At 40.6% G+C, this 57,671-nt stretch carries 46 protein-coding genes and 1 pseudogene; 5 read left to right on the plus strand and 42 right to left on the minus strand.

The annotated features are described in order from the left end of the window. The 5 genes from LV92_RS10545 to LV92_RS10565 all read right to left on the minus strand — a co-directional run. The coding region (locus LV92_RS10545; protein ID WP_211322962.1) for an Ig-like domain-containing protein at positions 1-797 on the minus strand (797 nt) is incomplete at its 3' end. Positions 798-953: 156 nt separating this feature from the next. Beyond that, a complete protein-coding gene (gene fabD / locus LV92_RS10550; protein WP_111623637.1) occupies positions 954-1,838 on the minus strand; it encodes an ACP S-malonyltransferase in 885 nt (294 codons plus the stop codon). A gap of 143 nt (positions 1,839-1,981) precedes the next feature. Beyond that, positions 1,982-2,491 carry a gamma carbonic anhydrase family protein gene (locus LV92_RS10555; RefSeq protein ID WP_111623638.1) on the minus strand — a complete coding sequence of 170 codons (510 nt, stop codon included), beginning with the start codon at positions 2,489-2,491 and terminating at the stop codon, positions 1,982-1,984. Between the two features lie 101 nt (positions 2,492-2,592). Further along, the gene (locus tag LV92_RS10560; protein WP_111623639.1) at positions 2,593-3,324 is read right to left on the minus strand and encodes a LytR/AlgR family response regulator transcription factor; all 732 of its coding nucleotides are present in this window, start codon (positions 3,322-3,324) and stop codon (positions 2,593-2,595) included. Between the two features lie 72 nt (positions 3,325-3,396). Further along, positions 3,397-5,601: a tetratricopeptide repeat protein gene (locus LV92_RS10565; protein WP_111623640.1), complete on the minus strand. Its 2,205-nt coding sequence runs from the start codon at positions 5,599-5,601 to the stop codon at positions 3,397-3,399. A gap of 320 nt (positions 5,602-5,921) precedes the next feature. Here LV92_RS10565 and LV92_RS10570 point away from each other — a divergent pair, with 320 nt between their 5' ends. Further along, the gene (locus LV92_RS10570) at positions 5,922-7,100 is read left to right on the plus strand and encodes a vWA domain-containing protein (protein WP_111623641.1); all 1,179 of its coding nucleotides are present in this window, start codon (positions 5,922-5,924) and stop codon (positions 7,098-7,100) included. A gap of 182 nt (positions 7,101-7,282) precedes the next feature. Here LV92_RS10570 and LV92_RS10575 read toward each other — a convergent pair whose 3' ends face one another. Further along, entirely contained in the window at positions 7,283-8,275 is a 993-nt protein-coding gene (locus tag LV92_RS10575; RefSeq protein WP_111623642.1) for a PorP/SprF family type IX secretion system membrane protein, read from the minus strand. A 118-nt stretch (positions 8,276-8,393) separates the two neighbouring features. Between LV92_RS10575 and LV92_RS10580 the strand changes: the two genes are divergently transcribed. From LV92_RS10580 to LV92_RS10590, 3 genes are all read left to right on the plus strand, one after another. Next, positions 8,394-9,296, plus strand: a complete 903-nt coding sequence (locus tag LV92_RS10580) for a NifU family protein (RefSeq protein ID WP_111623643.1) — start codon at positions 8,394-8,396, stop codon at positions 9,294-9,296. A gap of 69 nt (positions 9,297-9,365) precedes the next feature. Then, complete coding sequence (locus LV92_RS10585; RefSeq protein ID WP_111623644.1) at positions 9,366-9,566, plus strand: dodecin family protein; 201 nt, start codon at positions 9,366-9,368, stop codon at positions 9,564-9,566. Between the two features lie 180 nt (positions 9,567-9,746). Beyond that, complete coding sequence (locus LV92_RS10590; RefSeq protein ID WP_111623645.1) at positions 9,747-10,583, plus strand: mechanosensitive ion channel family protein; 837 nt, start codon at positions 9,747-9,749, stop codon at positions 10,581-10,583. On the opposite strand, the gene tsaB is transcribed toward LV92_RS10590, so the two are convergent. The 27 genes and pseudogenes from tsaB to ruvB all read right to left on the minus strand — a co-directional run bounded on the left by tsaB (position 10,580) and on the right by ruvB (position 42,443). Further along, positions 10,580-11,251, minus strand: a complete 672-nt coding sequence (gene tsaB, locus LV92_RS10595; RefSeq protein WP_111623646.1) for a tRNA (adenosine(37)-N6)-threonylcarbamoyltransferase complex dimerization subunit type 1 TsaB — start codon at positions 11,249-11,251, stop codon at positions 10,580-10,582. The two genes, LV92_RS10590 and tsaB, sit on opposite strands and share 4 nt — an antisense overlap. 19 nt (positions 11,252-11,270) lie before the next feature. Further along, a complete protein-coding gene (locus LV92_RS10600; protein WP_111623647.1) occupies positions 11,271-12,611 on the minus strand; it encodes a TolC family protein in 1,341 nt (446 codons plus the stop codon). A 41-nt stretch (positions 12,612-12,652) separates the two neighbouring features. Next, positions 12,653-13,801, minus strand: coding sequence for an efflux RND transporter periplasmic adaptor subunit (locus LV92_RS10605; protein ID WP_111623648.1), 1,149 nt, complete (start codon positions 13,799-13,801; stop codon positions 12,653-12,655). 31 nt (positions 13,802-13,832) lie between these two features. Beyond that, the gene (locus LV92_RS10610) at positions 13,833-15,095 is read right to left on the minus strand and encodes an ABC transporter permease (protein ID WP_111623649.1); all 1,263 of its coding nucleotides are present in this window, start codon (positions 15,093-15,095) and stop codon (positions 13,833-13,835) included. A gap of 1 nt (position 15,096) precedes the next feature. After that, a complete protein-coding gene (locus LV92_RS10615; protein WP_111623650.1) occupies positions 15,097-16,326 on the minus strand; it encodes an ABC transporter permease in 1,230 nt (409 codons plus the stop codon). Continuing rightward, positions 16,319-17,020, minus strand: a complete 702-nt coding sequence (locus tag LV92_RS10620; RefSeq protein ID WP_031442418.1) for an ABC transporter ATP-binding protein — start codon at positions 17,018-17,020, stop codon at positions 16,319-16,321. The genes LV92_RS10615 and LV92_RS10620 overlap by 8 nt, the downstream gene beginning before the upstream one ends. Positions 17,021-17,119: 99 nt before the next feature. Beyond that, positions 17,120-18,232 carry an efflux RND transporter periplasmic adaptor subunit gene (locus LV92_RS10625; protein ID WP_111623651.1) on the minus strand — a complete coding sequence of 371 codons (1,113 nt, stop codon included), beginning with the start codon at positions 18,230-18,232 and terminating at the stop codon, positions 17,120-17,122. Between the two features lie 86 nt (positions 18,233-18,318). Beyond that, positions 18,319-19,578: an ABC transporter permease gene (locus tag LV92_RS10630; protein WP_111623652.1), complete on the minus strand. Its 1,260-nt coding sequence runs from the start codon at positions 19,576-19,578 to the stop codon at positions 18,319-18,321. A gap of 28 nt (positions 19,579-19,606) precedes the next feature. Beyond that, positions 19,607-20,854, minus strand: a complete 1,248-nt coding sequence (locus LV92_RS10635; RefSeq protein WP_111623653.1) for an ABC transporter permease — start codon at positions 20,852-20,854, stop codon at positions 19,607-19,609. 88 nt (positions 20,855-20,942) lie between these two features. Beyond that, complete coding sequence (locus LV92_RS10640; RefSeq protein WP_111623654.1) at positions 20,943-21,155, minus strand: hypothetical protein; 213 nt, start codon at positions 21,153-21,155, stop codon at positions 20,943-20,945. Positions 21,156-21,189: 34 nt separating this feature from the next. Continuing rightward, entirely contained in the window at positions 21,190-21,723 is a 534-nt protein-coding gene (locus LV92_RS10645) for a DUF420 domain-containing protein (RefSeq protein WP_111623655.1), read from the minus strand. After that, positions 21,723-22,451: an SCO family protein gene (locus LV92_RS10650; RefSeq protein WP_111623656.1), complete on the minus strand. Its 729-nt coding sequence runs from the start codon at positions 22,449-22,451 to the stop codon at positions 21,723-21,725. Before LV92_RS10650 ends, LV92_RS10645 begins: the two co-directional genes overlap by 1 nt. Continuing rightward, on the minus strand, positions 22,451-23,083 hold the full coding sequence (locus tag LV92_RS10655) for a thioredoxin domain-containing protein (RefSeq protein ID WP_111623657.1): 633 nt from the start codon (positions 23,081-23,083) through the stop codon (positions 22,451-22,453). Before LV92_RS10655 ends, LV92_RS10650 begins: the two co-directional genes overlap by 1 nt. Positions 23,084-23,220: 137 nt before the next feature. Beyond that, complete coding sequence (locus tag LV92_RS10660; RefSeq protein WP_111623658.1) at positions 23,221-23,604, minus strand: cytochrome C oxidase subunit IV family protein; 384 nt, start codon at positions 23,602-23,604, stop codon at positions 23,221-23,223. Between the two features lie 55 nt (positions 23,605-23,659). Further along, a complete protein-coding gene (locus LV92_RS10665) occupies positions 23,660-24,634 on the minus strand; it encodes a cytochrome c oxidase subunit 3 (protein WP_111623659.1) in 975 nt (324 codons plus the stop codon). A gap of 147 nt (positions 24,635-24,781) precedes the next feature. Next, a complete protein-coding gene (locus LV92_RS10670; RefSeq protein WP_111623660.1) occupies positions 24,782-25,363 on the minus strand; it encodes a cytochrome c oxidase subunit 3 in 582 nt (193 codons plus the stop codon). A gap of 5 nt (positions 25,364-25,368) precedes the next feature. Continuing rightward, positions 25,369-26,268, minus strand: a complete 900-nt coding sequence (cyoE, locus tag LV92_RS10675; protein WP_111623661.1) for a heme o synthase — start codon at positions 26,266-26,268, stop codon at positions 25,369-25,371. A 219-nt stretch (positions 26,269-26,487) separates the two neighbouring features. Further along, a complete protein-coding gene (locus tag LV92_RS10680; protein WP_103443202.1) occupies positions 26,488-27,198 on the minus strand; it encodes an energy transducer TonB in 711 nt (236 codons plus the stop codon). A gap of 244 nt (positions 27,199-27,442) precedes the next feature. Then, a complete protein-coding gene (locus tag LV92_RS10685; protein ID WP_146613536.1) occupies positions 27,443-27,799 on the minus strand; it encodes a VanZ family protein in 357 nt (118 codons plus the stop codon). Positions 27,800-27,836: 37 nt separating this feature from the next. Continuing rightward, positions 27,837-28,217, minus strand: coding sequence for a glycine cleavage system protein GcvH (gene gcvH / locus LV92_RS10690; protein WP_111623663.1), 381 nt, complete (start codon positions 28,215-28,217; stop codon positions 27,837-27,839). A gap of 122 nt (positions 28,218-28,339) precedes the next feature. After that, a complete protein-coding gene (gene sov / locus LV92_RS10695) occupies positions 28,340-35,521 on the minus strand; it encodes a T9SS outer membrane translocon Sov/SprA (RefSeq protein ID WP_111623664.1) in 7,182 nt (2,393 codons plus the stop codon). Between the two features lie 5 nt (positions 35,522-35,526). Beyond that, positions 35,527-36,108 (minus strand): Holliday junction branch migration protein RuvA, encoded by a 582-nt coding sequence (gene ruvA, locus LV92_RS10700; protein WP_111623665.1) that lies wholly within the window; start codon positions 36,106-36,108, stop codon positions 35,527-35,529. 56 nt (positions 36,109-36,164) lie between these two features. Further along, complete coding sequence (locus LV92_RS10705; protein WP_111623666.1) at positions 36,165-38,459, minus strand: NADP-dependent malic enzyme; 2,295 nt, start codon at positions 38,457-38,459, stop codon at positions 36,165-36,167. Between the two features lie 462 nt (positions 38,460-38,921). Then, positions 38,922-39,038: pseudogene (locus LV92_RS21985) on the minus strand (tRNA epoxyqueuosine(34) reductase QueG); the annotation flags it as partial. A 78-nt stretch (positions 39,039-39,116) separates the two neighbouring features. Continuing rightward, a complete protein-coding gene (queG, locus tag LV92_RS10715; protein WP_111623667.1) occupies positions 39,117-40,037 on the minus strand; it encodes a tRNA epoxyqueuosine(34) reductase QueG in 921 nt (306 codons plus the stop codon). Between the two features lie 4 nt (positions 40,038-40,041). Next, positions 40,042-41,364: a cytochrome P450 gene (locus tag LV92_RS10720; protein WP_245946346.1), complete on the minus strand. Its 1,323-nt coding sequence runs from the start codon at positions 41,362-41,364 to the stop codon at positions 40,042-40,044. A 56-nt stretch (positions 41,365-41,420) separates the two neighbouring features. After that, positions 41,421-42,443, minus strand: coding sequence for a Holliday junction branch migration DNA helicase RuvB (gene ruvB, locus LV92_RS10725; protein WP_111623669.1), 1,023 nt, complete (start codon positions 42,441-42,443; stop codon positions 41,421-41,423). A 151-nt stretch (positions 42,444-42,594) separates the two neighbouring features. On the opposite strand from ruvB, the gene LV92_RS10730 reads away from it, so the two are divergent. After that, positions 42,595-44,859 carry an acyl-CoA dehydrogenase family protein gene (locus LV92_RS10730; protein WP_111623670.1) on the plus strand — a complete coding sequence of 755 codons (2,265 nt, stop codon included), beginning with the start codon at positions 42,595-42,597 and terminating at the stop codon, positions 44,857-44,859. Here the strand turns inward: LV92_RS10730 and LV92_RS10735 are convergent. The 9 genes from LV92_RS10735 to LV92_RS10775 form a co-directional block, all read right to left on the minus strand. Further along, positions 44,856-45,680 (minus strand): GIN domain-containing protein, encoded by an 825-nt coding sequence (locus LV92_RS10735; RefSeq protein ID WP_170126309.1) that lies wholly within the window; start codon positions 45,678-45,680, stop codon positions 44,856-44,858. The two genes, LV92_RS10730 and LV92_RS10735, sit on opposite strands and share 4 nt — an antisense overlap. A gap of 199 nt (positions 45,681-45,879) precedes the next feature. Next, complete coding sequence (locus tag LV92_RS10740; RefSeq protein WP_111623672.1) at positions 45,880-47,700, minus strand: cytochrome c oxidase subunit I; 1,821 nt, start codon at positions 47,698-47,700, stop codon at positions 45,880-45,882. Positions 47,701-47,743: 43 nt separating this feature from the next. Beyond that, entirely contained in the window at positions 47,744-48,802 is a 1,059-nt protein-coding gene (locus LV92_RS10745; RefSeq protein WP_111623673.1) for a cytochrome c oxidase subunit II, read from the minus strand. 34 nt (positions 48,803-48,836) lie between these two features. Beyond that, entirely contained in the window at positions 48,837-50,150 is a 1,314-nt protein-coding gene (locus LV92_RS10750) for a quinol:cytochrome C oxidoreductase (protein ID WP_111623674.1), read from the minus strand. An 18-nt stretch (positions 50,151-50,168) separates the two neighbouring features. Continuing rightward, positions 50,169-50,729: a c-type cytochrome gene (locus LV92_RS10755; RefSeq protein ID WP_111623675.1), complete on the minus strand. Its 561-nt coding sequence runs from the start codon at positions 50,727-50,729 to the stop codon at positions 50,169-50,171. 11 nt (positions 50,730-50,740) lie between these two features. Beyond that, positions 50,741-51,262, minus strand: a complete 522-nt coding sequence (locus LV92_RS10760; RefSeq protein WP_111623676.1) for a DUF3341 domain-containing protein — start codon at positions 51,260-51,262, stop codon at positions 50,741-50,743. 2 nt (positions 51,263-51,264) lie between these two features. Then, positions 51,265-53,013 carry an NrfD/PsrC family molybdoenzyme membrane anchor subunit gene (nrfD, locus tag LV92_RS10765; RefSeq protein WP_111623677.1) on the minus strand — a complete coding sequence of 583 codons (1,749 nt, stop codon included), beginning with the start codon at positions 53,011-53,013 and terminating at the stop codon, positions 51,265-51,267. Positions 53,014-53,047: 34 nt separating this feature from the next. Further along, positions 53,048-56,167 (minus strand): TAT-variant-translocated molybdopterin oxidoreductase, encoded by a 3,120-nt coding sequence (locus LV92_RS10770; RefSeq protein ID WP_111623678.1) that lies wholly within the window; start codon positions 56,165-56,167, stop codon positions 53,048-53,050. A gap of 35 nt (positions 56,168-56,202) precedes the next feature. Further along, positions 56,203-57,531: a c-type cytochrome gene (locus LV92_RS10775; RefSeq protein ID WP_111623679.1), complete on the minus strand. Its 1,329-nt coding sequence runs from the start codon at positions 57,529-57,531 to the stop codon at positions 56,203-56,205. Positions 57,532-57,671 lie beyond the last annotated feature (140 nt).

A 57,671-nucleotide genomic window follows, 5' to 3' on the forward strand; every position in this document is an offset into this window, starting at 1 on the left:
AACACAAAGCCCGTTACGGCCTCGCTGAAGGTGATCGTTATTGGGATCGGGTTCGTATTCGTAGGCGAGCCAACGGCCGAACTGATCACAACGCTAGGCTGGGTAACATCGTACACCCTGCTATAGGGCGTTGCCGCCGTGTTCCCGTTGCCAGCTCCGTCGAGGGCCACTCCGGCGGCCACATTTATCGTCACAGTTCCGTTCCCGCCCGGTGTGATATCCGCCGTATAGGTCGTCCCAGTACCTCCAAAATTGCCGGCCGTGCCATTGGTCACACCGATATCGCCCAACACAAAGCCCGTTACGGCCTCGCTGAAAGTGATCGTTATTGGGATCGGGTTCGTATTCGTAGGCGAGCCAACGGCCGAACTGATCACAACGCTAGGTTGAATATTATCAAAAAGGGTAGTCGCTTGGGCTGCAGCCGTATTGCCCGCACCACCTAAGATCGCTGTTGCAGCATCCTCAGGTATATCTATTGTTATATTTCCTTGTGCACCACTCGGGGTAATCCCAACACTATAATCGCTAAAGCTCAACGGAATAAAGGTCGTAACCGAACCATTCACCACCACCACATCACTTTGGTCAAATCCATTTACTCCCTCACTAAACACCACCGTTACAGTATATTCGGCAATAGTGTTTACGGTAGCAGGCTCACCTAGAATATCCACCGTCGACTGCCCAAACCCATTAAACCCAAGAAGCAAGAACGCACATAAAAAAGTTAAACTTCTCAGATAGCGTGAAATCAAAAGTTTGGAAAATATATTATATAGGGTATTTATTTTCATAGCCGGTTATATCATTCAAAGATTTAAGAGGGAAATGGACATGCCATTTCCCAAAATTTAGGGAATCAATATTAAGAAAAAATACCCCATAAGCCTAAGAATAAGGGTTAAATATAAATTTATCAGATAAACGGCAAAAAACTAAAGCAAAGCCATTTAAGAAAGCTCTACAGACATGGTTTCGGCTGCAGGATGAATTTTTTTCACCAAGCCCTGAAGTACCTTTCCCGGCCCAACTTCCGTAAACAAAGTTGCTCCATCGGCTACCATTTGCTGCACGCTTTGGGTCCATTTTACTGGGGCCGTTAATTGGGCTATTAAATTCGCTTTTATAGCCTCTGGATCCTTAACCGCTGTTGTGGTTACGTTTTGATAAATGGCACAGCTAGGTGTCTTGAAAACGGTATTTTTTATAGCGGCTTCCAATTCTTCCCTTGCAGGCTCCATTAAAGGCGAATGAAAGGCTCCGCCCACTGGCAGCACCAAGGCCCTACGGGCACCGGCTTCCTTCAACTTTTCACAGGCAATATTAATGGCCTCCACCTCCCCGGAGATGACCAATTGCCCCGGACAGTTGTAATTGGCAGGCACAACAATACCAGGGGTTTCCGCGCAAATTTTTTCTACAATGGCATCATCCAATCCCAAAACTGCGGCCATAGTGCTTGGCTTCAGATCGCAGGCCTTTTGCATGGCCATTGCCCTCTGAAACACCAATTTCAATCCATCTTCAAAATCCAAGGTCCCATTGGCCACCAATGCAGAAAATTCTCCCAAGGAATGCCCTGCCACCATATCCGGTTTAAAACTTGACCCCATAACCTTGCTCATGATCACCGAATGCAAAAAGATGGCCGGCTGAGTAACCTTCGTTTCCTTTAAGTCCTCCGGAGTACCCTCAAACATAAGATCGGTAATGGAAAAATCTAAAATTTCATTGGCAGTTTCAAACATTTTTTGCGCTAAAGGATACTTTTCATAAAGATCCAATCCCATTCCTACAAATTGTGCTCCTTGTCCTGGAAAAATATATGCTTTCATACGTTTGTTTTAAAACTATTTAATTTTTGTGCAAAAATAAGATTATTTAATCAGGAGTTTACCCGAAATCCTGGGAATTAGCGCTCATTTAGATGTTCAAATCCCAGCATTGGCAAGTTCCACCCTCCTATTATTTCTTGAAATTATTCCTTAAACCAACTGGAATATTTAACATAGGCATTGGCTATGCGTTCTACCTCCCCTACACTCAACTCGGTACTGATATCCTTAATTTTTTTTGCAGGCATTCCCGCAAAAACAGTACCTGAAGGCACGTGTGTTCCCTTGGTCACTACCGCTCCGGCCGCTATGATACTATTGCTTTCCACAACACAATCGTCCATGATTATACTGCCCATTCCTATTAACACGTTATCATGAACGGTACAGCCGTGAACAATGGCGTTGTGACCTATGGACACATTGTTGCCAATATTGGTGGGCGACTTTAAATAAGTACAATGTATAACGGCACCATCCTGCACGTTTACCTTATCACCCATTTTTATATAATGAACATCACCTCTTAAAACGGCATTGAACCAAATGCTGCATTGGTTCCCCATGACTACATCGCCTACTATGGTGGCATTCTCCGCAATATAACAATCCTCACCTATCTGTGGGGATTTACCATTTATGGTCTTAATCATTTCGATTTATTTTTAAATTATTTGGGCCGGTCTATTTTCCAACTTTACATTTTAAAGTGACCCAACTTCCGCGGAAACCTGCCACTTTGGGCAAATCTACGCTATTCAAAAAACGACAGCAAATCCTTCTTTTTGGAAGCTGAAACCATAATTTCCTTTCCATTGGAAATCACCACACTGCCACCTTTGCCCTTTTTATACTTTACTATCTCATTCACATTTACCAGATAAGATTTATGGACTCTGGCAAAGGTATAGTCGGACAGGGCATCCTCAAAATATTTAAGCGTTTTACTGACCAGAATTTTTTGTTTCTCCAAATACAGTTCCGTGTAATTGTCATCAGCTTTGCAATATAAAATATCCGACACATTCAACACCTGAAAACCATCTTGTCGCGGCAGGGTTATTTTTCCATCCACCTTGTTAAATTTAGGGGTAAGAACACGATTCTCGATCGCCTTTTCCTTTTCCCTTATTTCGGCTACATAGTCCACTGCTTTTATTAGTTCATCTATGCTAATGGGTTTCATTAAATAATAGGCGGCGTGGGCATTTAACGCATCTACGGCGTACTGATTATAGGCCGTAACAAAAACGGTCTCAAAATTACGGTCCGGCAGCTGATCCAACAAATCAAAAGCATTTCCAAAAGGCATTTCCACATCAAGGAATACCACATCAAGGTCGTTGTTATTGATCAGGGCAAGCCCTTCCTTAATGGTTGCGGCTTCGCCTACCAAATTAACGGTGGGACAATATTTAGCCAAATAATTACGTAGAATTTCCCTGCTATTTGCTTCATCTTCTACAATTAGGGCATTTAACTTCATTCTCAAATTTTGTTTTTATTGCTTCCCCTTATGGCCTCTTTGACCTACCAACTTTAACATCTTTATTTTTTATCAGTCCCTCTTAATAGTAAATAGCACCTTGGTGCCCGTACCATTTGTTTCCAGGTCGGAAATAAATACATCTACCTTATCCTTATACATGTCGTTTAATATTTCTATTCTCTTTTTGATGTTGCCCATACCCTTGGATTTTTGTTTTTTCTGATTTTGGGTCTTCAAGGCCGCCGAATTCTTCCTGCCTATACCGTTGTCGGTTATAGAAATCTCCAAGGCAAACTTATCTTTTTGTTTGAGCTCAATTTTTAAAAAACCCTTGTCCTCCCTATAGCGCAAACCATGCCAGATGGCATTTTCTATATAAGGTTGCAATAGCATGGGCGGTATTTGAAAAGCATCAATATCAATATCCTCATCCACTATAATTGCGTAGTCGAATTTATCCGAAAAACGGGAGTGCTCCAACTTGGTATACAGCTCCAGCAATTCCAATTCCTTTGATAATGGAATAAAATCCTCATCGGAATTCTCCAATACGGCCCGCATAAGGGTAGAGAAGTCGCTCAAGTACCGGTTTGCGCTCCTTTCGTCACTTTTGGCTATAAAATTATTTACCGAATTTAGCGCGTTGAATATAAAATGGGGATTCATTTGCGACCTCAAGGATTTAAGGGCCAATAAATTATTGGCCAACTTTTGTTGCTTATTGCTCCTGTAAAAGAAATAGGCCGCCAACCCCATCAAAAGCATTCCAAAGATCAAGGAATATATGATCCAATTTTGTCGTTTTATGCTTTCTGCCACCAATTGCTGCTCCGTTAGCGCCAAGCTGTATTTACTTTGGGTAAGCTCCCGCTCCTGTTCAAGGCCGGATATTCTACTCTGCTTGGCGGCAAGCTCCCTATTAAATCGGGCCGCTCTGGCTATTTCCTGTTCTTTTCTAACATATAGGGTGTCTACAACGGCTACATACTCTTGATAGGTCTCCAAAGCTTTGGTGTAATCTCCCTTATATTTATAAACTTCGGACAATTTGCGTGTGGCATCTTTCCTGACCAACAGATCATCATCAACATCCGCATCTTTTATACTCTCTTCCAAATAAGGAATAGCTTCATCATATTTATCCTGGGCAATATAGGCGTTGGCAATTTTATAATTTATTCTTTGGGCCGATATGGAATCGTTCTCCATGGATATTCCATCCGCGACCTCACTTTTAGGAATCTTTTTTAAATCCTCCAAACTCTTTTTACGCAATTGGATTTCTTGTCCAAATTGATTTTTTTTATTGTAAAAATCGGCCACTTTCTCTTTTTCCTGAACCGCTCGTTGGGGCGCTTGTCCTGAAGAAAGCTCCAAGGAGTTATTAAAATAGGCGTTCGCTTCTTGAAGTCGATTTCCCTTTGCGTAAGCAGTGGCTATTTTGGAATTTAGGTCGATGGTTTTTGGGGCGATCTGATTCTTATCAGCTATTTTAAGGCCCTCTCCATAAAATGCCACAGCCTTATCCACGTCTCCCAAGCCAACATAGGCATCTCCAAGGGTCTCGTACAGTTCCACCCTCTGAAATGGCACCATTTTGGTTATTTTCTCCATAGGTGACAGCAACTTCTCGGCTTCCCCATACTCCTTGTTCAAAACATAGGTCTTGCCAAGCAGCAATGATGTTTTTAGCGTCTGGTTGGCCAACAGTGCATCCTTGTAGCTGGAGATGGCCAAATCGTACTGCTTATGATATTGGTATACCTCGCCCAATGTGGAATAGGCTATAGCCAATTGCTCCTTATTACTGCCAATCCCCAATTGGGCCAGTGATTGGGTAATAAAATCGATGCTTTTCCGAATATTGCTCTTTTTGTAGTAATTGGCAGAATCGATATAACTATAATACAAAGAGGTAGATCTTTCCGCTTGACTACTACTCCTACTTACACCAATATTATTCTTGTCATTGGTCTCTGCCAAAATTTCCAAATCGTCCTTGCTTGTTACCCTATATCGCACGGTTTCCGTACGAGGACTCTCAAAGACAAGCTCCTGCCCCATGCCAACCTTTATTTTGAATTCCCCTTTGGCATTCGTCAGCGTATACTCTCCACTGTTGGTCGACACTGCCACTCCAGAAAGGCCTTGATTACTTCCCTTTTCCTTGACCACCCCCTGTAGTTCAAAATTAGATCCGGCCTGTGATATTTGGGAATACCCCGACGCCGAACCCAGAACCAGCAATAAACATATGTAAAAAAATTTGGTCATGACCTTTCAATATATATGATAAACTTAATTGATTTAAACCGTACTAAAAAATGCCTTATCCCTATAAATAGCACCCTTTATGAACCTAAAATAGGCTTAACGAATCCAAAACTCCACTTGCCTCATCCAAAATGACCATTCACTCATTGCTTGTTTTTTTAGAATAATGTTGATCCTACTTTTAACCTATGATATCACCGATTATTATCCAGATACTTAAAACTTAGGTGGTTCATAACATACTAAAAATAGTGGTAAGCTATAATTATCCAACCACTACAAGTACATAAGAATCAATGTTCAACTAAAATAAAGTACCAATGAAAAATGTAAAGCAAATATTAGTTTTAGGGGCTATTGCCCTAGGAATGGGTCAAAGTTTTGGCAACGATTTTAATAATGGGAATAACCTAAAAGATCCTCTTTTGACCGAAATGGCAATAGAAAATTCGAAGCCGGCCAATAATATGGTTAGGATAGCTCTCCTGCTCGACACTAGCAATAGTATGGACGGGCTAATTAATCAGGCAAAGGCACAATTATGGGATATTGTCAATAAATTTACCCATGCCAAATGCGGTAATGATGGTAGGCCTCAGTTACAGATTGCACTTTACCAATATGGCAACGATAATTTATCTTCTAGGGAAGGTTACATTCAACAGGTTTTAGGTTTTAGCAGTGATCTGGATGAGATTTCAGAAAAACTATTCTCCCTGTCCACCAATGGAGGGGAAGAATATTGCGGACAGGTAATACAAACTTCTTTGAGCCAATTGGACTGGGGAAAAAATCCAGACCAGCTAAAGATGATCTTTATTGCAGGCAATGAGCCCTTTACCCAAGGAAAGTTAAATTATAAGGATGCCGTTGCCAATGCCAAGGAAAAGGATGTTATTGTAAATACTATTTTCTGTGGGGCCTACGAGCAAGGCATCAATACGGGATGGAAAAATGGGGCACAATTAACGGGAGGAGAATATATGGCCATAGACCACAACCGTGAAGTGGTGCATATAGCCACCCCCTACGATGATGTGATCATTAAGTTAAATTCCAGATTGAACAAAACCTATATTTCCTACGGGGCTTTAGGCGCTGCAAAAATACAGCAGCAAAGCGCTCAGGACAGCAATGCCATGGAAATGGAGGAAGCTGTTGCGGTTAAAAGGGCAGTTAGCAAATCGTCCAGACTTTACACCAATTCCTCCTGGGACTTAGTAGATGCCTCCAAGGCTGACGGTTTTGACATAGACAAGGTTAAAAAGGAGGAATTGCCCATGGAGTTAAAGGAAAAATCCAAAACTGAAATTGCATCCTACATCGAAGGCAAGAAAAAGGAGCGTAGTGATATTCAAAATGAAATCCAAGACCTGAACAGCAAAAGGGAAGCCTATATTGCCTCACAGCAAAAGGATAATGAAAAGGGTGAATTGGAGAATGCCATGCTTACTGCTATTCAAAAACAGGCGGCCAAGAAAAATTATCGCTGGGAATAAGCCATTTACCTATAAAACCTCCTCTTTAGGCTTTACTTAAGGCTGTAAATGAATGAAAGAATTAATACAAATGTTCAATGGATCTGAAAAATCTGTTGAACATTTAATTTTTGGATACTCATGTACCAAGTATCAATAATAACAAAGGAAATATTGACAAACTGCAAAACGCAGCTTTGGAATTAGTAATTAACAGCCGGACACTTACAATCGTATCTTTTCTCAGTCTGTCCAAAATCGTACCCTAGGGTAATTTGATGAAATCCGCCATTGTCAAATCTAACATCCCCCATTTGGTATGAATAGTTGTAAGAGACCAAAAAATTCTTGTAGTTAACCCCCACTATTGGCGTAAAAAGCTGTAAACGTTGTTCCCCAAAATCGCTAGAAGTTTGGTATTGTGCTCCATCAAAACTTCTTCGATAGGAAAGACCGCCCCAAACCGTTCCAAAATCTACACTCTTATAAACTTTGGCGTTGATATCGATTGCCTTTTCTTGGGTAAACTCGGTGAACTGAAATAATACGGAAGGCTCTAATTGCCATTCGCTCTTCCCGAACACATAACCCGATGATATTAAGTATTTTCTTAAGTTATTGGACTCTATGGCCGAATATAGATCCCTACCTCTCCCCATTAGATTATGGACAGCGGCATGGGCATAGAATTCCATAAAATTATAGGACATTCCCAAATCCATATTAAAATAGCCAACACTATTCCTGGATCCCGTAATGATTGGATCCGGGATAACAGAAACAAACTCCGACTCGTCCAAATTACTTTGTTGTATGCCTGCACTAAGTCCAAAAGAGAGTTGATTTAGACTTCTAAAATCCCCTCCTAATCTCAAATGATGCGCATAGGTAAGTTTTAATCCCGTTTGTGAATGATAGCCGTTGGCATCATTAAAGACGGTTGCTCCATAACCACTACGTTCACCAACCCTAAAATGTGCGTTTAAGGTCTGCATATTAGGAGCCTCATCCACACTAAACCATTGTTTTCTAATAGTTGCCCTAATTTTCCCTCCTTCGCCTATTCCTGCCATGGATGGGTATACCAAATAGTAATTATCCGCTAAATAATCAAAATAAACAGGAACGCCTTCTTGAGCAATGGACTGATAGCCAATCGCAAAAAACGATAGTAAAATCAATAAATGTCGTTTCATTTAAGATGAGGGGTGTGTTAATAACATCGTCCAAATATAAATTATAACGGTTGAAATACTACATTATTATATATGCTATAACTTAGAAAACCTTCGTACTTTTGTCAAAAATAATTAAATGGAAGAGTTTATAATTACCGTGGTGCCCACGAAGAATCCGGCGATACTGAAATTTGAAACTAATCATTTCATTACAAAAAACAATAACTATGAATTCAAAAACATAGACGAAGCTAAAATTTCGCCTTTGGCCCAACAGTTATTTTATCTACCTTTTATAAAAACGGTATATATCTCAGGTAACTTTATAGGGTTGGAGCGTTATGATATTGTGGAATGGGACGATGTTAAGGATAGTGTGGCGCAGCAGTTGGTAGATTATCTTAATGCCGGTGAGCCTGTTGTCAAGGAAGATGAAAATCAAAAGAAGGTAGCGGTAACAGTGTATGCTGAAGTTACTCCCAATCCGTCTGTGATGAAATTCGTGACCAACAAAAGAATTGTACCAACAATTTTTGAATTTAAGAACATAGATGAGGCCAAAGATTCGGAATTGGCCAAGCAACTATTTATGCTACCCTTTGTAAAAGAAGTGTTTTTTGATGTAAATTATGTTTCCATAAACAAGTATGATGTTGCGGAATGGGACGATATTACCTTGGAGCTTCGTGAGAAAATCAGGGATTTTATTGCTGATGGCAAGGAAGTGGTATCGGCTGCGAGTCTTCAAAAACAGAAAACGATTGCCCCGGAAGCCCAATTGGAAGACACCAATTTGGACGACATATCAAAGCAGATCATTGATATTTTGGAAGAGTATGTAAAACCTGCAGTAGCTAGTGATGGGGGCAATATTCTCTTTAAGTCTTATGAAGAGGATACAAAAACCGTCAACGTTATTTTGCAAGGAGCCTGTAGTGGTTGCCCCTCGTCTACCTATACCTTAAAAAATGGAATTGAAACCATGCTCAAAAATATGATGGGCGATATGGTAAATGAAGTAGTTGCCTTAAATGGTTGATTTTCAATAACAATAGCACCCATTCTAGCTTTTATTTGTTAACTTTAAGAGAATCTAAAAATTTATACTATGTCTATCTTAAAAGTTATCGAAGTACTGGCAAATTCCAACAAAGGATGGGAAGATGCTGCAAGAAACGCTGTTGATCATGCTTCCAAAACGGTAAAAAATATACGTTCGGTTTACATTAATGAACAAAGCGCTACCGTTAAGGATGGGAAAATCGACAATTATCGCGTAAATGTTAAAATCACATTTGAAGTGAATTAATTTTATTCGTATTTCAATCAATAAGCGCCGATAAAAGGCGCTTTTTTTGTAATATATTTTCTAACCCCAATCAAAACTGTAGATTCCAACAGTAATTGTCAGCAAGATTAACAATTGTTTAGTGTTTGGGATTTGACAAGGAAATGGATTTTTTATTGTTTTGCAAAAAATTAAAATTACATGAATGTATTGAACGACTACGAGGACAACATTACTAAAGCCCAGGAATGGGCATGGGAAATTTTGCCTGGTTTGGTCACCTCCCTGGTTACAGCCGCACTTATTTTTGTAGTAGGCCTTTGGATTATAAGGTTAATCAATAGAATGGTCAAGAAATTTTTTAGGAAGGCCGAATACGACCCTTCCTTGGAATCGTTCTTGATGAGTTTTATCAGTATCGGCCTTAAAATAATGTTATTTGTACTGGTAATTACCCAGTTGGGTGTTCAATCCTCTTCCTTGGTGGCCATTATTGGTGCCGCTGGTCTGGCCATTGGCCTGGCCCTACAAGGTTCCTTGGCCAATTTTGCAGGAGGAGTACTTATCTTGGTGTTTAAACCCTTTAAGGTAGGTGATTTTATCTCGGCCCAAGGGGTAGATGGCACGGTTAAAGAAATTACCATTTTTACAACTAAACTAAGCACCTTTGGAAATCAAATAGCCATAGTGCCCAATGGCCAATTATCCAATAACAACATCATTAATTACAATGCCCAAAACACGCGAAGGGACAAAATAGCAGTGGGTATAGGGTATGGCTCCAATATAAAATTGGCCAAAGAAATTTTACTGGAGATATGTGCGGAGAATGAAAACATCCTTAAAGATCCGGCCCCGGAAGTATATGTTGCGGAATTAGGGGATAGCTCCGTGAATCTTTCCTTGCGGTTCTGGGCTGAAAATGATGTTTTTTGGTCTGCCCACTTTCATGTTATGGAAGAGCTAAAAAATAGGTTTGATGCCGCAGGCATAGAAATTCCTTTCCCACAAAGAGTTATCCACCAACCTCAGGCCTAAGGTTTCTTAGTAGGCAACATAAAATCCTTTAAATAATACGGTTCAAAGTAGGCGACATTTTCAAAATCGTTTACTTTGAACTTTTTATAGGATAATTCTCCCATTTCTTTAGCTGTAGGTAATGCCGAATGGTAACTAAAATTAGTATGACCTAACAGCTCCCTACATTTTTCCGCTCCGTCCCCAATTAGTAAAACCCTGCCTTTTTGTGCATATTCCAAAAAGCTGTCCTGGTTGATAATTTCTGCCCTGGTCTCCCTTATATTGTTCCCATCCGCGTCAAAAACTGTCGAATAAACTTCCATTCTCCTAGCATCCAACAGGGGAATTATAAAATCATAGTTTTTTTCATATCCCTGCTTTGCTAAACTCTCCAGTGTGGAAACCGATATCAGCGGAAGATCCAATGAAAAACAGAGTCCCTTGGCTGCTGATACACCTATGCGCAGTCCTGTATAGGACCCAGGGCCTTTGCTCACGGCAATGGCGGATATATCCTTAAAAGTTAAGGAAGCCCCTTTTAAAGCTTCCTCTATAAAAATGTGCAACTGTTCCGAATGAGAATAGTTGGGACTGTTGTCCTCCCTTAAAGAAATAATTTCGCCGTTGTTGGCAATACTCACTGAACAATTGGTCGTTGCAGTCTCTAAATTTAATATCATAGCCATAATAGACGGCAAATATAACTTAATCCAATGTTATAGGTAAGCCAAAATAAAATTCCAGAACCTTTAACCTAAATATATAGTCATATTTTGTCCTTATTAATTCCGCCTCCGCATTATCTACCCTGGACTGTGACTGACTAAAATCGAAAGCGTTCATTAGGCCAACATCAAATCGCTCTTTTGTATAATTATAGGCCAACCTACGGGCCTCCAAAGTTTTCTGGGCAGCTTCATAGGCTTTGGAAAAACTCTTTACATCTACATAGGCCTGATTGATATTGGTCTCTAAATCCAATTTATCCTGTTCCAACTGCAAACGTGACCTTTCTACCCCAATCTTGGCACGCTTAATATTGTTTTTAACACCAAACCCATTAAACACGGGAACATTTAACTGTAGACCATAAGCAATCCCATCTGTTAAATACAATTGGTCAGCAAAAGCGATTCTATCGAAAGTCAATGGATTCCTAAATTCACTTGAATATCGTGTGCCATAATTGAAGAAAGCCCCTAAGGTAGGGTAAACCGCACCCTTTGCTATTTGCAGGTCCTTTAGCGCCAAATCTACATTGGACAGAGAGAATTTAATATCATTCCTAAAAGTAAGGGCCTTGTCGAAAATTGTTTTAGGGGAATTGTCCAAAATATTGGAGGGAGGAATGTCAAATTCCTCGTCAGCAATATTAAAATTTTCGTAGTCCCTGATTTGAAGCAATTGTGCCAGGCCTATCCTAGAGATCAACACTTGATTCTCCCCATTTACAATTTGTTGTTCCTGATTAGCGGCAGTAGCCTCTATTTCCAATAAATCCCCTCTTGGAACAACACCGGCATCCACCAATTCCTTGGTCCTGACCAGATCCTGCTCGGTTACTGCATATTGTGCCCTAAAAACTTTAAGCGACTCCTTATTGGACAAAACCTGTAGATAGGCATTGGCCACTGCAAGCATAATATCGTCCTTTAAGTTATCCAATCTATATTGATTGGCCAAGGCATTCAATTTCGCTCTATTCAATCTATGAATATTCCTGAGTCCATCAAATAAATTTACCGAGGAGCTAAAGCCTCCTGATGCCGTTGTTACGGTTCCTGTAACCTGTTGGTTCCTGGATTGATCCAAAACTAGCCCCGAATTACCAGAAAGACTTGCATTTGCATTAAAATTGGGCAACATATCACCGATGGCATCGGACTTATCTATTTTGGCATTTTCAAGATCGAGTTCAAACTGCTCTATGGTCAAATTATTTTCCACGGCATAGTAAACACATTCTTCCAAGGTCCATTTTTTTTCTTGGGCGGATAGTACGCCACAACAGAAAATAAACAACCCTATAATTATCTTAATTTTCATGATTTGATTATTTTTTGATTGCTTTTTGATTGATGTTCCGCTTATTTGCCTTCCTCCGTTTCACTATCTTCTTCGGTACCTTTCTTAATGGGCTCGGTTTTGTTCCAAATCTTCACCCTATCATCCTTGGTAATGCCTGAAACGATTTCCACATTTACTCCATCCGAAATCCCGATCTCAACATCCTTTCTTTCAAATTTTTGCTCCTCCACAGTACCTACGGCCACTTCAACAAAGGGTTTATCCGTTACCTTGTCAAATTGTAGATAGGCCTCGGGAATTACCAACACACTGTCTTTTTTTTCCAACACCAAAGAGGCATTGGCACTATAACCTGCACGTATCAGAAAGTCGTCTTCCACGGCTACATCGCCCTCTATCTTAAACTGTACTGCTCCAGATTCCTCCACGCCCTTAGGTGCAATAAACCTAAGTTTGGCATCGAACTTTTTATCGTTAATGGCACCCAAACTAATCTCTAGGGGCATTCCCAGTTCCAATTTTCCTACCTCACCTTCATCTACCTTCCCTTCAAAAATCATGATGCTCAAATCGGCAATTGTGGCTATAGTAGTTCCATCATTAAAGTTGTTACTCTGAATTACCTGATCTCCTTCCTTAACCGGGATCTCCAGTATTGTACCCGAAACGGTTGCCCTAATATTGGTGTTAGCGGTAGCGCTACCTCCTGCCGATCCATCACGGATAATCTGGTAATCCGACTGAGCATTCTGCAGCTCCAATTTTGCCTGGTCATATCGCAGTTGTTGGGTATTAAAATCTTGGGAGGATATTACTCCTTTATCAAATATGGCCTTATTCCGGTCATATTCAATCTTAGTATTGTTCAATGCTATTTCGGCATTTTTTACCCGACCTCTTGCCTGGTTCATGGACTGTTCATTGGGCACCACCTTTATTTTGGCAATTAAGTCGCCCGCATTTACCTTGGCTCCCTCTTTCAAAAAGATTTCATCAATGATACCGGAAATCTGTGGCTTTATTTCCACTTCATCCTCTGGAACCACTTTACCAGTTGCCACAGATTTCTTTTGGATATTGGCCGTAAAAGGATTTTTTGTTTCGTAGGTAATGGCCGATTTACTATTCGACTTCACAAAAAAGGCCGCTGCCCAAAGAGCTCCCAGCACCAAAACTCCGATTAGCACATATTTTACAATCTTGTTCATTTTACTATATATTTATTTGTATTGGTTTGTTTTATTCTTCTCTTAAAGCATCTATTGGTTTTATACTTACTGCTCGTTGGGCAGGTATTAGGCCTATTAATGTGCCAAGCACTACCATTAAGGCCAAGGCCCCCAAAACATAAGGTATGGGCACAGTTGGATTGGCGTAGGGGAAATCCATACCCTGGGTGAACTTATTGATCAGACTTAGAACTCCCGCCCCAAGAATAATTCCCATAACGCCGGCCAGCATAGTTAGAAACACCGACTCCAGTATAATAAGGGAACGCACTTCCTTGGGTGTAGCTCCAAGGGCGCGCCTAACTCCCAATTCTTTGGTCCTTTCCTTGACAGAAATCAATAAAATATTGCCAATTCCTATAACTCCCGCCAAAATCGTAGCAATCCCGACAACCAAGGACATGAAGGTCAAACCCTTTGCAAAGCCAACAATTCTGTTGAATATTTCTCCTAGATTAAACGAACCAATAGCACGCTCATCCTTTGGGTTTACGTTGTGAATACTCTTGAGAACCGCCTTCACATTTTCTTCTACCTTTATAACATCTGCATCGTCATAGGCTGCGATTGCGAACCAACCCACATTTTCACCTGTATTATATAATTTTTTGAAAGTAGTAAAGGGTATATAGATATCTGAATCGCTTTCAAACCCACCTCCTGGTGTAAACTTATGCACGCCCACAACTTGGAAAAACACATTATCGATCCTTATATATCCGCCTATGGGATTCTCATCATTTTCAAACAAGTCCTTTTGTGTGCGCTCCCCAATGACACATACTTTTCTGGCGCCATCAATATCCTCATCATTTACAAATCTGCCACCATCATAGATTTTCTTGGTAGCGATTTTTGTGGAAATGGGATAATCCCCATAGACCGCATAGCTCCCAGACTTACCGCTTCTAATAATCTGTGCCGGGCTACCTCCAAAAATACCCTTCACATTTCTTGGAGCAATATATTGAATCTCCGGAATCCTGTTTTTTAACATGACCCCATCATTTAATTTAAGTTGCAACTGTCTTCCTGTCTTAAAACCCTTATAAGGCATACTTGTACTTTGAGCCCAAGTGAACATACTGTTCATGGCTACATTTTGAAATTGCTTCTCGAACCCATTGTCCAGGCCTTTAGCGGCTCCAGACAATACGATATAAATTAAAATTCCCCATAATACACCTATCACCGTAATAATGGTCCTGGTCCTATTTTTACCAATAGAACCAAAAATCTCCTGCCATGTATTACTATCAAATAAAAATCGCATATTATTCGTCTCTTAAGGCTTCAATTGGTTTTATTTCCGCAGCTCTTTTGGCCGGAATATATCCTGCAATAGCCCCGAACAGTATTAAAACCAAGGTGGCACTAATAGCCATTGTTATATCTATATAAGGATTGGTTATAAAATAGTCCTTCAATTTTTCGCCCATCGAGTTCAAAATAAAAATGCCTAAAAGCATTCCAAAAAATCCCGAAATGGTAGTAATAAAAACCGATTCCAATAAAATAGAACCGATGACCGACTTGGGAGTGGCCCCCAAGGCTTTTCTAATCCCAAGTTCCTTGGTACGTTCCTTGACCACAAACACCATAATATTACTGATCCCTATTATACCTGCTATTATGGTACCAAAGGCTACCAAGGCAACAATAATTTGTAAAACCCTCGCAAATTGCTGATTTTGCTTCAACTGATCCGCGACATTTCTGATAAACACTCCGTTCTGGTCATCCGGGCTTATGTATTTCTTTTCCTTAAAAAAACGATTTAGGCTCAAATCCAGTGCCATTGCCCCCGCGTAACCGATCTCTGGTTTAAAAGCCACTATTATCTGGTCTATTTTATCGTTATTTTTCTCAATGAGCTGACGTGTTGTGTAGGGCATATAGATCAATCGTTCCTCATTATCACCTCCGTCATCCTGAAAAACTCCGATAACCATAAAAGCACTCCCCGCCACATCTATATATTCACCTACGGCATTGTTATTTCCAAAAAGATCTTGCTCTACCAACCTTCCAATGACCACATATTTTGTTTTGTTTTTGATATCTTGCTCGTTTATAAAACGACCCTTCATCATAATGGTCTTTTCAGCATATTGATGTGCCGGACCAACCGCTCTGGTAGTATAGTTATTGGATTCATTCTTGTATTTTACCAAACCACCCCTAGAAATCCTTGGGGTAGAATACTCTACGAACATGGCGAAATTTTTATTGATATCCACCAGATCACTGTTATCGAACTCAATGGTCCTATTGGATTTATAGCCTTTATACGGTACCGTGGTCCTTCCCGGAAAAACATAGAGCACATTGGTGGCATCTTCCCCAAAAAACTCATTGAAGGTGTTGACCAGTCCGTTTCCCATTCCAAACAGAACAACGAAAATCAGAATACCCAAAGCCACGGTAAAACCGGATAGAAAAGTCCTTAGCTTATTCTTTTGAATAGTTTCAAATATTTCCTTCCAATTATCCCTACTAAACATATTGGGAGGCTCTAACCTGGGTTATTTTTTTATCCTCAACAATAACCCCGTCCTTTAAATGAACTATTCTTTTGCACATATCAGCAATGTCAGGCTCATGAGTAACTATTAGTATGGTATTGCCGGCATCGTTTATTTTTTGGATAAGATCCATGACCTCGTAGGAAGTGGTACTGTCAAGGGCACCGGTAGGCTCATCCGCCAACAATACTTTGGGCTCAGCTGCCATGGCCCTGGCTATGGCCACCCTTTGTTTTTGTCCCCCGGACAATTCACTCGGCAAATGGTCTGCCCATTCACGTAAACCTACTTGTTCCAAGTATTTTAAAGCCTTTTCCTGCCTTTCCTTTCTCCCCACTTTCTGATAATATAGCGGAAGTGCCACATTTTCCATGGCGCTTTTATAATTGATCAAATTAAAAGATTGAAAAACAAAACCTAAAAATTTGTTCCTATATTGTGCCGCCTTCGTCTCATTCAAATCTTTAATGGGCACCCCGTCCAAGGTATAGGATCCTTCATCCAAAACGTCCAACATACCAAGTATATTAAGCAAGGTGGACTTGCCAGAACCCGAAGACCCCATAATGGCCACAAGCTCCCCTTCTTCAACAGAAAAATTAATACCTTTTAATACATGAAGGGAATTGCTTCCCATTTTATAGGATTTATGAAGATCTTTAATTTCTATCATGATTTATTGAATTAGGTAAGCATGTCTGAAAATACGAAGATAAGACAGACTATCGATAAAGTCGTTACAACAGATTATGTTAAAGCTGTGTTAAATATATTATGCGCCAAGGGCTGCAGGTTTTATTTCGTTCCAAACTTTTATGTTATCATCTGGTTTTATTCCATTTAAAATTTGGATATAGATTCCGTCACTCACCCCTAATTGAATTTCCCTACGTTCAAATTTCTGGCTCCCCGTAGCAATTTCGACGAAAGGTTTTTTGGTATCGGGATCAAATTGGATCAAGGCTTCCTTCACCGCCAGAACACTATCTGCCTTGGCCAAAATAATTGAAGCATTGGCACTAAGACCCGCCCTGATAAATATGGAATCGCGTTTCTTTAAAGTACCTTTGATCTCAAACTGAATGGCTCCATTTTCCACTTTTCCCTTGGGCGCAATATAGTCCAGGACGGCGTCGAACACAGCATTCTCTATTGCCCCCACTGTAATTTCCAGGGGTAGATTTTCTTTAATTTTACCCACTTCCGACTCGTCTACCTTGCCTTCAAAAATCATCTTGTCTACATCAGCAATGGCTGCAATGGTAGTGCCCTCATTAAAATTATTGGATTCTATGACCTGATTCCCAACTTCTACCGGCACTTCCAACACCATTCCGCTCACCGTTGCCCGTATCAAGGTATTTGCCTCATTGCCATACCCTTTGGTAGTTCCGGTTTTAACGATATCGTAGCGTTTGTTGGCAGCAGCATAAGATTGCTTGGCCTGGTCATAGGCAACCTCTGCCTTTTCCAGATCTACTTTGGAAATTACCCCCTTATCGAACAAGGTTTTTTGTCGTTCCCAATTGCGCTTTTGGTCATCCAAAGAAATCTTGGCCTCTTCTATGGTATTCTTGGCCTCGTTCAAGGAAGACAGGTTGGGAACCACCTTTATCTTGGCAATCAAATCGCCAGATTTAACATAGTCGCCCCCTTCCACAAAAACTTCCTCTATAACCCCTGAAATATTAGGTTTTATCAATACCTCTTCCAAAGGCAGTATACTGCCCGTAGCCACAGTTTTCTTTATGATAGTTTGTGTAGAAGGCTTTTCAGTGGCATAGACCACCGGATCTTCGGCATTCTTTTTATACAGGTAAAACAAGGCCCCACCACAGCTAAAAACGATAAATAATAAAATTATAACAGTAATCGACTTTTTCATGTTTTTGATTTGTTTTTGATTGATTGATTTCTACTAATATTTTTATTCTTAGTTCAAAATTTTAAAGCTTCACAATGATGGAATGGCTACTCCATTCTCAATGCCTCTATTGGCTTAACTTTTATAGCACTTTGGGCAGGTATAAATCCGGCCAGCAACCCCGATACCACCAAAATAATCAAGGCCACCAGTACCACCCCTAAACTTACACTGGGATTTGCGAACATTTCAATTGGCCCATTGCTTGCCAGAAAATAATTAACGAGGTAGATGACCAAGGCCCCAAAACTTATTCCGGCCATCCCGGACATGATGGTCAAAAAAATAGATTCCATAATAATTTGAAGCTTAATGGACCATGGGTTTTCACCCAAAGCCCGTCGTATCCCTATTTCCTTGGTCCGCTCCTTGACCACTATCAACATAATATTGCTAACCCCAATTACACCGGACAACAATACCAACACACCAACAAAATAAGCTATCCACCGCATGGCCTTAAATAGGCCCAGCACTCTGTTAAACTCTTCAAACAGATCAAAATGCCCAACAGCACGTAAATCTTGGGGATGAATTTTTTGATTTTCCCGTACTACCGTAAATATCTGCTCCTTTAGTTGGGTGATGGAAGAATTATCATTGGCCGTAATGGCCATCCAACCAACGTTGTTAGCTTGGTTAAAAGCTTGGGAAAAGGAAGTAAAGGGTATAAAAATTTCCTTTTGGATCTCCTCGGCATTGCCATCATTGGAATTCTTCCTATAGGTACCAACAACCATGAAATTTACTCCCTGGATCTTAATATAGGTGCCTATTGCCTCTTCCCCCACATCATATAGGCTAGTACGAACCCCTTCTCCGATTACCGCCACCTTTCTTTTTCCTTCTATATCCAATTGGTTAATAAATCTGCCGGAGGTGATGCTCATTGGATCCTGATTTATAATATCCGGATAATCCCCGTAGACATTAAATGCCCCGGTTTTTATTCCCCTCACCACATTATTGGTTCCATTAAAACCTCCCAATTGATTTCTAGGGGACACAAACCTTAGATCTGGCACTTTTTGTTTTATAGCGGCTACATCCTCCAATTTAAAAGTAAAACGCCTTCCCTTTGGCAGGCCTTTGTAGGCTATGGAGGTTCCTTGGGTCCACATAAACATTGTATTGGTTGCGATATCACCAAAATTGGAGCGTATACCGTTCTCCAATCCCTTCCCTGCCGCTAAGAGAACGATCAATATCAATATACCCCAAAAAACTCCAAATGCGGTTAAAATGGTCCTGAACCAGTTGCTGGTCAGCACTTCAAGTATTTCTTTCCATCGGTCCTTATTGAACATATCATTTGGTTATTTAAAATCAACGGTCCTATTCATCCCTCAAGGCTTCAATAGGTCTAATGGTAGCGGCGCGCCAAGCTGGGAAAAAACCTGCCAAGGCCCCGGCTATTATCAATAAAAAAACCGTACTGAGTGCAACCCTGAAATTAATGGAAGGATTAAGGACATAATCTACCTGAAGGTTTGGCCCCACCAATTCCAATAATCCCATACTAAATATTAGTCCGGCCAACCCTGCAACACTGGTAACAAAGATTGCCTCGTGCAATATCATGCCCACAATAGCCCTTGGCCGTGCACCCAAAGCCTTCCTTACCCCTATCTCCCGGGTTCTTTCTTTCACAATAATCATCATAATATTGCTGACGCCTACCACTCCGGCCACAATAGTGCATATACCAACGAACCAAAAGAAGAACTTAATCCCTCCCGTTAAATTTTGGAATCGCTTTACAGCTTCCAGTGTATTAAACGTATTTACGGCACTGGGGTCATTGGGTGCTACCATATGAGCCTCCTTGAGGTAGGTTTTGATGTCTTCCGTCAATTTTACGGACTTTGCAACAGTCTCATTCAGACTGACGGAAGGCTTTAATGTATAGAACAGCATATTTAGGTTATCGCTTCCATTAAAAACCCGTTGGGCTGTACTTATTGGGATAAATAGTCTATCCTCTTCCCTATCGCCGCCCTTATCCCCATACACCCCAATGATCTGAAAATTAATCCCGGAAAGCTTCAAAAATGTACCAATGGGATTTTCTTCCCCTTTAAGCAATTCCCGCCTAATTTTATTGCTGATCACCACTACCTTGGCTACGCTTTCCTCATCTCCATAATTTAAATAGCGGCCTTGGGAAATATATTGATTTTCGATATTCTGAAATAAGGGAGACACGCCCTGTACGGAATAGGAACCTGATTCGGCATTATAATCTACAGTTACATTTCTTACCCTAAAAAACGGGGATTTATTCTCAAGGTCTTCGGCAAATTTGGAATTTATAGCTTGATAATTACTATTTCTTAGCTGTATGGGCCTACCTGGATTTAAGCCCATGTATTCATGGGTTGTAACCTGTGTCCATACCCCGATCCTGTTACTGGCATCGGCTTCAAATTCTTTGGCAATACCATTCTGCATGCCCTGTCCAAAAGCCAATAAAACCACTAAAATAAAAATACCCGAGGCTACGGAAACACCTGTAAGAATAGTACGGAGTTTATTTTTTCGTATGGCATCAAAAATTTCCTGCCATCTTTCAATATCAAACATAGGCCCAATAGTGTTTATTGAATAAGACCCTTGCGAAATGTAATTGTTACAGATGTAACTCTAAATAAATGTTAAAATTGATCTATAATTAGGCTTTCATCTTTTTATAGATAAAGAAAAATAAACCAGCCACCAAAAGATAGGGAACGGCCATAAGATATACAATACCATTATTGATACCTTTAGCAGTAGCCTCACTGCCTTCACTTTCCAATACTGCCCTACACATGGCGCATTGAGCTTCGGCCAATTCCGGAACCAACACAAAAACCAAAGTTAAAATCAATATGGTATACCGCATTTTTAAAGTAGTAGGTCTTGGATATGTTGATTTTTTAGTGCACATAATAAGGAGATATCATTAAATAGACCACTACCCCGGTAACGGCCACATACAGCCATAACGGAAAGGTAATCTTTGCCAGTTTCCTATGGGCCGCATAATTTTTAAGGTAAGCCTTTGCATAGGTACGCAGTACCAAAGGTATAATTACTATAGAAAGTATGATATGGGTTACCAAAATAAAGAAATAGATATATCTCACAATCCCTTCTCCACCAAACGATGTAGAATCCGAGGTCATATGATAGGCCACATACATTACTAGAAATGCCAAGGAAAGAACAATACAAGCGGTCATCAATTTTTGATGCAGCTCCAACTTCCCGTTTTTAACGGCAAGAACGGCAACCACCAACAAAACGGCAGTTAACCCATTTATAGAAGCATATATGGGAGGTAAAAAACCTAGAGGCTCCACATTGGGCAATTTAACCCCAAAGAGCAACGCCACTACAAGGGGTATAACAATGGAAACCAAGTTTATGATTTTATTGAATTTTTTTTCTTTTAAAGCGATTGCATCCATTATTCTTCCAATAATTTTTTGATATCCTCTTTTAGGATCGATATCTGTTCCTCTTCCCCGTGGTCATTTTCCCCTTCCTGCTCGGTAATGGTCCCCCTGTAATACACAATTGGATTTCCAAACTTATCTACCCTGGAACGTATAAAACCATTTTTATCCACCAAAGCAAAAAGACCCGAATGTTCAAACCCGCCTTCCGCCTCCGGAACTTCAGCTGCAAAAATACTAAATCCGGTATTGGCCAAGGTATAAATATCGATTAGATTCCCCGTCAGTAAATGCCAATCCATGTTGGTTATGCCGTAATCTTCGGCATATTCCTTTAATACCCCGGGCGTATCATATTCTGGATTTATGGTGAATGAAGCTACCCCAAAATTTTCAAAATCCTTAAATTCATTTTGAATCTGAACCAAATTTTTGTTCATTATGGGGCAAATTGTAGGACAGGTAGTAAAAAAGAACTCCACCAGATAAACCTTTCCCTTATAATCGTCATTGGTAATCAATAAACTGTCCTGATCCATAAAGGCAAATGGCGGCACTCTGCGTCTTTCACCGTTCATTTCAACATAGGCCAGCTTATCATTGGCATCTTTTAGGTTTAACCTGTCATTTTGTATAACGGAACCACCTTGGACCCGATCAACAATTTTTGGAACAAAAATGATTCCAAAAACAAGGATTACCAATGAAACCCAAACATATGTATAATTATTCTTTTGCATTATTTTGGCCTATCAGCACTGTTCTTTTTAAGGGCCATCCGATATTCGGCCAATATAATTTTTACATCATCCTCCATCTTATTGTTTAAATCCGCCACCGAGGACGTATCAAAACCGTATTTAACACCCTCATCCTCATCATCGTCCCTTCCCCTAAGCACTCTATTCTTATCAATAATAAATACATAGGGAGTACCCAGATTCCCGTCCAAGCTCAGGTTTGTCTTTAAACTCTTAAAAAGCCTATTAATTTCATCCTCATCGCCATAAACAAAATTCCATTTACCCACATCTGCCAATTGCTCCAGTTCCTTTTTCAATTCTTCCACGCTCTGCTCTGTACCTTTGGGCATGACCATAACAAATTGAAAATCGTTAAACTCGTTAAAGCGCTTGTATATCTTCTGGTTCAAATTAAAGGCATTGCCCTTTTTACTTTCCACGTCCTTTCCAAGAAACCCCAATACGGTAATTTTACCTTCCAAGGATACATCCTTGGCATCGAAATTAATTTCAGGAACATTCTCTGTTAAGGTTGCCAATTTGCCAAAGTTGGTAATGCCTGTAGCAAAAAATAGATATATCACTATAGGCAGGACAAATAAGGTAAGCAATACTAATGTTTTCTTCATCCAATGTATATTAGTTTCCAAGATTACAGTTTGGACGAAAAAGAACAATCCTCCGCTGTAAAATCAGCACAAACCAAATAAGTACAAAAATAAAAAAGACGGTTGTTATACCGTCTTTTTAAGCTGTTAATTATTCGTTAGAAATTCCACTTAACAAAGCCATCGCTATAAACGTGGTATATATAGTCTGCTTCAAAGAGAAGAATAAAAATAAGGTAGGCCACAAGGAATATAGGGGTCCATACAATAGCTCTTCTCAAAGAACTCTTTTCATCCCTAAGGTGCATAAAGTCCCACGCAATATAATAAGCCTTTACCAAGGTTAATATGATAAAAATCCAATTTAAGACTTTCATTCCCAGAAAATGGGAATGAGTCAAAGCAGCAGGTTTTAAAATCCCCAATGCCACTTCAACTATAGTCACCAAAGTAAGGAATATAAGTACGCCCCATATTTTTTGGGTGTTGGACTTAAACTTTAACAGACCTCTAAATATTTCGAGTTTATGTTCGTGTGCCATTTCTAATTCTATTTTTTATATATTCTTTAAAGTATAAAAACTAATTCTAAGCAAATTATACCAAGTAGAAGAAGGTAAATACAAATACCCAAACCAAATCTACAAAGTGCCAGTATAATCCAACTTTTTCCACCATTTCATAATGCCCCCTTCTCTCATAAGTACCAAGAATAACATTAAAAAAGATAATACAATTGATTATTACACCGGAAAATACGTGAAAGCCGTGAAAACCAGTGATAAAGAAAAAGAAATCGGCAAACAACCTACTACCATACTCATTGCGCACCAGATTAGCTCCTTCTACAACAAGCGTAGCATCGTTCAATTTTTTCAAAGTTTCATCCCTTGTCAAAACAGTTTTATGGCCATCCTCGTTCAATAATTCTGTACGAATCAATACATTCGGATTGGACTTTACCCCTTCAACCACCTCATTCAAGGAGTAACTGGGCAAAGCATCGCCTTTGTAGTACCAAATTCCGTTTTTCTTTTCATGATCAACCCTGTCTTCTTGCAAAGTCTCGGCAAAATCCCTTAAAGCAAGTCGATCGCCTGAATCGGCACTAACAAATTGCAGTACTCTACCGCCTTTGGTTTCCAAAGCTCCAAAATCACCTTTTATAAAAGTAGCCCATTCCCAAGCCTGTGAGCCTACGAAAATTGCCCCTCCAATAATAGTAAGGAACATATACCAGACTACCTTTGTCTTTTGTAATTTATGTCCGGCATCAACAGCCAATACCATGGTTACAGAGGACATAATCAAAATAAAGGTCATGAACGCCACATAGTACATAGGATAGTTACCATGAAAAAACGGAACGTGGGTAAACACCTCATCGGCGATTGGCCAAGTTTCTATAAACTTAAATCTTGAAAAACCATATGCAGCAAGAAAGCCAGAAAACGTCAAAGCATCGGACACAAGAAAAAACCACATCATCAACTTTCCGTAGCTAGCACCTAGAGGTTGATTTCCTCCACCCCAGACATTTTCTTCTGTACCCGTAGTAACCGTAGTATCCATATAAAAATTATAGCGTTAATAAAATTTTCACAAATTTACATTTTTTTCGGCTAAACAAAATTTTTGCCTTTTAAAAATGGCAAAAAAAACCCATTCTAAATAAGCGCACCTAGAATACCTTCTAATTACCAAAGAATTAGCCCCTCTTTAGTTCACGAAATACATGAAAAGAATTAAATAAATCCAAAGAATATCCAAAAAATGCCAAAATGTAGCTCCCAATTCCAAACCGAGCATTTCCTCGGAGGAATACTTATTTCGCAAATGATTGGCAATAACCACCAAAAGGGAAATAATACCAGCAACAACGTGAACAATATGTACTGCCGCTATTAAAAAGACATAGGACATTTTAATATTGCTCGTAGGTCCGGTAAAATAGTAGCCATTGGCTACCATCTGTGAAAATCCGTTGAATTGCAATATTATAAATGTAATCCCCAGGGCCAGTGTTAATAATAGCCAACTAGTACACTGCTTGACCCTATCCTGCCTTATGGCCTTCTTAGCCATAATATAGGTTATACTGCTTATAATTATAACTATGGTACTCGCCAAAAACGATGATGGCAAAGTTAGGTCCTTGATCCAATCTTCCCGAGAACTACTTACTATATAGGCGCTGGTCCAACCAGCAAATCCCATTAGCAAGCTCACAATCCCGAACCAGAGCATCATTTTCTTTGCCCTTGCGTTTTTTTCCTTTCCCGTACCCTGTGTTAAGTCCATCCTTATTAAATAAATTTATCCATTACATATACCACTTGCATCAGTGTTATATAACTTACACTGGCCAACATTAATTTCCTTGCCGAAGCATTATCTCTTTTTTCATATAATCGAAAGGCAAAGAACAACATTACCGTACCCATTAAAAAAACAATTATAGCGGCCACAATTGATAATTGAAGCCTTCCCGTGAAGCCAAATACGGGAATTACCGAAATAATCATCATCCAAATGGTATACATAATTATTTGCAAAGCGGTACCCTTATCCTTTTTACCAGTAGGAAGCATTTTAAAACCACCTTTCTTATAATCCTCGTCCAACATCCAACCTAAAGCCCAGAAATGTGGAAACTGCCAAAAGAACTGTATCATAAACAAGGTCCCAGGCTCAATTCCAAAATTATCCGTAGCGGCCACCCATCCCAACATAAAGGGAATAGCACCCGGAAAAGCACCTACAAAGACAGCTAAGGGCGTTTTAGTCTTCAAAGGCGTATAGACGCTTGTGTACAAAAAAATGGAGATAGCGCCGAACATGGCCGTCTTGGGGTTAAGAAAATACAAGGCCACGATTCCCAAAATTGTCATCAGAACAGCAATGGTCATAGCCGTGGTTACGGACATTCTACCTGCTGGTATAGGTCTATTCTTGGTGCGGCTCATTAACGCATCAAGGTCCTTTTCTATAATCTGATTATAGGCATTGGAAGCCCCTACCATACAATACCCGCCAAAAGCCAAAAGTAAAACCGAAGAAAAATTGATTTCAACGGCACCAAGAAAATACCCTGCTATAGAAGAAAAGACTACACTGACAGCGAGCCTTGCTTTAGTAATTTCTTTAAAGTCAGCAAAATATACCGCTATTGAGGTGTTTTTCACTGAACCGACCGCCGTTTTCATTTACATTTTTTAAATGGTGTGCAAAGATACACCTCATAAGAATTTTTTGCAACCAAATAAACATGTTTATATCAATTAACGACTAAAGGAGCCTTCCAACCCAAAACAAATCCAGGGAAGGCACTCTTCCATTAATTGACGAAGGCCTTCCTAAATCTTTTTAGAGCAAAAAAAATCCCGAGACTACGCTCGGGATTTTAAATATACTTTTAATTCTAACTATTGCAGTTTAAATGTAATTGGAATACTAAATGGTACACGAACAGCTCTACCTCTTTGTTTTCCTGGGGTCATCTTAGGCAATTTTCCAATAATCCTTGCAGCCTCTTCCTCCAAGTTTTTATCCGGACCTCTCATTCTTACGTTCCCAATACTTCCATCCTTTTGGATAACGAACATTACGTTAACCCTACCTTGCACTCCCATTTCTTGGGCAATTTCTGGATAGCGGAAGTTTTTACCAATGTGCTTCTGCATCATGGAGTTAAAACAATCCCTTAATTTGCTTTTTGGCTCGTTCTCACAACCTGGAAAAATTGGAACATCCTCAATAACCGCGAAAGGCACATCTACATCTTCCTCAATCTCTTCAACCTCAACATCGGCCACTTCTATTACCTCTTCCTCTTGACTGGTTTCTGTAGACTCTATTACAGTCTCTTCCACTTCCTCTTCATCTTCAACGACCTCAATAATTTCAGGTGCTGCTGGTGGTGGCGGTGGTGGTGGTGTCTTAATTTGTTCGGTCATCGGAACCTCTTCGTCCAAAGTATCCTCCACATTCATGGTGTAATCAAAATTGTTGTCATCGTCATAGGTCTTCCATTCAAAAGCTATATACGTCAATAGCATAACCAGAACAAGGCCAATAACGAAATAAAGCCCGCTATTTCTTGTTAAATCTGCTTTCGGATTCTTTTTAAGTTCCATAATTCTTAATTTTTAATGTTCGCTAATTTATATATTTATTTTATCTGTTTAAAACTTTTTGTTAAAAAAAATACAAATATATTCAAACAGCTCATTGGGCTCCAAAGTATCCCTTAAATATGTAACTAAAGGCCCTGAACGCAACTAATTGGCAGAATCTCAATTCCCTAATATCCATTCCGCTAAAAACCAGCAAGTTGCATTCTATTATTTAGAATACACCCCAAATTACTCAAAAAAAACACTATTTCATCCAATTCAAGGGAGTTTTTCCAGAGAAAATGTATTTTACCGTAAAACTTCCGAACAATGCCCCTAAACTATTCGCCAAAACATCCAGCAAATCGGGATCTCTATCAATTGTGGCCACACCCTGAAGCACTTCAATAATTATACCATAAATAACGGCGTACAAAATTATTTTCACAATCACTTTCTTCAACGGCGTATTTCTACGATCAATTTCCCTAAAGGACAAACAACCCAAAGCGGTAAATACAAAATAAAAAGTAAAATGTACCAACTTGTCCAAATGTGGAATATCCATAGAAGGTAAACTCTCCACGTCAAAAGAAAATAAGCTGAGCGTTGTTATGAACACCACCCAGCTTATAAACAAGTTTGTAAAAAAATATTTTTTAAGCACCCACAAGTTCTTTGTACTCCGCGTCTCCAAGCAAGCCCTCCACTTCGGAAGAATCGCTAATTTTTACTTTAATGATCCAACCCTCACCATAAGGATCGGTATTTACCTTTTCCGGTTCGTCTTCAAGCGATTCATTAAAAGCTATGATTTCCCCACTTAAGGGAAGAAAAAGATCGGAAACTGTCTTTACGGCCTCGACTGTCCCAAAAACCTCATCCTTGTCCAAGGTTTCATCCAAGGTCTCCACTTCCACATAAACAATATCCCCTAATTCCCCTTGGGCAAAATCTGTAATCCCGACTATAGCGATATCGCCCTCTATTCTGACCCATTCATGGTCTTTTGTGTACTTTAAATCTGAAGGTATATTCATTATCTAAATTTGTTAAGGCAACAAATGTAAAAGAATATCTCCTGTTAATCAAAAATCTCATTTAAACTTTTTGGCCCACTTGGAAATTAAATTCTTTTACGGCCAATATCTCCTTGTTTAAGCTAGTTCCCAAAATTATACCTCAAGGTAAATCCGGTATTTATAGAAGTTTGCGGGAAAGCCGTTGACACTGCAAATTTTGAAAACGAATGATCATAAAAAAACAGGGCGTTTAAACTTTTGCTCAAGGCATAATCGGCAACAAATTTCACGGACATTAAATTTTGTCCGGAAGTAATTTGATTGTTATCTATATCCAAGTTTCTAATAATGGTAATATTATCCCTGAGGGTTACGTCCGCTTTAAGATTTAAATCCCCTTTTAAACGCTGCTGTTCACCTCCAATGTTGGTTACAAATTTCACATCCTTAAAACGATACCCGAGTCCTACCGTATATTCCTTGCCATTGATCTCTGTCATTAAGCTATTGTCAAAACTCAAGGACAATGCCCTATCCGTTCTAATCTCCGCTAGTACGCTAAGGGAGTTTTGCATTTCAAAATCTACCCTCATCAATGGGTTGAACTGATCCGTAAGCACCACATTGTTCATAATATTGACCGGTAAAAAGTCCTGGGTTTCCGAGTTTATCGGTTCCATACCCTCATTGATCAACTGTGTACGCGTTAAATTGGTCTGAAACGAATTTATACTGTAGGCCGATCTATATCCATGGCTTAGGGAAAAACGCTTAAATTTCTTCTTAAACCAAGGATTGCGCATTAATCCGGTATATTTAATGTTCCAATTGGGAATTGGAATGCTCCTAAAAGCGTCCAAACTTACCTTATTGGGATCCTTCCCTGTATAAGCGGCAAAAAAAGCGGGCAGCAAAACATCTTGACTCGTCTTACCGTATCTTTCCGGAAAACCATCGTCATCTACCTCACCGGTATCATGGTTTCTTTCGGCGACAATCCTATTGGCTATGGTAATCCTGTTTTCTTTGAAGGTTTGAAAACTGTCCGAACTAAATTCATCACTCTTATCAAAAACGGTACCGATCATTAAAGTGGAAATACTAAAATTTCCATAGTTGTTCCCTAGAAGATTCACATATTCAAATGCGTCATTCCCCAAATCCTCCACGTTAAAAGTCTCTTGGTAACTTTCGGACATTTGCCTATCGGCCACAAGGTCTATGGTCAAATCTCTAGTGGGTTGTGCCGTTGCCGTTATATTTAACTGCTTATTGGTATTCTGGATATACTGTTGGTTAAATTCCGGGAAAGTGGTCAACCATCCGTTTCTGGCCGCCTCATATCTAACATCGGCCTGACTACCAAAAACAAATCCTATGGTTGGTTTTGCCGTACCAATAAAACCTACTGACCTAGTATAACCTGGCAATACCTTACCATTGTTCTGACTATAGGTAACATTTACACGTTTTACCATGGTAAGCACATCTATAAAAGCATTATACCCTGTGCCGCTCCCTTTTTTAACGTCATTGCTATCATCATTGGATGCCGGGTTGCCCGCTTTATCCAGACGAGCCGGTTTAGCCGCAGTTCCTTTAGTATCTTTCCTACCCAAACCGAGGAAATCATAGAACTTTTGCATGGTGAGGGATGCCGTTAAATTATGTGTACTGGCATTCTGCACTGTATTTATATCCTCTCCGGCCACTTCGTTCAAAGCATCCCCTCCCCTTTGCCAGTCAAAATTACTGGTATACGTGTATTGGGCATTTATAAAATCGAAAGCAGGAATTTTGTTCAAGGGCAATTCATAATTCAATTGCATTTCCTGTGAATGCCTATTGGGCTCCCCAAGATCGAAAAATCCGTCCCACAATCCCAAGGCCTGATCGATTTCCGAATTCGGATTGCCATCTTCCGAAAAATAATTTCTTACTATATTATTGTTCGAGGCGGTAAGATTTAAGCGCAAGGATTTTGTTAGGCTATAGTTGATGGCATACTGCCAATTGAAAAGATAATTCCTTTGCTGTAGAAAAGGCAGATCCAACTTTTCTACCCCCGGTTCAAAAACATCTCTAAACTTTTGTTGATTAAAAGATCGGTTGATATTGGATTGAAGTGAAACACTTGCCGGCAAAACATTTAAATTTAAATCTTTCAGCCATTTCCAATATTGCCCGGTAAACAAGGAGTCCTTCTTGGCAAACGGTTCTAGGGGAAGGGGTTTAAAATTGTGGTTATAAACAAATCCTGTTACCACATTCTGATCCCTTAGCTCATCTATCTCAAAATCCCTATGGTTCACCTCGTTATAGGAATAATTAAAGGTAAAGTTCTCAATATCGTAAAAATTGGCTTCGGCTTCCTCGCCCCTATCCTTTCTTACCCCAATAAAATTTATACTGGTCCTCTTGGTATAATCCTCCCCTTGCTGTCTAATTGCCTCAGCGTCTTCCGGCGTTTCGGCAGCTGCGATACGATCTTCCAATTTTAGGTCATCATAGACAGGATCAAATTCTGGCGTAATCAATTGCTCCGAAATACCATAATTAAAAGGGAGTTGCAAGCCCCAATTTTTTGGAAACAATTGACCAATATTCACATTGGTAACCACATCATAGGAAATAGCGTCCTCACGCGCCCGTTCATTGGGCATTTGGTCTATGGCCCCGAACCCGGAAGTACTTTTGCTACCGGTGGCGGACACATTGGCAAAATCTGCCATATTCATATCCAAGGCAGCTATAGCGGCCCATCCCCCGTTATTATCTAATCCCGATAGGCGTAGTTCGTTAAACCAGACCTCTCCCCTAGCTGGAAGATTATCATCGTTCTTAACCCCTACCATCATACTACGGATACCTCCCAAAGAAGGATTTCCACGGATACCAATTCGTATTTTACCCAGTGTTCTTGGGTCAAATTCATTTACCTGGACCACCTCACCATTGTCAATTTCATAATAATTAATGGTGCTAAGGGTTTGGGCTGCGATTCCGGTAGATTTCACCTTGGACAAATCTTCCAACGAAAGATCCAGTTGATTTACATCAGGCCAAATTTCGCTGTCCGAGCTTGCTCCGTGCGGCGTTAGCTGTAAGGGCAATTCTATTTGATAGAAATTCTGCGTAAAATCCGAACCGATCCTTATAAACCCTATCAAGGGTGTCTCGTCATTGGCATAGTCGGATTCTACAATTTCTTCGGCGTGGATAAACATTTTTAAGCGTTTATATTGCCTTACATCAATATCCAAATTTTTAAAGACCCCTCTGGAATCCTGAGGCTCCAAATTCTCAACCACAAATGACAAGGATTGTTCATTCTGCCTAATAATGGTATTGTTATTGTTAAGCCTTTCACGTGCTACACCTGGGGGCAAAACATAAGGTATTGGGGTTCGTGCAGCATTTTCCTCTATGTTCACGGCATTAACATCTACCAAAGTACCATCATCCGATGCATCTGAGTCCACATCGGGCTGTAAGGAATTGGTATAGGTCCGCCAATCTCCACGCACTAGGTCCAAGGTAGCAAAACGCAATACCACATCGTTTGAAAAACCTGTTAGATACATCCGCATAAAGCTAATAGACCTAAAATCGCTTATGCCGCCAACCGCGTCGGTAAAATCTGACAAAGGTATCTTGTACTGTATCCAACGCTCGTTCAAGGTATTGCCGTTGGGCAAAGACCTGGTAACCCCTTCCTTAATATCCGTTACATACTTGTCATTAATGGTAGTCCCTGGTTTAATGTTAATACGATACTCGTAATAACTATTTACGGTATTCATGGTTCCGTCCCTATCTATATCCTCCACATCGGGCAAAGTAGTTGACCCCCTGTCCGAATTGCTCAATTGTACGGGAGAATTGCCATCCGGGTTATTGTAATTTAGATATCGTTCCAAAATACTACCTTCCCTGTTCAGAAAGTACTCGTAATTATCCATTGCAGGATCTTCCGCCGGGCCATTATAGGTAATTCCCCCTTCAAAAGTATAGGTAGCCTCCTCGGCATCCGTTAGACCATCAAAACCAATATCCTGCAACCCTCTGTTATTCTCATCTGCATCAAAGGCATATATTAAAGATTGGGTTGCTGGAACCTTACCCCAATTTGTTTTATAGGTAAGATCATTGGATAAGGGATCCACGGGTAACCCATTTTCATATTGCTTCCTACCATCAGGAAGAATATCCTCGGAAATATTACCAAGGTTGATCACTAAATCCCCGGCGCTAGTTGCAATGCCATCCACATAGGGATCCAACACCCAAAATTGAACGTATTCCACATTGGACTGCTCAAAATTGGTGCTGCTCAACGATCGCATTATCCCTGCCCATTTATCCTGTGGTTGTTCCGTAGTAAAACTTGGGTTTGCGTTATACGGACCTTTCATACCCGGGTAATAGGCTATATCCAAAGTGTTTTGGGCCAAAGTCTGCCCTTGGGCGACATCCTGATTAAAGACATCCTGTATATAGATTCTTCTAGTTTCGTTTGTGGAAATATCATCATCACTCAATGCAGTAGGCCGCTGATTGGAATAAAAAATAGGATCTACGGTATACCAGGCCATTTTTGCCCTACCATATCCAGACTCTACACTATTGACCGTGGTTGCAAATTCCACTGGCGGACTCGCCATGGACCATCCAAGAAAGGAACGGATATCGATCAGCGATTGCGCCCCCTCAAAATCGTCCAAATAAGTTGTGGTCTCCCCTTCAAAATCCGCATTCTTGGGAGAACTTGGGCTTAAAAAGGCAACTTCTCCGCGAACTGACAAGTTGGAAGGGACATCCGTATCTATATTTGGCAATTTATTGACCAACCTGGTCAAAAATGGAACCTCAGTGGAAAAATTACTGTTTAGACCAAATATTGTATTGTTTACAGGCTCTATACCGTAATTGGATTTCTGGGTCAAAGGTTTTTCATTCAAGTTCAACAATGTACCTCCAAGCACAAAATTTTTATTGAATTGATGCTCCACATTTACGCCTGAAAAACGTCTGGTCTGCTGTCCAAAGACCGCATTGTTCTCCACTGAAATATTAATGGGGGTATTGGAAGCCTCCAAACTTGGGTCCAAAATCTGCACTGTGCCCGACTGATAATTTACGGTGTAATCTATACCCTCCTGTAACTGCCTACCTCCGGCCGTAACCCTTACAGATCCTTGGGGAACATTGAAAGCCCCAATAGGAATACCATTGGTCCCCTGGGATTTATAAGTTCCTTTTAAAATAAACCTATTTTTATCCGCATCCTGTTGGGCCGCCGCTGTGGGAAGCGAGTACATATTCCTAAAAACGTACTTCTTTTGATTGGCATTATAACCTTGATCATTGTCCACGTCATAAGTACCACCACCCAATAGGTTAAATAAGTATTCCCCAAAAGGTTCAACTTTGGTGAATATAATATTTCCGGTTTGCGAGTCTATGGTAATCCCTTCCACGTAATCAAAAAAACCATCCCCTCCACTTTGAAGGTCATTATATGCATTTAACCTATCTAGATTAAACACATCCAATAATATCCTATCTTCCAAGGGCTTGGGGGTTGTTGGCCAACCAGAGCCAACACCTGATTCCACTGGTGTTATATAATTTCTTGGAGTAGTTTCCGCATATAAAATGTTCAACTTAAAATCCTCCTGACTCAATTGATAGGCGCCAGTGGCGTAAATATTCTTCATCATCAGATCCCATATAGGATCTACAACATTGGTAATATTACTCTTTAACAATTTAAGGATCAAGGTATTGTTGTTTACAGGTATTTCCGCTCCGGGCGACACCGTTGTGGCATCTACTCCACCATTGGCAAACTCTCCCACCTGATAGACATCCCCATTAAAGGTGTATTGAAAAGCAACCCCAAGAACTTCATCATTGCTCAATCTTTGGTTTAGGGATATATACCCCAATTGGGAATCAAAGGAAAAATCCCTGCCCTGTTCCAATTTTCTCGCATTCTCCAAAATAGCATAATCAAATCCCTGATTTACCGTATATCCTGGTACATTAAAACCGGTTTGAACTGTAGCTATATCGCGAATATTACTTGTAAGGGCGCCCCCGGACCCAATTTGAAGAGGATCAAAATCATTGGCAGCGTTCCTTGGCAAATTACCGGCTGCAGAACTATTAAAGAATCCAGCGGGATCTCCGTTGTTTTGGCCTATTCTGGTTTTTTCCGGTTGTATCTCCCCCAAATCCTGGATAGCCACAACATTTCTAATATTAACCGTTTGCTGGCTCCTATTGGTAATCCATACTTCCAACCTTGTAATTTGGACCTGGCTCCTTATGTAAGGATAGTTAACAAGTGCGGCATCATAATTATCCCTAAAATAATGGGCTAAAAAAAAGTGTTTGTCAGAGTCGTAATCCTGGGCCCTAAGCTCGAAATCGTTCACCGTGCCCCCACCCTGTGCAACCACCGTATTGCTCTGTGACCTTTGTTCTGAAAATACGGCCGTTACCCTGGTCTTCCCAAATTGCAGTTCGGTCTTCACCCCAAAAAGGCTCTGTGCTCCCGTAATCAAGGAACTATTTAGTGGCATACTCACATTTCCTACCTCTATCTTTTGAAGTATATCATCCTCAGATGGCGTATAGTCCAATTTTACTAAATTCTGGAAATCAAAGGTGGCCTCGGTATCATAATTGGCCGTTACCTGAAGTCGCTCTCCTATTTTGCCCAACATACTTAAGCTTATCCGTTGATCAAAATCAAAGGAAAGATTGGTCCTGTTACGTGGGGACAGGGATGGGTTATCGTTTTTTTGCCATATCACCCCAAGATCCATCGCCACCGATCCTTGTGGAATCACTTCTATGGTATTGCCCCCAAAGACACTTTCAAAAAAACTATTATTTACATAGAAATTAGGAAGTAAATTTTTACGGGCTGCCTCACTGCCCTCCTTTTTGCCAGAAAAGGCATCAATTTTTTCTTTAAAATAGGACTTCATACCCTCGCGGCGCACAAGCTCCAAATATTGTTCAGGGGTAAGGATAACGGGGTAATTGATATCAAAATCCCCAACACTTACCGTGTAGATATATCTGTCCAGATTGGGGTCATAAGTGTACTTTGAAACTATGCTGTCCGGGTTTTCCATTTTCAATTTTCCCAGCGCAACACCCGTTTTTAGCGAATCTACTTCCTGCTCAAGTGCATCTTCCCCTTCTATTTCCTGTGCTAGGGAAGTACCCGTTGCGACCAAGAAAATAAACAGTAGGATAGTAAGCTTAAATGATGATTTAAGATAAAATTTTGCCCCTTTTTTCAAACTTGTTATAAATTTTTAAGCGCAAATTTTATAATGTCCTCTACGCTTAGTCCAGGGTCTTGGGCAACTACTTTATCCACAACCTTTTCAGCTTGTTTGCGGACAAAACCAAGAACCTCTAATGCAGATAACGCTTCATCTTTATTTGTATTGTTTGATGGGGCGGAAAGTTCATCAATATCGTAGACTTTTAAAACCTTGTCCTTTAGGTCCAGAATTACCCGTTGTGCCGTTTTGGCACCGATGCCCTTGATTCCTTGAATAGTAGGCACATCTCCAGTTGCAATGGCATCCCTGATCTGACCAGGAGACAGGGAGGACAACATAGTTCTGGCCGTGCTGGATCCAATTCCGGATACGGACAAAAGCAATCTAAATATCTCCCTTTCGGACTTTTCGGAGAAACCGAACAAAGTATGTGAATCTTCCTTTACTTGTAGATGGGTGTACAGTTGAATGCTTTCCGAATCCCCAATTTTTGAAAACGTGTGCAATGAAATATTTACAAAATACCCCACTCCAGCACATTCGATTACAACGTGGGTGGGATTTTTTTCAACAAGTTTTCCTTTTAAATGAGTAATCATTAGCTTTTACTGGTTTCATGTTTCAAGCCGTCTTGAAACTAGAATTATTTAGAATATTATTTTTGCGTTTTTGCCAATTTTCTCTTCTCCCTTTCTTGGGCGTCAATAACGGCCACGGCAGTCATATTGACCATTTCGTCCACACTGGCCCCCAACTGAAGAATGTGTACGGAACGTCTTAAACCTACCATGATAGGACCAATGGAATCTGCCTGGTTCAATTCCTTCAATAACTTATATGTTATGTTGGCCGACTCCAAATTTGGAAATATAAGTGTATTTACTTTTTTACCGGCCAATTTGGAAAAGGGAAATTTACCCTGGTGCAATTCTTTGTTCAAAGCAAAATCGATTTGCAACTCTCCATCCACTACCAATTCCGGGTTGGTAGCATGCAATATTTTTACAGCTTCCTTTACTTTGGTAGCCCGTGGATGGGTTGAAGACCCAAAATTGGCATAGGACAACAAGGCCATAACAGGACTAAAACCAAAGGTGGTAGCCACATTTGCCGTCATTTTTGCAATTTCGGCAATTTCCTCTGCATTGGGATCTATATTGATAGAGGTATCCGCCAAAAATAACGGTCCCCTTTCGGTGATCATAATGTTAACAGTAGACACCTTTTTAACGTTTGCAGCCCTTCCTATTACCTCGAATACCGGCTTTACTACAGTTGGGTATGCCCTGGAATATCCGGAAATCATACCATCCGCATCGCCCTCCAAAACCATCATTGCTGCAAAATAATTTCGTTCCTTCATCTTTGCACGGGCACCGAACAGACTTACCCCACTACGCTGCCTATTTTCAAAATATTTGGCAGCATAATGGTTTCTTTTATCATTGGCTTCATCGGCATGGGAATCTATAACTAGAATATCGGCGTCGAATTCCAGTTCCTTCATCAATTCCGAAATAACTACTTTATTCCCCAATAAAATTGGTGTTGCCAACCCTTCCTCATATGCAATTTGGGCTGCTTTTAGTACATCCAAATGATCTGCCTCTGCGTAAACAATTTTTTTAGGGTTCATTCTTGCACGATCGTGTAGCAAACGAACTATTTTATTATCGTTCCCAGAGCGCTGCAATAATTCCTCCCTATATTTATCCCAATCATCAATTGGCATTTTGGCCACACCACTTTCCATGGCCGCCTTTGCAACGGCAGGTGGAATTTCAGAAATCAATCTGGGATCAAAGGGTTTTGGAATTATATAATCCCGCCCAAAGGTCAACCTGGTTTGTCCGTAGGCAATATTCACCTGTTCCGGAACTGGCTCTTTGGTAAGCTCGGCCAAAGCCTTCACGGCAGCCATTTTCATAGCTTCATTTATCTTGGTGGCCCTGACATCCAATGCCCCTCTGAAAATAAACGGAAATCCCAAGACGTTGTTCACCTGGTTAGGATGGTCGGACCTACCTGTTGCCATGATGATATCCTTTCTGGTTTTTATGGCCAGGTTATAATCTATTTCCGGATCTGGATTGGCCATAGCAAACACTATGGGATCCTTTGCCATGGATAATAGCATTTCCGCAGAAACGATATCTTTTACGGAAAGGCCGATAAAGACATCGGCGTCTTTCATGGCCTCTTCCAAAGTGTCAATTTTTCTATCCGTGGCAAACTCCAATTTTTCTGCCGATAGGGTATCGCGATCACTACGAATCACCCCTTTGCTATCCAACATTACTATATTTTTGTCACTTGCCCCAAATGCCTTGTACAAGCGGGTGCAGGAAACAGCAGCAGCACCTGCTCCACTTATCACAATACGAACATCACTTATTTTTTTCTTGGTAATTACCAAAGCGTTCAATAGGGCAGCGGCTGAAATAATAGCCGTTCCGTGTTGATCGTCGTGCATTACCGGAATATCCAATTCCTCCTTTAGTCGTCTTTCAATTTCAAAAGCTTCAGGAGCCTTTATATCCTCTAAATTTATACCTCCGAAAGTTGGAGCTATTATCTTAACTGTTTCTATAAATTTTTCAACATCGGTGGTATCCAATTCAATATCGATTCCGTCAATGTCAGCAAAAATCTTGAACAACAAGCATTTTCCTTCCATCACTGGCTTGGAAGCCTCCGGACCAATATTCCCCAATCCTAAGACTGCGGTTCCGTTGGATATTACCGCCACTATATTTCCCTTGGCCGTATACTTATATACATTGTCCTTATCCTTTGCAATTTCCAGACAGGGCTCTGCCACTCCAGGAGAATATGCAAGACCTAAATCCCTTTGAGTAGCATAGGGTTTTGTAGGCACTATTTTTATTTTCCCCGGTTGAGGTTTGGCATGATATACTAATGCTTCCCTTCTGGTCTTTTGCTTGCTCATATATTCTATATTAAAAAAACAAAGTTAACAGTATTCTTTAAATAATAGGATTTAAAACGTAATCACGCTAGATTTAAAATACAACGATTCAATTAATTTTTTAAAAAAAACCATTGCCTATTTCCAACAATTTAAAACCGTTACCGAAATTACTCAAAGACAGTAAACTTAGCAAATCGCCCCTTCCCCTAAGCGGGACAGGCTTTCCCAAGAAGGGGGCTAGTTTCGCAAAGCGATATTAATCCAGTCACTATTACACCCCAGTATTACATCAAAAAATCAACATTCCTCTTTAAACCGGAAAATTAGGTGCGTTTTACGGCAGACTTCTGGAACACCTTCTTAAAGACATCCTCCGTAATTTCCTCCAATTCCTTTTTGGTCGACCTCCCCTGACCCCTCCCAAGGAGGGGGGTAAGTTCCGATAACGATAATGGGTCCTAAAAAAATTGAACTTCCGTCCTACTTCAAAAACTCAATGTTTCGTTTTAAAGTGGAGAATTTGGTGCGCTTTACGGCAGACTTCCGGAACACCTTCTTAAAGACATCCTCCGTAATTTCCTCCCATTCCTTTTTGGTCGACCTCCCCTGACCCCTCCCAAGGAGGGGGATAAGTTCCGATAACGATAATGGGTCCTAAAAAAATAAACTTCCGTCCTACTTCAAAAACTCAATGTTTCGTTTTAAACCGGAAAATTTAGTTCGTTTTACGGCAGACTTCTGGAACACCTTCTTAAAAACATCTTCTGTAATTTCGTCCCAATCCTTTTTGGTCATGGACAGTAATTCGGGATTAGGGTTAAATAAGGGTTCGCGATGGGGTTTGGAAAAGCGGTTCCAAGGGCATACATCCTGGCATACATCACAGCCAAACATCCAATCATCCATTTTACCCTTAAAGTCTGTAGGAATTTCATTCTTTAATTCGATAGTAAGGTAAGAAATACACTTGCTACCGTCTACCACATAGGGTTCTATAATGGCCTGCGTGGGACAAGCGTCGATACAGGCAGTGCAGGTACCGCAATGATCGGTTACCCTATGGTCATACTCCAGTTCCAAGTCCACGATAAGTTCGGCTATAAAATAAAAAGATCCTACTTGTTGCGTCAATAGATTACTGTGTTTCCCAATCCAGCCCAATCCGCTTTTTGCGGCCCATGCCTTATCCAGGACAGGGGCGGAATCCACAAAAGCCCTGCCGCTCACCTCTCCAATCTCTTCCGAAATAAAATTTTGAAGTTCCTTTAGTTTGGATTTAATGACATGGTGGTAATCCTGCCCATAGGCATATTTTGATATCTTGAAGGTGTTTTCGTTTTGACTTTCCTCAGGAAAGTAATTAAGCAGAAGGGAAATTACCGATTTAGAACCTTCTACCAATTTAGTGGGGTCCAAACGCATATCGAAATGATTTTCCATATAGCCCATTTCCCCATGCATGTTCTTATTGAGCCAATTTTCCAACCTGGGGGCCTCCTCCTCCAAAAATTCGGCCTTGGAAATACCGCACGACAAAAACCCGAGGCGTTTGGCTTGAGTTTTTATAAGTTGGGTATGTTTATGCGTGTTCTTCAAAAAATTATCTTTCGGTAAACAGTAAAGGTACACTCTTTGGCTTAAGTGAAATCAAAGGATTGATCTCTATGTTTTGCAAAGTGCTGGATATACTATATTTCTTGACAATTTCAGCTATTGCAATGATCATTTCATACATGGCAAAATTGTTGCCCACGCACATTCTGGGACCTGCCCCAAATGGATAATAATAGTCCCCAGAATCCTTTTTGTCCGCTTCCTTAAACCTACTGGGGTCAAATTCCAGTGGCATATTCCAAAAATGGCTATAGCGGTGCAATTCGTAAATGGACATCAGCACCATGGTGCCCTTTGGGAGCGAAATATCTTCAAAGGTATCATCTTCGATGGCCACCCTATCTATTACATAAGCTGGCGGATACAACCTTAGGGCCTCCTCCAGACATTGTTTAACAAATTGAAGCTGCATTACCCCTTGCATCAAATCAGCAGAGCTATCCTCCAGATTTACCTTGGATACTTCCTCATAAACATGGTTTTGAATTGCCGGGTTTTTGGCCAAAAGAAACAGGGTGAAACTAAGTGCGTTGGCCGTGGTTTCATGACCTGCTATAAAAAGAATCATCACTTCATCCAACAGTTGCCCGTCTGGCATTGGGGAGCCATCCTCATATCGTGCCCTAAGAAGCATATCCAACAAATCATCTTTTTCCAATCCAGATCTCCTCCGCTCGTCAACAATATCCAGAAGCAGCCTCTTGCCTTCCGCGGACATTTTCAAGTGCTTATCAATTTTACCACTGAGCCTATACCACCATTTTAGATATGGTTGCCTCATTTCTTTAATCAACATGCGCTGATTGGCCTCGGTAATATGTTGGAGTCGCGACATCCTTTCGCGAATATCCGAACTACTAAAAAGGGATTTGGCAACAACCTGAAATGCTAGATCGCCCATGAGCGGAAAAACGTCCTGCTCCTTACCAGGTTCTATTCGTTCCAGTTCCAGCAATATGGCCTCCCTCATGACCCCCATTAAATTTTGGAGTTTTTTCTTATGAAAAGCGGGCTGCACCATTCTTCTATGTGTGCGCCAATGCTCACCACTGGAAGTTAAAATACCATGACCTATATACTTGGCCAAATCCACTGTTTGCAGAGGGGATTTTTCGTATTTCCTATGCTGTTTCTGAAGTATGTGCTTTATTAGGCCGGGGCTTCTGGTAAAAAGAACTATTTCCTTGGAACTTAATTGTACTTTAAAACAATCACCGTATGCCTCAAAATTTTCATGATGAAAAGGCAAGGGATTTTTTAGGATTCTCCTAGCATTTTTTAAGACCTGAAATCTTGATACTAACTTCAAATTGATTATTTAAAAGAGTGGTTTCTTGTAGCATAAAACCTTGGCATATGACAACATCAAAAAAGTCCACCCTGAATATTGCCCTTAATCCTCCCCAAATGCCTGTAGGCCAATTCCGTAACCTCCCTACCCCTGGGGGTCCTCATAATAAATCCTTGCTGGATCAAGAAAGGTTCATAAACCTCCTCTATGGTTTCTGCACTTTCAGAGACGGCAGTAGCCAAAGTGCTTATCCCCACAGGGCCACCTTTAAACTTGTCTATAATAGTTGTCAATATCTTATTATCCATTTCATCCAATCCGTGGGCATCCACATTCAGAGCCTTCAATCCAAACTGTGAAATTTCTATATCGATCTTTCCATTCCCTTTTATTTGGGCAAAATCCCGGACCCGCCTTAATAAGGCATTGCATATTCTAGGAGTACCCCTGCTTCTACCAGCTATTTCAATGGCGGCCTGTTGGGTGATCGGAGTCTTTAATATTTCGGCGCTACGCTCTACTATGGTAGAAAGAAGTTCCGTGGAATAGTACTGTAATCTGCTTTGAATCCCAAAACGGGCCCTCATGGGAGCCGTTAACAAACCAGAGCGGGTTGTGGCTCCGATCAAGGTAAAGGGGTTTAAATTGATCTGCACCGAACGGGCATTGGGCCCCGATTCAATCATAATATCTATCTTATAATCCTCCATGGCAGAATATAAATATTCCTCCACTATAGGACTTAATCTGTGGATCTCATCAATAAACAGCACATCCCTTTCGTCCAGGTTGGTCAGAAGGCCCGCCAAGTCCCCTGGTTTATCCAATACAGGGCCCGAAGTCATTTTAATACCTACCCCCAATTCATTGGCCAGGATATGGGCCAAAGTAGTTTTACCAAGACCTGGAGGGCCATGGAACAAAGTGTGGTCCAGGGCTTCGCCCCTTAAATTAGCTGCCTGAACAAATATCTTAAGGTTTTCCAATACTTGTTCCTGCCCGGTAAAATCATCAAAGGAAATAGGGCGCAAGGCCCTTTCAATATCGAATTCCTCGTTAGAAAAATTACTGGCTGTGGGATCTAGGTTCTCATTCATACTCCAACAAAGATAATGGAAATTAGGATAGTTTTTTAAGGAAACCGTACATAAGGGCCACACTATTATAACCACTTAGGAACAATCCCAAAATTTTCCTAATCCTGTCTGATAGATAGAAATTAAAATAAAAATAATGTAAATTCATATTATGATAAAGACAACATATCCACCCAGTATTCTACAGTACATACCTTTCTTTTTTGTTATTTGGTCCGATGATCTTTTGACCCTTTCAGAGATTGCCGTTGTAAAAAAAATAATCGACGAGGACCAAAACCTTTCTAAAAAAGACAGGGAAACCCTGAATAGTTGGCTCAACACAGCGCAGCCACCTTTGGATACGGAAATAAAATCCTGGCAACGGGCCATTTCCAATTCCGGCATCAAATTGGTAGAAAGCGACAACCATCCTTTAACTTCTTTTAGCAAGAAATTGATATCACAAAACGGTTCGGAGCATATTTTCAATGAGAATTTATCGGCCATTGAAATAAACCTAGGGATACAACCCAACCATTACCACCATTTGTTCGAAGTGGAAGTTGTTTTGGAAAAAACGTCGCATTTCTACGACCCTAAGGAAATTGACCAAATATTCAAAGGTACTTACCACCGTGAAATAGATGAATTTAGGGATGCCCTAAGCGCTTCCATTTTTTCTTGGGAAATAATTCAGAACAAGGAGGAATTTAGAAAAAAAGTACTGTCCCAAGTGCAATATTTGGCCAAGACAGGATATGGTGCCATGGCATACCCCGAAGCTTACGGGGGAACAGGCAATATGTCTTTGTATGCCACCATTTTTGAAAATCTGATGTATGTGGACGGAAGCCTCACTGTGAAATTTGGGGTGCAATTTGGGCTTTTTGGCGGCAGCATACAGAAGCTGGGAACCAAAAAACACCATGACCGCTATTTAACCGCTATTGGGGAAGCCAAATTACTTGGATGTTTCGCCATGACCGAAACGGGTCACGGATCCAATGTAAGGGGTATAAAAACAACCGCTACCTACAACAAGGAACAGGACAACATTACCATTCATACCCCGGGAAAGAACGACAACAAGGAATATATAGGAAATGCACTGCACGGTACAATGGCCTCGGTATTTGCCCAACTGATCGTTGATGGCAAAAATCACGGTGTACATGCCATTTTAGTGCCATTAAGGGATAGTGAAAATCGTCTTATGCCGGGCGTGCGTATCGAAGATAATGGCTACAAATTAGGGCTCAACGGGGTAGACAATGGTAAAATTTGGTTTGACCAAGTTAAGGTACCACGGGAGAATCTTTTAAATAAATACGGGGATATTAAATCTGATGGCACCTATTACTCCGACATAAAAAACCCAAATAAGCGCTTTTTTACCATGCTCGGCACTTTGGTCGGAGGGCGGATTTGCGTGGCCAAAGGAGCTTTGAGCGGGGCAAAAATGTCCCTTGCCATTGCAGTGAAATATGCCCTGCAAAGAAGGCAATTCAATGACAACCTAAAAATCCAAGAGGATTTGATCATGGATTACCCATCGCATCAACTGCGGCTTACCCCCGCCATTGCCAAATGTTACGTATACCAGGTAACCTTGGATTCTTTGATGAAAATCTATAGTGACGACAGTATAACGGATAAACGAAAAATAGAAACCCAGGTAGCCGGATTAAAGGCAATTATAACCTGGTTCGCGAACGAAACCATTCAGGAATGTCGTGAAGCCTGCGGAGGTAAGGGCTACCTATTGGAAAATAGAATTGCCGACCTAAAGGGCGATGTGGATATATTTACCACCTTTGAAGGGGACAACACGGTACTATTACAATTGGCCGCCAAAGGAATTATGTCCGATTTTAATACGGAATTCAACAGCGCCGGATTTTCGGCAGTATTTAAACTGTTAGGCACCCAAATCAGCGACAAATTGGTAACTATAAATCCCTTATACGCCAACAAGGTAGATAAGGAGCATTTATACAATCCTAAGTTCCACCAACATGCCTTTGACTACAGGACTAGAAGGTTAACCTATTCTGCCGCTATGCGCATCAGGGACTATATCAAAAAAGGGGTCCCTACATATCAGGCCTTCTTAAAAGTACAAACTCATTTAATAGCCTTGGGAAAAGCCTACAGTTGTGAATTGGCCTATAATACCTATTTACAGTTTACAGAAACCATAGAAGACAAGAAGAACCAAGAACTCTTTCAAAAACTTGGATGCCTCTTTGCATTATCCGAAATTAGGGAAGATGCCTCATGGTATTTGGAACAGGGTTATTTGGGAGGTACCAAATCCAAAGCCATACGACAGCGAGTGGAGCGTTTAAGCACAGAGTTTAGACCGCATATAGAGGTTTTGGTAGATGGTTTTGGGATTCCGGACCACTGTTTAACAGCGCCGATTAGTCGTTAATTTTTTCGCCGATATAGCTCTGAAGTATCAAGGAATTCCAGCAGATTAATTTTGCTATCACCATATACATAGGTCTTGGATGACCCTTTGGAATTGAGGTCTACTGTTGCTGTTGACAAGACTTCAGCAGAAGAGCTACCTTCCAAATTTGCTTCGACCGAATTGGCTTCCAATCTTTTAGCCTTTAGGTCGGAAGCGTCCAATAACAGGAACTGAAAAACATCGGTAAAACCTTCCAAATCGGCCTTGGAATTACGTTGCATATCCAAAACGGTATTCTCCATAACCCCAAACAATCTTAAATCCGCCTTTTCTGCCAAGCGAATATTTAAGGTATCACTATCTACCTTAAAATTGCCTCTACTATTATCGTTCATTGTTATTTGCATTGCATCGGCATCCACATCTATTTCCACCCTACCGGACCCTCTGGTATTTACCTCTAGGAACTCGGTAGAAAAACGGTTCTTGGCCACAATATTCCCATCATTGGCATTGATAAGGAACAATTCATTAAAATTAACGGTAATGTTCAGTTTTTTCTTGGAGGTAACCCTATAATAAGAACTAATGATAAGTGTTTCATTCTCCACCTTAAATTTTAGAATATCGATTAAATTATCGTCAGCTTCTATTATATACTCCCCCGATGTGGCGGCCTGTATGTTGATATCCAGATCATCATCCAACTGAATGGCATTAAAAGGCGGCAGGGTCTCCCTCACCTCTATCACATTTCTATTGCCTTTAATTTTGGGTTTACGCTGGGAAAAGACCATACAGCCAACCAATAACATGAAAAATAAAAGTATGTGTCTCACTTCTAATGATTTATAATACATAATAGATCTTTATCTAAAAAAATGCGTTAGCCCCTCGATATTGGATTTCCACAAATTTGCAATTAATTCATATAGCCTGCAACACCCTATGGTTCCACGGATTTCCTATATGTAAATGGAAGGTACAAAAAAAGTCCATCTTAGGGATGGACTTTTAAAATTTGTTGATTTCCAATCGTTAATGCTGCATCTCCTCCTCGCCCTCGTAAAGTGGCATGGTTTGAGGCACAAAATCCTGTCCTGGAATTATATATTCTCCGTTGTCATCGGTTTTACTATAATCGTATGGCCATCTATGTACTTCTGGAATTGCTCCAGGCCAGTTGCCGTGAATATGCTCTACTGGGGTAGTCCATTCCAAACTAGTTGCTTTCCAAGGATTCTGAACAGCCTTACTTCCGTAGAAAATACTTCTAATAAAGTTGAAGGCAAATATTAATTGAGCTCCAGCTGCAATAAGGGCAAAAACCGTCATTAACACCTGGATATCGGTTAAGTCATCAAACATTGGAAAAGCTGTATTCTCGTAATACCTACGTGGAACCCCGGCCATTCCAACAAAATGCATCGGGAAGAAAACACCATAAGAACAGACGGCAGTAATCCAAAAATGTACGTAACCCAAGTTCTTATTCATCATTTTACCGAACATCTTAGGGAACCAGTGATAAACACCTGCAAACAGCCCGTAAAGTGCCGATATACCCATTACCAAGTGGAAGTGGGCTATAACAAAATAAGTATCGTGTACATTAATATCCAAGGTACTGTCCCCAAGAATAATTCCAGTTAATCCACCAGAAATAAAAGTTGAAACCATACCTATGGAAAATAGCATTCCAGGGTTTAACTGAAGGTTACCTTTCCACAAAGTAGTAATCCAGTTAAATGCCTTCACAGCTGATGGTATAGCGATCAATAATGTGGTGAAAGTAAATACAGATCCCAAGAAAGGATTCATACCCGAAATAAACATATGGTGACCCCAAACAATTGTAGACAGGAATGCAATTGCCAAGATGGAGGCAATCATTGCCCTATATCCAAAAATAGGTTTACGGGAATTTACCGCCATGATCTCCGAAACCATACCCATAGCAGGCAAGATTACGATATACACCTCAGGGTGTCCTAAAAACCAGAATAAATGCTCATATAATACTGGAGAACCACCTTGATAATGCAATACCTCTCCTTGGATAAAAATATCCGATAAGAAAAAGGAAGTACCAAAGCTTCTATCCATGATCAAAAGCAAAGCAGCTGATAATAATACCGGGAAAGAAATCACACCTATAATTGCAGTAACAAAGAACGCCCAAATGGTCAAAGGTAGTCTAGTCATAGACATTCCCTTGGTCCTAAGATTAATTACGGTAACAATATAGTTCAACGACCCTAATAAGGAAGATGCAATAAATATTGCCATAGCTACCAACCAGAGTGTCATACCCATCCCTGAACCAGGTTGTGCCATTGGTAACGCACTAAGCGGAGGGTACACCGTCCATCCAGCAGCAGCCGGTCCTGCCTCTAAAAACAAGGAAGAAAGCATAATTACGGAGGACAAAAAGAATAACCAATATGAAACCATGTTCAGAAATCCAGATGCCATATCCCTAGCCCCAATTTGAAGTGGAATCAATAAGTTACTAAAGGTACCACTCAAGCCTGCCGTTAGAACAAAGAATACCATGATAGTACCATGGATGGTTACCAATGCCAAGTAAACATCTGCATCCATTACTCCTCCAGGTGCCCATTTACCCAAAATAAATTCAAAAATCGCAAAAGATTCTCCTGGCCATGCCAATTGCATTCTAAACAACAGTGACATCAAAATACCAATGAATCCCATAATAAGTCCAGTAATTAAATACTGCTTGGAAATCATTTTATGATCTTGACTAAAAATATACTTCGTCACAAAAGTTTCTTTGTGATGATGTCCGTGGTCATCTGAATGGTCTTCTACGTGTGCGTGAGCTGTTACAGACATAGTTCTATTTTTAAATTTTTATAAAGTTATTTTAAAGACTAAATTATTGTGCCGAAGCCATTGACTTACCAAAAGTCTGTTGACTTGCAATCCAAGCATTATATTCCTCTTCAGTTTCAACAATAATTTTCATTTGCATATTATAATGGGACTTTCCGCATATCTTATTACACAACAGGATATAATCAAATTCCCAAGGATCGGAATTGTCCAATCCTTTGGCGGCCTTTTCAGCCCTTATTCCATTAATACGTTTTACCTTATCCACTACATCTGGATTTTGTCTCATTTCCGCTGTGGTAATGGTTGGAGTAAACGAAAATTGGGTAATCATACCAGGCACACAGTTCATCTGAGCTCTAAAATGCGGCATATAAGCAGAGTGCAGCACATCCTGCGATCTCATTTTAAAATTAACCTTGCGCCCTACGGGCAAGTGCAGTTCCTTAACAATAATATCATCGGCCGCATTCGGATCAGAGTTGTCCAATCCTAAGACATTTGCATTGTCAATGTCGATCATTCTAACGTTGGCATCACCCAAAACATTATCATTACCGGCATATCTGGCAGTCCAATTAAATTGCTGGGCATAAAGCTCAACAGTTAAAGGGTCGTCCTCGTCATTGATATCCATAATATTGGTCCATGCATATAATCCCCACAAAATTAATCCTGCCAAAACAATTACAGGAATAATGGTCCATATGAATTCCAAACGATCATTATCCGCAAAGAACAAAGCCTTCCTTTCCCTGTCTCCCCTATATTTAAAAGCGAAGTAGTGCAACAAAAACTGCGTCAAAGTTTGTACTATAAAGATAATAACAAAAGACAACACCATCAAAGAATCATACCCTCCGCCATGCTCGGAAGCAGCTTCGGGCAAAAGCACCTTGGTATATTTCCAGAAGCTAAAAATGGTAATTCCATAAAGGAAAATCAAAAAAGCGAACATCAAATACCCATTGTATTTATTATCCGTTTCACTGGCTACTTGGGAATTGCTAGCTCTGATTTGTGACAATTCGAATATCTTGGTCATTTGCCAGATTGCAATTGCCACTAATACTAAAACAACTATGGTCAATAATGGAGTCATCGTATGATTTGAAATTATACTTATATACTAAATACTAATAATGAAAATGCTTACTCTCTTCGATAAACGGATTGCGCTTTGGCTGCAACGGAGCCTTGGTCAACGCCCTGAATACAAAAAAGATAAACAATCCTGCAAAGAACAAAATAGATCCAATTTCAGGGATACCAATAAACCATTGATCCCCAACGGTAGATGGCATTATGGCTACAAAAATATCCATATAATGTCCGGCCAATATGACTATCCCGGTCATGATAACAAACCAATTAACCCTTTTAAAATCGCTATTCATAAGCAAAAGTACCGGGAACACAAAGTTCATGGCCACCATTCCAAAAAATGGCAGATTGAAATCTGCTATCCTGGTAACATAATAGGTTACCTCTTCAGGAATATTGGAATACCATATCAGCATAAACTGGGAGAACCATAAATAGGTCCAGAAAATACTGATCCCGAACATAAATTTAGCCAAATCATGAATATGGCTATCGTTAACATCTGGCAAGTAGCCCCTAGACTTGAGATAAATTGTTACCATTGCAATAACAGTAATACCCGATACAAACATACTTGCAAAGATATACCATCCGAACAAGGTACTGAACCAATGTGGGTCAACACTCATGATCCAATCCCAAGACATCATGGATTCAGATATTAAATAGAATACCAAAAATGCCGCAGAAATCCTAAAATTCAGTTTAAAATTAGAGTCATCATTGGATTCATCCTGAGCCAAGGACAACTTGCGGGAATACTCCCTATATAAGATCCAGCCTCCCAAGAAGACCGCAGCCCTGATCAGGAAAAAAGTACCATTAAGAAAACCTGCTTTCCCTTGTAAAAGGGCATCATGTGCAACCACTTCAGGGTCCATCCACACGAACAAGTGATTCATATGGGCTACCGATAAGGCCAATATTACAAATACAACGATACCACCTGGTACCAAATAAGCCGTAATCCCCTCCATTACCCTAAAAAGCAATGGCGACCAACCAGCTTGTGCTGCACGTTGAATAGCGTAAAACGCCAATACTCCCAAGGCTATCATGAAAAAGAAGAAAGCTGCTACATATAATGCTGCCCATGGTTTGTTTTGCAACTGGTGCAATAGATGTTCATCATGTGATGCATCATGTGCGTCCCCATGTCCCATTTCGTCACCATGACTCTCCGCAACAGCATGGGCATCCCCATGACCGTCACCGTGTCCGGCAACAATTGCCTTTGCCTCCTCTACAGTGCTTGGCGCAGCCATAAAACCGATACCAATTCCCAAAACGCCTACAGCCATTAAAATGAAGGAAGCAATTTTTAATCTATTTGAAAAAGTGTACATATTGCTAATATCTAGGTCTTATTTTGTTAAATCTTGTTTCAATTTCATTACGTATTCAGAAACCTTCCAACGCTCTTCAGTATCCAATTGCCCTGCATAGGACCCCATAGAATTCAATCCGTAATAGATGGCATGATATGAAGTTCCGACAGTTATGTTTCTAGCTATATCAGCATAACTGGGCACACCCAATATCTTTTCCCTTTTCACCAAGTTACCTTGTCCGTCTCCCTTATCACCGTGACAAATTGCACAATAAATAGTATATAGTTCTTTACCCACAGCTAAATTGGCCTCTTGCTTTAAAGAGTCCAACGGACTTGGATTAACTCTTGCCAATTCCTTTCCCTCCATGGTATTTTCAATTCCGTAAGGTATCCAACCCCTTGCTACGGTATTTTCGGCCGGAAGTCCAGCTTCCATCCCATCTGGAAGAAAATCCACTTTCTGATAGGTCTCATAACCTACGGACTCATACATATTGGGCATGTATTGATAGTTTCTGCTATTTGTGTTTGCACAAGAAGCAACTAATAATACCAAACCAAACAAGACTCCTATTTTGCTAAAACTGTTCATAATATCTATGACTACTTTTCTGTAATATTAATTTCGACTGCTCCCGTATCCATCAACAAATCCTTCAATTCCTGTTCGTTATCATGAATTTCGATTTCCATTAAAAAATGATCATCTGTTGTTCTTACATCAGGATTTTCAGCTTCTTTAAAAGGCCATAACCTACTTCTAAGGTAGAAAGTTATTACCATTAAATGCGCCGCGAAAAAAACCGTTAGCTCAAACATGATAGGCACAAAAGCCGGCATGTTCTCCAAATAGCTAAAACTAGGCTTACCGCCAATATCCTGAGGCCAATCCTGGATCATAATATAATTCATCATTACGATTGCCACTGCAAGACCAACACAGCCATACATAAAGGACGTTATTGCAATCCTAGTTGGGGCCAGCCCCATTGCTTTGTCCAAACCATGCACCGGAAAAGGACAATAAACTTCTTCAATATGATGCTTTGCCGCTTTTACCTTTTTAACAGCATGCATTAGCACATCGTCATCATTATAAAAAGCATGTATAACTTTCGACGCCATAATTATTTCTTATTATTTAAAATCTTTGCTTGTCCTGCCCAATCATCTCTTTGTGCCCTACCAGGGAACGATTCCGTAATGGAATCCAACAGATCATACTCTTTATTGGTCATACGACCAACCTGAGCGAATGTATATATTCCTATTTGATTCAAGGTAGCTTCCATTTGAGGCCCAATTCCTTTAATTTTCTTCAGGTCATCTGCTGTCTCCTTGGTAGCATCAAATGTACCTATAGTGCCCAATAGTTCAGAAACCCCTAATTTGTCACCTTTCTTTGGAACAACTTCCCCCATCAACACATCATCAGTGATAGGTTCCTTTTCCTTTACAACTATTTTACTTTTCGATATTTCGTACAAAGGCTTGCCTGCATCCCTCAATTTCTTGTACTTCTCCCCTGAAGATTTTAAAATAGACTTCACCTCTGCCTGAGCAATAACCGGGAATGTTCTGGCGTACAACAAAAACAGTACGAAGAAGAATCCTATAGTTCCGATGAAAATTCCTATATCCACAAATGTTGGGGAGAACATGGTCCATGAAGATGGAAGGTAATCCCTGTGCAATGAAGTTACGATAATAACAAATCGCTCGAACCACATCCCTATGTTTACCACAATAGAGATAAAGAAAGAAAACATAATGCTTGTCCTAAGCTTTTTGAACCACATAAATTGTGGCGAGAACACATTACATGTCATCATTGCCCAATATGCCCACCAGTAAGGACCTGTAGCCCTGTTCAGGAATGCATATTGCTCGTACTCCACACCGGAATACCAAGCCATGAACAACTCCGTAATATAGGCACAGCCCACAATAGAACCCGTTAACATAATTACTATGTTCATCAACTCTATATGCTGCACCGTAATATAAGCCTCCAAATGACACACTTTCCTCATAATGATCAACAAGGTGTTCACCATGGCGAAACCAGAAAAAATAGCCCCAGCAACGAAGTAAGGTGGAAAGATGGTAGTATGCCATCCAGGTATTACCGAAGTGGCAAAGTCAAAGGATACAATGGTATGCACAGAAAGTACCAAAGGTGTGGCCAAACCAGCCAAGACCAAGGAAACTTCCTCAAAACGCTGCCAATCTTTGGCTCGCCCTGTCCATCCAAAACTTATTAAACTGTATATCTTCTTTTGGAAAGGCCTAACCGCCCTATCCCGTATCATTGCAAAATCCGGCAACAAACCTGTCCACCAGAATACCAGAGACACAGAAAGGTAGGTTGATATAGCAAATACGTCCCAAAGCAATGGCGAATTAAAGTTCACCCAAAGCGATCCAAACTGGTTCGGGATAGGCAATACCCAATAAGCCAACCATGGACGACCCATGTGGATAATGGGGAACAATCCTGCCTGAACAACCGAGAAAATGGTCATCGCCTCAGCAGAACGGTTAATAGCCATTCTCCATTTCTGCCTAAACAATAATAGTACCGCGGAGATCAAGGTTCCAGCGTGACCTATACCTACCCACCAAACGAAGTTGGTAATATCCCAGGCCCAGCCTACTGTTTTATTTAATCCCCATGTACCGATACCTGTGGATACCGTGTAAATTATACAGCCAACACCCCATAGGAATGCCGCTAATGCAATGGAAAATACAATCCACCAATGCTTATTGGCCTTCCCTTCAACCGGAGCAGCAATGTCCACGGTTACATCGTGGTATCCTTTATTTCCGAGTACTAAGGGTTTTCGTATAGGTGCTTCGTAATGCGACGCCATAATTTAATATATAGTTACGTTCCTTTAATTTTGATTAAGCTTCGTTTGTATTTCTCACTTTTACGTGATAAAAGACATTTGGTTTTGTTCCAACACTTTCCAACAAGTGATACATACGGTTACTTTCCTTTAATTTCACAATTTCACTCTCGGCATCATTTACATCCCCGAACTTCATAGCACCATTGCTACATGCTGCAGAACAGGCGGTCTGAAACTCTCCATCCTTAACAACACGGCCATCCCTTTTGGCATCTAAAATTGTCTTCTGGGTCTTTTGGATACACATAGAGCATTTTTCCATAACACCTCTAGACCTAACGGTAACATCTGGATTGATGACCATCTTACCTAGGTCATTGTTCATGTGATAATCAAACTCATCGTTTTCATTATACAAGAACCAGTTGAATCGTCTCACTTTATATGGACAGTTGTTGGCACAGTACCTAGTTCCAACACATCTGTTATAAGCCATATGATTTTGACCCTGACGTCCGTGTGAAGTTGCCGCAACTGGACAAACAGTCTCACATGGTGCATGGTTACAGTGCTGACACATTACAGGCTGGAACGCCACTTGAGGATTGGCTGATGGGTCTTCCATTTCACCAAATCCACCCAAGGACCCCTTATCCCCGAACAGGCCATCGAATTCTTCTTTCTTGGTATCATCTTGCGCAAAAGTATCTTCCGAGCTGTAATACCTATCGATACGCAACCAGTGCATATCCCTTGATTTTCTTACTTCAGCCTTCCCTACAACCGGCACGTTGTTTTCAGCATGACATGCTATAACACAAGCGCCACAACCAGTACAGGCATTCAAATCTATGGACAAATTAAAATGATGTCCTATTGATCGGTCAAAACTATCCCATAAATCTACCGTAGTAGCAGGAACTTCCTGATGATCCAATGACACTACAGGAACAACATTCCATTCCTTGGCATCTTTTGTATTAAATATCTCTAAGGTAGTTTCCTTAATAATATCTCCCCTACCCATTAAAGTCTTGTGCAATTGCACACAAGCAAACTCATGCATTCCTGCAGACTTTTCTATGCTTACCGATTGGACGTTGGAGAAATCCTTATACAACGCATAGGCATTAACCCCAGTTTGCATTTCACTTTTCATTCCCACGGTTTTCCCGTACCCAAAAGAAAGCCCCAAAGTACCTGGAGCCTGACCAGGCTGTACAATAACAGGAACACCATCAATGGCAACACCATCAACAGTAAGTTTTACATAACTACCGTTTAAACCACCATCTGCCACATTTTCATTGACCAATGCCAATTTCTCTGCATCGACTTTGGAAACGGTTACGTAATTATCCCAGGAAACTCTGGTAATCGGATCAGGAAACTCTTGTAACCAAGGATTACTTGCCTGCTGTCCGTCACCCATGCCCACTTTGGAATACAAAGTAAGTTCCATACCTTCTGCCGTAGCACCGGATAAGCTTCTAATTGCAGAAGCCAATGGAACTTCGGCGGTCATTTCCGCTTCTTCCGCTACAACAGGAGCAGCAGCAACAGTAACTGCTTCTTCCGCTACCGGAACAGCAACAAAAACACCATCGTGCAATGCCTGACTCCAGTCACTACCTGCCAATATTCCGGCGTTCCAAGTTTCTTTTATATAATCGTAATATGTTTTATCACTATCCAACCATTTCAACATAGCCGTCTGGATCTGCCTGGTATCGAACAATTCCTTTATGGTTGGTTGCATAAGGCTAAAATGCCCTTTCTTTAATTGGGCATCTCCCCAAGATTCCAAATAATGGTTTGAAGCACCCACATACTGCACCAATTCTGTAGTCTCATTTATATTGGTTGAGAAGGCCACTGTTAAATCAACATTCTTGATCCCCTCAACAAAATCAACAGCATTTGGCAGCGAATAGGCCGGGTTAACCCCGTCCATAAACAAAGCACCCACCTTACCTGATTTCATATCGGCCAACAAGGCATTAATCGCCTTAACATTACCCTGCCTTACATACTTGGGAGCTGCAGCATCAAACGCCTTGCTTCCCAACATTTCATTAATGGCCAAAACAACCGCTTGGGCATTAACATCCTCTATTCCCGTAACAACAACGGCATTGGATTTATTCTTTAGCACCTGGGCCGCTACCGCATCCAATGCAGCTTTTGCGCTTTCAGGAAGATTACCGCTACCGGCAGTACCATTAAGTTTTCCGTAGAAATAGGCCAAGGCCACTTTCTGCTCGGATGGGGTCAAAGGAACCCTTTTATCAGCATTGGCACCGGTCAAGGACATATTGGCCTCGAACTGTACGTGCTTGGACATTTTTCCATTTACAGGAATCCTACCCTTGGAGTATCCACTATCATATCCTCCACCCTGCCAGTCCCCTAAGAAATCGGCACCGAAGGAAACAATGATCTCGGCATTCTCAAAATTGTAATCCGCCAACGCCCTTTCACCATATTTGGCTTCAAAAGCAGAAAGCGCTGCATCCTCGGATATGGCATCATAAGTAACATGATCCACATTTCCGTATACCTCCTTGAATTCCGCAATCAATCTAGAAGTAGAAGGACTTGCATATGTTTGCGATAATATCGCAATTTTTTTAGTTGAATCTTTTAAAGACCCCAATTTAGATTTTACCGCCGCATCCAAATCGCTCCAAGCGATAGGCTCCCCATTAAAGGTAGGCCCTTGCAAACGGGTACTATCATACAATGACAGTACAGAAGCTTGAACACGCGCATTGGCACTTCCGCCAATTTTCGCATCGGTATTATTTTCAATCTTAATAGGTCTACCCTCGCGGGTTTTTACCAAAATACTGGCAAAATCAAAACCATTCGCAATGGTAGTGGCATAAAAATTGGCCACCCCGGGAATAATATTGTCCGGTTTCACCACATAGGGAATAGATTTTATCACCGGACCTTCACATGCTGCCAATGAAGCCGCAGCAGTACTGAATCCGACGTACTTAAGAAAATCCCTTCTGTTGGTCGAAGATGCCGCCAATGTTTCTTTATCACCCAAGAAATCATCTACAGGAATCTCTTGAACAAATTCATTTTGTCTTAGCGTCTCAACAATGGAATCGTTGGGGTTTAATTCCGCCTCGCTTTTCCAGTATTTTTTGTTTGATGACATATTATATATCTGAAATTATCTTCTAGTTAGTTTGATTAATAGTGACACTTACCACATTCCAATCCACCCATCTGAGCGGCCGTAAGTTTGTCTACCCCATATTTTTGGGAAAGCTCAGCATGAATCTTTTCATAATACTCATTGCCCTCCACCTTAACATTTGTTTCACGGTGACAATTTATACACCATCCCATGGTCAAAGGAGCATATTGACTCATAATTTCCATTTCCTGAACAGGACCATGACAAGTCTGGCACTCAATTCCCGCAACCGAAACGTGCTGGGAGTGATTGAAGTAAGCAAAGTCAGGTAAATTATGGATTCTCACCCATTCTACCGGCTTGGATTCCCCAGTATATTTTTGATTTTCCTCATCCCATCCTACTGCCTTGTACAATTTTTTAATTTCACCGGTATAGAATTCATTGGTATAACCATTTGCTAAATCTTCCTGACTTGGACCTTCTGGATTTCCTTTGTATTCATATATGGACTTATGACAATTCATACACACATTTAAAGATGGTATTCCAGAAGTTTTGGAAACCCTGGCAGAAGAGTGACAATATTTACATTCTATTGCATTATCTCCAGCGTGAATTTTATGGGAATAGTGAATAGGCTGAATAGGGGCATATCCCTGATCAACGCCAACCTGCATCAGCCAACCATATGCAAAATAGGCAGCGCTCAACAAAAGAAAAATAGAAAACACTAGAACCAAAAATTGATTTTGGGCGAAAGCTTTCCAAATTGGCAACCTTTTCTCCGCCAATTCCTTTTCCAAAACCACTCCGTTAGCCTCCGCAATACGTCTTAAGGTTTTGTTCACCAAAACCAACATCATCACCAATAGGGCAAAAACCAAGGCCAGCGCACCCAATATAATCTCATTGGAGATACCAGAGGAACCTCCACCACCTTGGGCACCATCGGCAACTGCAACAGGAGCCACAGCTACTACGGGAGGAGCATCGGTGTAGGCCAAGATATCATCAATATCCTGATTGGACAACAACGGGAAAGGTGTCATTGCCGCCTGGTTATACTCATTGTAAATTTTCAAGGCATCTGCATCCCCGGCTTTGATCATTGCAGGACTGTTCTTTACCCACTGATAAAGCCACTCCTTATCATACTTTTCAGAGACCCCTGCCAAGGCCGGACCGGTCATCTTTTTGTTCAAAGCATGACACGCGGCACAATTCTGGTTAAACAACTGTTTACCCTTAGCAGCATCACCTTCACCCGAAGGGGTCGCTGCAGATTCTTGAGCAAGAAGGGAATTTGAAAGCAGTAATACTACTACCAGACTGACACCTAAAACTTTAGAAATTAGATTGCGGTATGGAACCTTTTTCATATTAAAAATATTTCTATCGAAAGTTTGGCATGATATTTATACATTCACAATAATAAATAGATTGACCATGCTCAAATTGATGGCAAAAATACGCATTAGACTTTATTTTGGAAATGTTAAGGTATTGATAATTTATAATT

The organism is Arenibacter echinorum, from assembly GCF_003259375.1.
GTDB lineage: Bacteria > Bacteroidota > Bacteroidia > Flavobacteriales > Flavobacteriaceae > Arenibacter > Arenibacter echinorum.

Excerpts from the sequence above, each read along its gene's own strand:
- LV92_RS10650 (WP_111623656.1), bottom strand. The coding sequence starts at position 22,451 with ATGCAAAAGAATAATTATACATATGTTTGGGTTTCATTGGTAATCCTT.
- LV92_RS10755 (WP_111623675.1), bottom strand. The coding sequence starts at position 50,729 with ATGAACAGTTTTAGCAAAATAGGAGTCTTGTTTGGTTTGGTATTATTA.
- LV92_RS10565 (WP_111623640.1), bottom strand. The coding sequence starts at position 5,601 with ATGACCAAATTTTTTTACATATGTTTATTGCTGGTTCTGGGTTCGGCG.
- tsaB (WP_111623646.1), bottom strand. The coding sequence starts at position 11,251 with ATGGCTATGATATTAAATTTAGAGACTGCAACGACCAATTGTTCAGTG.
- LV92_RS10670 (WP_111623660.1), bottom strand. The coding sequence starts at position 25,363 with ATGGACTTAACACAGGGTACGGGAAAGGAAAAAAACGCAAGGGCAAAG.
- LV92_RS10580 (WP_111623643.1), top strand. The coding sequence starts at position 8,394 with ATGGAAGAGTTTATAATTACCGTGGTGCCCACGAAGAATCCGGCGATA.
- LV92_RS10680 (WP_103443202.1), bottom strand. The coding sequence starts at position 27,198 with ATGGAACTTAAAAAGAATCCGAAAGCAGATTTAACAAGAAATAGCGGG.
- LV92_RS10655 (WP_111623657.1), bottom strand. The coding sequence starts at position 23,083 with ATGAAGAAAACATTAGTATTGCTTACCTTATTTGTCCTGCCTATAGTG.
- LV92_RS10620 (WP_031442418.1), bottom strand. The coding sequence starts at position 17,020 with ATGATAGAAATTAAAGATCTTCATAAATCCTATAAAATGGGAAGCAAT.
- LV92_RS10600 (WP_111623647.1), bottom strand. The coding sequence starts at position 12,611 with ATGAAAATTAAGATAATTATAGGGTTGTTTATTTTCTGTTGTGGCGTA.
- fabD (WP_111623637.1), bottom strand. The coding sequence starts at position 1,838 with ATGAAAGCATATATTTTTCCAGGACAAGGAGCACAATTTGTAGGAATG.
- LV92_RS10640 (WP_111623654.1), bottom strand. The coding sequence starts at position 21,155 with ATGCGGTATACCATATTGATTTTAACTTTGGTTTTTGTGTTGGTTCCG.
- LV92_RS10645 (WP_111623655.1), bottom strand. The coding sequence starts at position 21,723 with ATGGATGCAATCGCTTTAAAAGAAAAAAAATTCAATAAAATCATAAAC.
- gcvH (WP_111623663.1), bottom strand. The coding sequence starts at position 28,217 with ATGAATATACCTTCAGATTTAAAGTACACAAAAGACCATGAATGGGTC.
- LV92_RS10560 (WP_111623639.1), bottom strand. The coding sequence starts at position 3,324 with ATGAAGTTAAATGCCCTAATTGTAGAAGATGAAGCAAATAGCAGGGAA.
- LV92_RS10705 (WP_111623666.1), bottom strand. The coding sequence starts at position 38,459 with ATGAGCAAGCAAAAGACCAGAAGGGAAGCATTAGTATATCATGCCAAA.
- LV92_RS10570 (WP_111623641.1), top strand. The coding sequence starts at position 5,922 with ATGAAAAATGTAAAGCAAATATTAGTTTTAGGGGCTATTGCCCTAGGA.
- ruvB (WP_111623669.1), bottom strand. The coding sequence starts at position 42,443 with ATGAATGAGAACCTAGATCCCACAGCCAGTAATTTTTCTAACGAGGAA.
- LV92_RS10585 (WP_111623644.1), top strand. The coding sequence starts at position 9,366 with ATGTCTATCTTAAAAGTTATCGAAGTACTGGCAAATTCCAACAAAGGA.
- LV92_RS10615 (WP_111623650.1), bottom strand. The coding sequence starts at position 16,326 with ATGTTTAGTAGGGATAATTGGAAGGAAATATTTGAAACTATTCAAAAG.
- LV92_RS10750 (WP_111623674.1), bottom strand. The coding sequence starts at position 50,150 with ATGTACACTTTTTCAAATAGATTAAAAATTGCTTCCTTCATTTTAATG.
- LV92_RS10625 (WP_111623651.1), bottom strand. The coding sequence starts at position 18,232 with ATGAAAAAGTCGATTACTGTTATAATTTTATTATTTATCGTTTTTAGC.
- LV92_RS10745 (WP_111623673.1), bottom strand. The coding sequence starts at position 48,802 with ATGACTCCATTATTGACCATAGTTGTTTTAGTATTAGTGGCAATTGCA.
- LV92_RS10740 (WP_111623672.1), bottom strand. The coding sequence starts at position 47,700 with ATGTCTGTAACAGCTCACGCACACGTAGAAGACCATTCAGATGACCAC.
- LV92_RS10635 (WP_111623653.1), bottom strand. The coding sequence starts at position 20,854 with ATGTTTGATATTGAAAGATGGCAGGAAATTTTTGATGCCATACGAAAA.
- LV92_RS10770 (WP_111623678.1), bottom strand. The coding sequence starts at position 56,167 with ATGTCATCAAACAAAAAATACTGGAAAAGCGAGGCGGAATTAAACCCC.
- LV92_RS10575 (WP_111623642.1), bottom strand. The coding sequence starts at position 8,275 with ATGAAACGACATTTATTGATTTTACTATCGTTTTTTGCGATTGGCTAT.
- cyoE (WP_111623661.1), bottom strand. The coding sequence starts at position 26,268 with ATGAAAACGGCGGTCGGTTCAGTGAAAAACACCTCAATAGCGGTATAT.
- LV92_RS10555 (WP_111623638.1), bottom strand. The coding sequence starts at position 2,491 with ATGATTAAGACCATAAATGGTAAATCCCCACAGATAGGTGAGGATTGT.
- LV92_RS10775 (WP_111623679.1), bottom strand. The coding sequence starts at position 57,531 with ATGAAAAAGGTTCCATACCGCAATCTAATTTCTAAAGTTTTAGGTGTC.
- LV92_RS10665 (WP_111623659.1), bottom strand. The coding sequence starts at position 24,634 with ATGGATACTACGGTTACTACGGGTACAGAAGAAAATGTCTGGGGTGGA.
- LV92_RS10760 (WP_111623676.1), bottom strand. The coding sequence starts at position 51,262 with ATGGCGTCGAAAGTTATACATGCTTTTTATAATGATGACGATGTGCTA.
- LV92_RS10730 (WP_111623670.1), top strand. The coding sequence starts at position 42,595 with ATGATAAAGACAACATATCCACCCAGTATTCTACAGTACATACCTTTC.
- LV92_RS10630 (WP_111623652.1), bottom strand. The coding sequence starts at position 19,578 with ATGTTCAATAAGGACCGATGGAAAGAAATACTTGAAGTGCTGACCAGC.
- LV92_RS10610 (WP_111623649.1), bottom strand. The coding sequence starts at position 15,095 with ATGCGATTTTTATTTGATAGTAATACATGGCAGGAGATTTTTGGTTCT.
- LV92_RS10660 (WP_111623658.1), bottom strand. The coding sequence starts at position 23,604 with ATGGCACACGAACATAAACTCGAAATATTTAGAGGTCTGTTAAAGTTT.
- nrfD (WP_111623677.1), bottom strand. The coding sequence starts at position 53,013 with ATGGCGTCGCATTACGAAGCACCTATACGAAAACCCTTAGTACTCGGA.
- LV92_RS10590 (WP_111623645.1), top strand. The coding sequence starts at position 9,747 with ATGAATGTATTGAACGACTACGAGGACAACATTACTAAAGCCCAGGAA.
- ruvA (WP_111623665.1), bottom strand. The coding sequence starts at position 36,108 with ATGATTACTCATTTAAAAGGAAAACTTGTTGAAAAAAATCCCACCCAC.
- LV92_RS10605 (WP_111623648.1), bottom strand. The coding sequence starts at position 13,801 with ATGAACAAGATTGTAAAATATGTGCTAATCGGAGTTTTGGTGCTGGGA.